Source organism: Microbacterium sp. NPDC089189, assembly GCF_040685095.1.
Taxonomy (GTDB): Bacteria; Actinomycetota; Actinomycetes; order Actinomycetales; family Microbacteriaceae; genus Microbacterium.
The window spans coordinates 56046-113716 of record NZ_JBFBHG010000003.1 but is presented as its reverse complement, the minus strand read 5'-3'; the positions used below and the strand labels follow the sequence as shown (position 1 = coordinate 113716).

General features: G+C 70.3%; 50 protein-coding genes and 2 pseudogenes (2 of these 52 cut by a window edge). 23 read left to right on the top strand and 29 right to left on the bottom strand.

Features of this window, described 5'->3' with window-relative positions; all coding sequences use genetic code 11:
• The 10 genes from AB0N73_RS02840 to AB0N73_RS02795 all read left to right on the top strand — a co-directional run.
• Nucleotides 1–508 carry the 3' end of an acyl-CoA desaturase gene (locus tag AB0N73_RS02840; protein WP_363560149.1) on the top strand. The gene continues 671 nt to the left of window position 1, outside the view, so the window shows 508 of its 1179 coding nt (coding positions 672–1179); its start codon lies beyond the left edge, outside the window; its stop codon occupies nt 506–508.
• Nucleotides 509–528: 20 nt separating this feature from the next.
• Nucleotides 529–696, top strand: a complete 168-nt coding sequence (locus AB0N73_RS02835; RefSeq protein ID WP_363560147.1) for a hypothetical protein — start codon at nt 529–531, stop codon at nt 694–696.
• A 63-nt stretch (nt 697–759) separates the two neighbouring features.
• Nucleotides 760–942 (top strand): hypothetical protein, encoded by a 183-nt coding sequence (locus tag AB0N73_RS02830; protein WP_363560145.1) that lies wholly within the window; start codon nt 760–762, stop codon nt 940–942.
• 59 nt (nt 943–1001) lie between these two features.
• Complete coding sequence (locus AB0N73_RS02825) at nt 1002–1844, top strand: alpha/beta hydrolase (RefSeq protein ID WP_363560143.1); 843 nt, start codon at nt 1002–1004, stop codon at nt 1842–1844.
• Nucleotides 1837–2418: a TetR-like C-terminal domain-containing protein gene (locus AB0N73_RS02820; RefSeq protein ID WP_363560141.1), complete on the top strand. Its 582-nt coding sequence runs from the start codon at nt 1837–1839 to the stop codon at nt 2416–2418. Before AB0N73_RS02825 ends, AB0N73_RS02820 begins: the two co-directional genes overlap by 8 nt.
• 279 nt (nt 2419–2697) lie before the next feature.
• Complete coding sequence (locus tag AB0N73_RS02815; protein WP_363560139.1) at nt 2698–3213, top strand: sigma-70 family RNA polymerase sigma factor; 516 nt, start codon at nt 2698–2700, stop codon at nt 3211–3213.
• The gene (locus AB0N73_RS02810; protein ID WP_363560137.1) at nt 3194–4201 is read left to right on the top strand and encodes a hypothetical protein; all 1008 of its coding nucleotides are present in this window, start codon (nt 3194–3196) and stop codon (nt 4199–4201) included. The genes AB0N73_RS02815 and AB0N73_RS02810 overlap by 20 nt, the downstream gene beginning before the upstream one ends.
• Entirely contained in the window at nt 4194–4682 is a 489-nt protein-coding gene (locus AB0N73_RS02805) for a peptidase inhibitor family I36 protein (protein ID WP_363560135.1), read from the top strand. The genes AB0N73_RS02810 and AB0N73_RS02805 overlap by 8 nt, the downstream gene beginning before the upstream one ends.
• Nucleotides 4683–4952: 270 nt before the next feature.
• Complete coding sequence (locus tag AB0N73_RS02800; RefSeq protein ID WP_363560133.1) at nt 4953–5243, top strand: helix-turn-helix transcriptional regulator; 291 nt, start codon at nt 4953–4955, stop codon at nt 5241–5243.
• Nucleotides 5240–6103, top strand: a complete 864-nt coding sequence (locus AB0N73_RS02795) for a hypothetical protein (protein WP_363560131.1) — start codon at nt 5240–5242, stop codon at nt 6101–6103. Before AB0N73_RS02800 ends, AB0N73_RS02795 begins: the two co-directional genes overlap by 4 nt.
• Here AB0N73_RS02795 and AB0N73_RS02790 read toward each other — a convergent pair.
• A complete protein-coding gene (locus AB0N73_RS02790) occupies nt 6100–6810 on the bottom strand; it encodes a hypothetical protein (protein WP_363560129.1) in 711 nt (236 codons plus the stop codon). The genes AB0N73_RS02795 and AB0N73_RS02790 overlap by 4 nt on opposite strands.
• A gap of 101 nt (nt 6811–6911) precedes the next feature.
• On the opposite strand from AB0N73_RS02790, the pseudogene AB0N73_RS02785 reads away from it, so the two are divergent.
• Both AB0N73_RS02785 and AB0N73_RS02780 read left to right on the top strand, forming a co-directional pair.
• A pseudogene (locus AB0N73_RS02785) lies at nt 6912–7715 on the top strand (manganese catalase family protein); the annotation flags it as partial.
• 159 nt (nt 7716–7874) lie between these two features.
• Entirely contained in the window at nt 7875–9182 is a 1308-nt protein-coding gene (locus AB0N73_RS02780; RefSeq protein WP_363560127.1) for a hypothetical protein, read from the top strand.
• Nucleotides 9183–9220: 38 nt separating this feature from the next.
• On the opposite strand, the gene AB0N73_RS02775 is transcribed toward AB0N73_RS02780, so the two are convergent.
• The gene (locus AB0N73_RS02775; protein WP_363560125.1) at nt 9221–9859 is read right to left on the bottom strand and encodes a ThuA domain-containing protein; all 639 of its coding nucleotides are present in this window, start codon (nt 9857–9859) and stop codon (nt 9221–9223) included.
• Nucleotides 9856–10926, bottom strand: a complete 1071-nt coding sequence (locus AB0N73_RS02770; RefSeq protein WP_363560123.1) for a substrate-binding domain-containing protein — start codon at nt 10924–10926, stop codon at nt 9856–9858. Before AB0N73_RS02770 ends, AB0N73_RS02775 begins: the two co-directional genes overlap by 4 nt.
• A 182-nt stretch (nt 10927–11108) precedes the next feature.
• Between AB0N73_RS02770 and AB0N73_RS02765 the strand changes: the two genes are divergently transcribed.
• A complete protein-coding gene (locus AB0N73_RS02765; RefSeq protein ID WP_363560121.1) occupies nt 11109–13964 on the top strand; it encodes a glycoside hydrolase family 9 protein in 2856 nt (951 codons plus the stop codon).
• A 53-nt stretch (nt 13965–14017) separates the two neighbouring features.
• Here the strand turns inward: AB0N73_RS02765 and AB0N73_RS02760 are convergent, their stop codons facing one another.
• The gene (locus AB0N73_RS02760) at nt 14018–15058 is read right to left on the bottom strand and encodes a hydroxyacid dehydrogenase (protein WP_363560119.1); all 1041 of its coding nucleotides are present in this window, start codon (nt 15056–15058) and stop codon (nt 14018–14020) included.
• Between the two features lie 201 nt (nt 15059–15259).
• On the opposite strand from AB0N73_RS02760, the gene AB0N73_RS02755 reads away from it, so the two are divergent.
• The 6 genes and pseudogenes from AB0N73_RS02755 (at nt 15260) to AB0N73_RS02730 (ending at nt 26178) form a co-directional block, all read left to right on the top strand.
• Nucleotides 15260–16645, top strand: a complete 1386-nt coding sequence (locus tag AB0N73_RS02755; protein ID WP_363560117.1) for an extracellular solute-binding protein — start codon at nt 15260–15262, stop codon at nt 16643–16645.
• Between the two features lie 2 nt (nt 16646–16647).
• Nucleotides 16648–17601 carry a sugar ABC transporter permease gene (locus tag AB0N73_RS02750; protein ID WP_363560115.1) on the top strand — a complete coding sequence of 318 codons (954 nt, stop codon included), beginning with the start codon at nt 16648–16650 and terminating at the stop codon, nt 17599–17601.
• Nucleotides 17598–18521, top strand: a complete 924-nt coding sequence (locus AB0N73_RS02745) for a carbohydrate ABC transporter permease (RefSeq protein WP_363560113.1) — start codon at nt 17598–17600, stop codon at nt 18519–18521. The genes AB0N73_RS02750 and AB0N73_RS02745 overlap by 4 nt, the downstream gene beginning before the upstream one ends.
• A gap of 3 nt (nt 18522–18524) precedes the next feature.
• A pseudogene (locus tag AB0N73_RS02740) lies at nt 18525–20315 on the top strand (glycoside hydrolase family 3 N-terminal domain-containing protein); the annotation flags it as partial.
• Complete coding sequence (locus tag AB0N73_RS02735) at nt 20312–23314, top strand: glycoside hydrolase family 38 C-terminal domain-containing protein (RefSeq protein ID WP_363560111.1); 3003 nt, start codon at nt 20312–20314, stop codon at nt 23312–23314. The pseudogene AB0N73_RS02740 and the gene AB0N73_RS02735, both read left to right, overlap by 4 nt.
• Nucleotides 23315–23364: 50 nt before the next feature.
• Complete coding sequence (locus AB0N73_RS02730) at nt 23365–26178, top strand: polysaccharide lyase family 8 super-sandwich domain-containing protein (RefSeq protein ID WP_363560109.1); 2814 nt, start codon at nt 23365–23367, stop codon at nt 26176–26178.
• A 32-nt stretch (nt 26179–26210) separates the two neighbouring features.
• Here the strand turns inward: AB0N73_RS02730 and AB0N73_RS02725 are convergent, their stop codons facing one another.
• The 12 genes from AB0N73_RS02725 to AB0N73_RS02670 all read right to left on the bottom strand — a co-directional run bounded on the left by AB0N73_RS02725 (nt 26211) and on the right by AB0N73_RS02670 (nt 39128).
• Nucleotides 26211–27158, bottom strand: coding sequence for a sugar phosphate isomerase/epimerase (locus AB0N73_RS02725; RefSeq protein WP_363560107.1), 948 nt, complete (start codon nt 27156–27158; stop codon nt 26211–26213).
• Nucleotides 27155–28711, bottom strand: coding sequence for a GMC oxidoreductase (locus tag AB0N73_RS02720; protein WP_363560105.1), 1557 nt, complete (start codon nt 28709–28711; stop codon nt 27155–27157). The genes AB0N73_RS02725 and AB0N73_RS02720 overlap by 4 nt, the downstream gene beginning before the upstream one ends.
• Before the next feature lie 22 nt (nt 28712–28733).
• Nucleotides 28734–29645: a carbohydrate ABC transporter permease gene (locus tag AB0N73_RS02715; protein WP_363560103.1), complete on the bottom strand. Its 912-nt coding sequence runs from the start codon at nt 29643–29645 to the stop codon at nt 28734–28736.
• Nucleotides 29642–30619 (bottom strand): sugar ABC transporter permease, encoded by a 978-nt coding sequence (locus AB0N73_RS02710; RefSeq protein ID WP_363560101.1) that lies wholly within the window; start codon nt 30617–30619, stop codon nt 29642–29644. The genes AB0N73_RS02715 and AB0N73_RS02710 overlap by 4 nt, the downstream gene beginning before the upstream one ends.
• Nucleotides 30620–30626: 7 nt before the next feature.
• Nucleotides 30627–32009, bottom strand: coding sequence for an ABC transporter substrate-binding protein (locus tag AB0N73_RS02705; RefSeq protein WP_363560099.1), 1383 nt, complete (start codon nt 32007–32009; stop codon nt 30627–30629).
• 126 nt (nt 32010–32135) lie between these two features.
• On the bottom strand, nt 32136–33260 hold the full coding sequence (locus AB0N73_RS02700; RefSeq protein WP_363560097.1) for an ROK family protein: 1125 nt from the start codon (nt 33258–33260) through the stop codon (nt 32136–32138).
• 27 nt (nt 33261–33287) lie between these two features.
• Complete coding sequence (locus AB0N73_RS02695) at nt 33288–34070, bottom strand: TIM barrel protein (protein ID WP_363560095.1); 783 nt, start codon at nt 34068–34070, stop codon at nt 33288–33290.
• Nucleotides 34071–34169: 99 nt separating this feature from the next.
• Nucleotides 34170–35660 carry a hypothetical protein gene (locus AB0N73_RS02690; protein WP_363560093.1) on the bottom strand — a complete coding sequence of 497 codons (1491 nt, stop codon included), beginning with the start codon at nt 35658–35660 and terminating at the stop codon, nt 34170–34172.
• Complete coding sequence (locus AB0N73_RS02685) at nt 35657–36286, bottom strand: ABC transporter ATP-binding protein (protein ID WP_363560091.1); 630 nt, start codon at nt 36284–36286, stop codon at nt 35657–35659. Before AB0N73_RS02685 ends, AB0N73_RS02690 begins: the two co-directional genes overlap by 4 nt.
• Nucleotides 36287–36342: 56 nt before the next feature.
• Nucleotides 36343–37377 carry an alcohol dehydrogenase catalytic domain-containing protein gene (locus tag AB0N73_RS02680; protein WP_363560089.1) on the bottom strand — a complete coding sequence of 345 codons (1035 nt, stop codon included), beginning with the start codon at nt 37375–37377 and terminating at the stop codon, nt 36343–36345.
• Nucleotides 37378–37405: 28 nt separating this feature from the next.
• Entirely contained in the window at nt 37406–37849 is a 444-nt protein-coding gene (locus AB0N73_RS02675; protein ID WP_363560087.1) for a cupin domain-containing protein, read from the bottom strand.
• A 22-nt stretch (nt 37850–37871) separates the two neighbouring features.
• Entirely contained in the window at nt 37872–39128 is a 1257-nt protein-coding gene (locus AB0N73_RS02670) for a multidrug effflux MFS transporter (RefSeq protein WP_363560085.1), read from the bottom strand.
• A 102-nt stretch (nt 39129–39230) separates the two neighbouring features.
• Here AB0N73_RS02670 and AB0N73_RS02665 point away from each other — a divergent pair, with 102 nt between their 5' ends.
• Entirely contained in the window at nt 39231–40145 is a 915-nt protein-coding gene (locus AB0N73_RS02665) for a helix-turn-helix transcriptional regulator (protein WP_363560083.1), read from the top strand.
• A 22-nt stretch (nt 40146–40167) separates the two neighbouring features.
• On the opposite strand, the gene AB0N73_RS02660 is transcribed toward AB0N73_RS02665, so the two are convergent.
• Complete coding sequence (locus tag AB0N73_RS02660) at nt 40168–41370, bottom strand: MFS transporter (RefSeq protein ID WP_363560081.1); 1203 nt, start codon at nt 41368–41370, stop codon at nt 40168–40170.
• On the bottom strand, nt 41367–41990 hold the full coding sequence (locus AB0N73_RS02655; RefSeq protein WP_363560079.1) for a TetR family transcriptional regulator: 624 nt from the start codon (nt 41988–41990) through the stop codon (nt 41367–41369). The genes AB0N73_RS02660 and AB0N73_RS02655 overlap by 4 nt, the downstream gene beginning before the upstream one ends.
• Nucleotides 41991–42078: 88 nt before the next feature.
• Here AB0N73_RS02655 and AB0N73_RS02650 point away from each other — a divergent pair, with 88 nt between their 5' ends.
• Complete coding sequence (locus AB0N73_RS02650; protein WP_363560077.1) at nt 42079–42810, top strand: VIT family protein; 732 nt, start codon at nt 42079–42081, stop codon at nt 42808–42810.
• A gap of 24 nt (nt 42811–42834) precedes the next feature.
• On the opposite strand, the gene AB0N73_RS02645 is transcribed toward AB0N73_RS02650, so the two are convergent.
• The 5 genes from AB0N73_RS02645 to AB0N73_RS02625 all read right to left on the bottom strand — a co-directional run bounded on the left by AB0N73_RS02645 (nt 42835) and on the right by AB0N73_RS02625 (nt 48514).
• Nucleotides 42835–43893: a LacI family DNA-binding transcriptional regulator gene (locus tag AB0N73_RS02645; protein ID WP_363560075.1), complete on the bottom strand. Its 1059-nt coding sequence runs from the start codon at nt 43891–43893 to the stop codon at nt 42835–42837.
• Entirely contained in the window at nt 43883–44383 is a 501-nt protein-coding gene (locus AB0N73_RS02640) for a gluconokinase (protein WP_363560073.1), read from the bottom strand. The genes AB0N73_RS02645 and AB0N73_RS02640 overlap by 11 nt, the downstream gene beginning before the upstream one ends.
• The gene (locus AB0N73_RS02635) at nt 44380–45378 is read right to left on the bottom strand and encodes a Gfo/Idh/MocA family oxidoreductase (protein WP_363560071.1); all 999 of its coding nucleotides are present in this window, start codon (nt 45376–45378) and stop codon (nt 44380–44382) included. The genes AB0N73_RS02640 and AB0N73_RS02635 overlap by 4 nt, the downstream gene beginning before the upstream one ends.
• Nucleotides 45378–47180, bottom strand: a complete 1803-nt coding sequence (uidA, locus tag AB0N73_RS02630; RefSeq protein WP_363560069.1) for a beta-glucuronidase — start codon at nt 47178–47180, stop codon at nt 45378–45380. The genes AB0N73_RS02635 and uidA overlap by 1 nt, the downstream gene beginning before the upstream one ends.
• Nucleotides 47181–47266: 86 nt before the next feature.
• Nucleotides 47267–48514 carry an MFS transporter gene (locus AB0N73_RS02625; protein WP_363560067.1) on the bottom strand — a complete coding sequence of 416 codons (1248 nt, stop codon included), beginning with the start codon at nt 48512–48514 and terminating at the stop codon, nt 47267–47269.
• 96 nt (nt 48515–48610) lie between these two features.
• Between AB0N73_RS02625 and AB0N73_RS02620 the strand changes: the two genes are divergently transcribed.
• Nucleotides 48611–49231 (top strand): TetR/AcrR family transcriptional regulator, encoded by a 621-nt coding sequence (locus AB0N73_RS02620; RefSeq protein ID WP_363560065.1) that lies wholly within the window; start codon nt 48611–48613, stop codon nt 49229–49231.
• Nucleotides 49232–49244: 13 nt separating this feature from the next.
• On the opposite strand, the gene AB0N73_RS02615 is transcribed toward AB0N73_RS02620, so the two are convergent.
• The 6 genes from AB0N73_RS02615 to uxaC all read right to left on the bottom strand — a co-directional run bounded on the left by AB0N73_RS02615 (nt 49245) and on the right by uxaC (nt 57431).
• A complete protein-coding gene (locus tag AB0N73_RS02615) occupies nt 49245–50078 on the bottom strand; it encodes an ATP-binding cassette domain-containing protein (protein WP_363560063.1) in 834 nt (277 codons plus the stop codon).
• Nucleotides 50075–51955, bottom strand: coding sequence for a dipeptide/oligopeptide/nickel ABC transporter permease/ATP-binding protein (locus tag AB0N73_RS02610; RefSeq protein WP_363560061.1), 1881 nt, complete (start codon nt 51953–51955; stop codon nt 50075–50077). Before AB0N73_RS02610 ends, AB0N73_RS02615 begins: the two co-directional genes overlap by 4 nt.
• Complete coding sequence (locus AB0N73_RS02605; RefSeq protein ID WP_363560059.1) at nt 51952–52893, bottom strand: ABC transporter permease; 942 nt, start codon at nt 52891–52893, stop codon at nt 51952–51954. The genes AB0N73_RS02610 and AB0N73_RS02605 overlap by 4 nt, the downstream gene beginning before the upstream one ends.
• A 56-nt stretch (nt 52894–52949) precedes the next feature.
• On the bottom strand, nt 52950–54500 hold the full coding sequence (locus AB0N73_RS02600; protein WP_363560057.1) for an ABC transporter substrate-binding protein: 1551 nt from the start codon (nt 54498–54500) through the stop codon (nt 52950–52952).
• 142 nt (nt 54501–54642) lie between these two features.
• Nucleotides 54643–56040 (bottom strand): mannitol dehydrogenase family protein, encoded by a 1398-nt coding sequence (locus AB0N73_RS02595; protein WP_363560055.1) that lies wholly within the window; start codon nt 56038–56040, stop codon nt 54643–54645.
• On the bottom strand, nt 56037–57431 hold the full coding sequence (gene uxaC, locus AB0N73_RS02590) for a glucuronate isomerase (RefSeq protein WP_363560053.1): 1395 nt from the start codon (nt 57429–57431) through the stop codon (nt 56037–56039). Before uxaC ends, AB0N73_RS02595 begins: the two co-directional genes overlap by 4 nt.
• 195 nt (nt 57432–57626) lie before the next feature.
• On the opposite strand from uxaC, the gene manD reads away from it, so the two are divergent.
• Nucleotides 57627–57671, top strand: partial view of a D-mannonate dehydratase ManD gene (manD, locus tag AB0N73_RS02585; RefSeq protein ID WP_363560051.1) — the start only. Its footprint extends 1197 nt past the window's final position; the window shows 45 of its 1242 coding nt (coding positions 1–45); the start codon lies at nt 57627–57629; the stop codon falls past the right edge of the window.

Here is a 57671-nt window from a genome sequence, read left to right as displayed (position 1 = left end):
CAAGCCCGACCCGCGCGGCCGGGTGCTCGAAGGCGCTCTGCTGATCGCCCGGTTCGGCATCTACCTGACCGTCCTGTTCTGCTTCTTGCCGCTCGGACTGGCCTTCGCCTTCCTCGGCGTGCAGCTGGCCGTGTTCGGCGTCCTGATGGGCGCATCCTTCGCCCCGAACCACAAGGGGATGCCCACCATCGCCCCCGACGCGAAGGTCGATTTCCTGTCCCGTCAGGTGCTCACCTCCCGGAACATCCGCGGCGGACGGTGGGTCTCCCCCCTCATGGGCGGTCTGAACTACCAGATCGAGCACCACCTGTTCCCCTCGATGCCTCGCCCCGCGCTCCGGCAGGCGCGTCTGCTCGTGCGCGCCCATTGCGCGAAGGTCGGCGTGCCGTACACCGAGACGACACTGCTGCGCTCCTACGGCATCGTCATCCGCTATCTGAACCGGGTGGGCCTCTCGGCGCGGGACCCGTTCGTCTGCCCTCTCGTCGCCGATCTCCGCATCCACTGACCCCCGTGAAGGAAATCACCGTGAAAACCATCGTCGTTCTCCTCGTCCTGTGGGCGATCCTGGCCATCGTCGGATTCGCCCTGGAGGGTCTTCTCTGGCTCGGGATCATCGGCATCGTCCTCATCGTCGGAACCGTCGCCTTCGGGCTGATCCGCCGCCGCGGGAAATCATCAGCAGCTCGCCGGTGAACGAGGAGGTGCCACCGGCATCTCGCCCGCACCGCGACGACGCGTCCCTCGGACGGCGGGCCCATGCACGCCTCCGTTGAGAAGGCGATCGCGGATGCCCTTCGCGACGATCCACGAACGACGGTCGTGTACACGAACGCCGTCACCACGGACTCGTACTACGTCGCCCGTCGCGCCGGTGGCACCTTGGTCTACGTCAACCCCGTGCACCGGGTCGATGTCGAGGACGGCGACCGCGGAGGTTGACAGGCGTGGCTAATCCCGTTAGCTTTTGGCTAAGAGCATTAGCCGACGGAGGAGACACCATGACCGAGTATCTGAAGATCGACGCGGGACGCATCGCGTACGACGTGACAGGCGAGGGACCCCTCGTCGTCCTCGCGCACGGCATGGGCGACAGCCGGCACTCCTACCGTTTCGTCGTTCCGGCGCTGGTCGCCGCCGGATACCGGGTCGCCAACATGGACATCCGCGGATGCGGCGAGTCCAGCGCCGAGTGGCCGGGCTACAGCCGCACCGACATCGTCGCGCTGGTGCGCCATCTCGGCGCTCCTGCGGTGCTCGTCGGCCAGTCGATCAGCGGCGGCGCGGTCACGATCGCCGCCGCCACGGCACCCGAGCTGATCTCGGGCATCGTCGAGCTCGCCCCGTTCACCCGCGCGCAGTCGTTCGATCTCGGCGGACTCCTCCGCGTGAAAGCACACCGCGCCGGCACCATGCGCCTGGCCAAGGTCATGCTGAGCGGGAGCCTCGACGCCTGGATGTCCTATCTCGACCTGGCGATCCCGTCGAAGCCCGCCGACTGGGCGCACGAGAGCGCCCGCATCCGGACGACCATGGCGCGACCTGAGCGCATGGCGGCGCTGCGCGCGATGACGAAGACGACCCCGGCGGACGCCGGCGCGCAGCTCGCCCGCGTCGCGTGCCCCGTGCTCATCATCGAAGGGAGCGCCGATCCCGACTGGGCCGACCCGCCCGCCGAGGCCGAGCGCATCGTCGCCGATCTTCCCGCCGGCATCGGCGAGATCGCGGTGATCGACGGCGCCGGACACTACCCTCATACCGAGACGCCGGCCGAGGTCGTCGCCCTGGCGCTGCCCTTCCTGCAGAAGACCCTGAACCCCGCCGACGGAGGCCCCCATGCCTAGAGCCGGACTCGACCCGGCGACCGTCACGGAGACGGGCGCAGACCTCGCCGACGAGATCGGCTTCGCGCAGCTCAGCATGAGCGTCGTCGCCGAGCGACTCGGCGTGAAGACGCCCTCGCTGTACAAGCACGTCGACGGACTCGCCGACCTGTCGCATCGCATCGCCATCCTCGCGGCGACCGAGGTGGGCGAGGCGCTCGGCACCGCGGTCGACGGTGCTACCGGTCGCGAGGCGCTCGACGGCGCCGCGCGCGCACTGCGGGCGTATGTCGTGCAGCACCCCGGGCGCTACGCCGCCACCGTCAGCGCCCGACCCACGGGCCCTGACGACGCGCTCATCCCGGCACGGGACCGCGTGCTCACCGCGCTCTCCGGCGCTCTCGCCGACTACGACCTCGACCCGGCAGACGAGATCCACGCCCTCCGGATGCTGCGCAGCGTTCTGCACGGCTTCGCCACGCTCGAAGCGGCCGACAGCTTCCAGATGAACACCGACATCGACGAGAGCTTCACCTGGGTCATCACGTTCCTCGACCAGGGGCTTCGCGGGCGCGGCAGTGCCCGGCCGGTGTGACCGCGGCCGAGCACTGTGTCGCGAAGCCTTGCGACGTGAGAGGCCCGTAACGACCCCACCCCCGGGGTCGTACCCGATCCATCCAGGGCGAGTCCCCGCAACCCGCTCCCGAGTGCCTCTCGAAAGGCCAGTGGACGCTCGCGCCGATTCCTTACACCGCTCGATGAAAATTCTTCGGAGAATCCGGGTGTAAGGATTTTGCCTCTGCGTCCATAACCTGGGTGAGAGCGGTCCCGCGACGCGGATGAGGCCGTGGGATGGCGGAGGGGGCGAGCAGACGTGCCGAAGCGGACGTTCGATGCGCTCTTCGGTGCCCACTACCTGCGCGTGCTGCGGTACGCCGAGCGGCGCATCGCCGACCAGCAGGTGGCCGAGGACGTCGCCGCCGACACGTTCGAGCTCGCGTGGCAGCGGATCAGCGCCGAGGGCGCGGAGATCGACCTGCCCTGGCTGTACCAGACCGCCGCCTTCAAGCTGCGCGACCAGTACCGCCGGAACTCCCGGCGCCGTGAGGCCGTCACCGCACTGGAGCGGTTCGCCGAGGAAGCGCCGGACGCGCTCAGCGCGCTCGACAGGCTGGCCCTCGTCGAGGCGCTCCGCTCACTCGGCGACCGGGATCGCGAGGTGCTGATGCTTACGTACTGGGACGGGCTGTCGGCCGCCGAGGTGGGCGCCGTGGTCGGCACGACACCGAACGCCGTGTGGGCGACGCTCAGCCGGGCGCGCACCAAGCTCAAGGCCCAGCTCGACGCCGACATCAGGGCAGGAGGAAGACATGTCACTCACGGACGATGACCTGGGTCGCCGGCTGCGCGCCGCCGACCCGGCACGCACACCCCACGACGCACCGCTCACCGCCTCCCACCTCGCCCTCCGCGACCGCATCACCACCACGGGACGGGCACCGGCGGAGACGACGCCGACCCCGCACCGGGGGCGCTGGCCGCTGTTCGCGCTCCCCGCCGCGGCCGCCATGATCGTCGCCCTCTTCCTCGCGTGGACGCTGCTGCCGTCGAACACGCCGCCGGCCGCGGCGGCACTCACCCCCGATCCGCTCGTCTACACATCGACGCCGTCGACGCTGGAGGAGGTCGTCCGCATGTCGCAGGAGAAGCTCGCCGCCGGAACATCACCCGCCACCACGGCCGAACGCGGCGCATCGTGGACCGGCTGGTATCTGCACATCGACAACGCCGACGTCGCCACCTCGGCTCTCATCCGGCCGCAGGATGTGATCTGCGTGTGGAACGCGGATGGCAGCGGCACGATCACGACTCTCGCCGGAACGCCCTACTGGGCCGAGGACAACACCGTCGCCCTCGACACCCGCGAAGCCCCCGAACCGGGCAGCGTGATCTCCACCCTTCCGTTCGACGCCGCACAGGCACCGGCGGCCGACCCGCAGGGCGACACCCCGGCCGACATGCGCACTCTGCTCACGTCGTTCGGGCTCCCCGACGGCGCTTCCGGCGGCGACGTGATCGAGAACACCCGCGCCGCCCTGAGCTGGTGGAACCTGACCGATGCCCAGCACGGCGCACTGCTGTCGCTGCTGATCGAAACGGAGGATGCGACCGTCCTCGGCACGACGACCGACCGGGCAGGACGCCCCGTCATAGGCATCGCCGGCACCCCGAGCGCCGACGCGCAGACCCGCCACATCCTGCTCGTCTCGACGCAGACCGGCCGCATCGTCGGAGTCGAGACCACCCGCACCGAAGCCCTTCCGCCGATTCCGGCGGGAGCCGTCGTCTCGTACACACTCTGGGGAACCGATGAGTAAGCGCGCACGTCTGCACACGATCCTCGGCACCGTCGTGCTGCTGGTGCTGTCCGCCCTCGGGGTGTCCGGCCCGGCCGTCGCCGCGGACCGCGCCGATGACGACTCCGCGGACATCATCGCCTACGCGCTCGAGGCAGAGCCCGGCGGGATCGTGCTGAGCGACAACCTCGTCTACTGGCCGCGACTCACGATGACCCTCACGGTCGACACCGAGCGCGGCGCGGAGCTCCGCGCGGTCGGCTCCTGCCCGTCGGGACTCTACTGCGCCTACAGCGGCCAGAACCTCACCGGGTCGCGGCTGTCGTGGACGGCCTGCGGTGTGCAGAGCACCGCCGCCCTGTCGGTCGTGCGCTCGATCGCGAACGCGCGACTCGTCGGCGTCGTGCAGGCCCGCAACGGCACCTCGGTGCTCGCGTCGGCGTCATCCAACGCCTGGACGAACGTCGGCGGCACCACGACGAACCTGAACTGCCTCAACTGACTTGGGTGCGGCGATAGAGGGTACCTCCGGTCGCCCCGAACGGCGAGGGGCAGGCGGGATCGGCGTTTCGCGCGCAGGCTCGCCTCCCATCCCCGAGCACCACATGAGCGTCCTCCTCGACCCTCACGGCCCGTTCGCGGCCGCCGGTCAAGGAGTAGAACGTATTGACACGAACGACGACCAGAAGGGCGCCGAGCCGCCCTACACACCACCCCCAGAAGGGCTATACCCGGACGTTCGGCTTGAAGTGCGAGCGGAGCAATCTTTCTTGTGAGCACCGCAGCAGAACAGCAGTCCCGCAAGGCGGCCCTTTTACTTGGGAAACGACTGCGTGTGCTCCGGCAGCGACAAGGCAAGTCGCAGGAGGCCATTGCGATCGCAGCCGGCATCTCTACTCAGACATACGCTGCGCTGGAGCGTGGCTGCAAGCCGTCCGGGACTGACTCGAACCCCACACTGAAAACCGTTCTTCGAGTGCTCCCAGCTCTCGGAATCGATCCGGTGGAGGCGATTCTGTACACCACTCGCGCCCCGTCCGCCAGCCATTCCGTTGACTGGTGAAAGGCGCATTCTGCCACCAAGCTCATCGCAAGGTGTACAGCATTCAGGTAGCGCGAGCAAAGGAGCACATTATGTGGGGGAGAAAGTTCAGGGCGGCGGGAGCCATATCAATAGTCACTGCACTACTGCTGGTTCCTGCCGTACCGGCCACAGCATCGGAGCTCGCCGAAGACGGGAGTTCGTGCGCTTCTGAAGCCGCGTCAGTAGCGGAATCTGCCGGCGCGAGCGGCGGTTACGACTTCGTGTGCGCGCCCGGCGTCATCTCCGTCGAGATCCCCTCCGAAGACGGCTCCACACTTACCAAAACTGAGGAAGTTCCAATCGTCGAAGCGCTGCCTTCGGCTCAGCTGAGGTCCGACTACTGCGGACTGAACGCCCCCGAGACCCGCACTATCGTTAGCGAACTCCAGGTCAACATCGATTTCTGCGTCATCTACGGCCAGAATGGCGATCCGCTGAACGGATCCTGGTCTCGCTCACTCAAGGTGGAATGGACGTCCTACCCGGGGTACCCCTCAACCAACAACCGGCTCCGGACGATTTCAACGTTTGCTAGCAACGGTCAGGTGACCCTTTGGGGCAGCATCCATTCGCAGCGCCAGAACGGCGGATTTCCGCCGTCAACCCTCACGAGCGCCTTGCTTGAGCTCCGCAACGGATTGCCCGTTGCGGGGTGGGAAATGTACGGCACCAACTCGAACGGCACCTTCGCAATCCGCATCGAGGACTTCGAGATCACGGATATCGACTATGGGTTCAACGCGCCGGTGAACATGCTCCCCTCGTTCACGCCGCGGTTCGTGTGTCATAACGACACCGAACGGTGCTTCTTCCCGAACGGAGACGAAGCACCCGTCTAAGACCTGAGATACAGGCTCGGTGCATCTTTGATGCCCCCGAACTCCAGCAGGAGGTCGGGGGCATCAAAGCGCACCGCAACCCCTCTCAGCCGGTCAATGGTCAGCTCAGCTCCATAGCCGTTCCAATCGCCCTGCCCTTCGAGAGCAACAACGAACTGCGTCTCGTGCACGGAGACGGCAGCCATCCGGAACCGATCAGCACGACGGCCCCAGATAGGCAGCGTCAGCGGAAAAGCCAACTGCAACGCATCTGGCGCATACGGCAAGTCATATGGGTGACGCTCGACAACATGCCCGGCGAACACCGTTCGACGAGTCTGATCGTCATAGGACCAGACCTCACCGCTCTGAGAATCCACAGCCGTGTAGGAAGAGTGCCGAGGATCAGCGTGAACCCGGACCAGGCTCTCCTCACCACTGACCTTCCGCTTCACGACCGCGTCGCACTCGAACGGCCGAACCGTCCGCCAATCCGACAGCAACGCAACCACGTTCATGAGATCGATCACCGCCACAGTGCGCCTCCACTCATTGATCTCGTGTGCAGCTACCCATCCTGCCGTCACGATCACCAGGCTATTGCCAAGCCTGTCCGATGCGCCCTCCACTCCACCCCCGAAGGGTCTCACCCGGATCTGCGCCAGGACCGCGGCTGCGGTCTGAGCGGTGCCGCGGGCAGTCACCAACCCCAGTTCGGAGATCTGCATCACGTTCAGTGGGATGATCCATTCCGCACGAGCGCGGTCTCGCCCTCCGCCCCCGGCGGACCGATCAGCCGCCGTAAGCGCGCCAGTTTCCTTTACAGGAGCGCGGTGCTTCGGCGAAGCCCTACAAGGACCTCATCCAGGGCATCGGCACCGAGGAGATCTCGCACGTCGAGCTGATCGGTACGACGATCTCGCGCCTGCTCGACGGCTCACCCCGCTACAACGGCAAGCCCGGCGATCCGGTCGACGCCCCGGGGGCGGGCGGCGCGACGCCGCTGACGATCGCCGTCGACCATGGCAACATCCACCACTATCTCGTCGGCGCGCAGGGTGCCCTGCCGGTGGATGCCGTGGGCAACCCCTGGTCGGGGAGCTACGTCTACAACTCGGGCAACCTCGTGCTCGATCTGCTCTACAACCTCATGCTCGAGTCCACCGGCCGCCTGCAGAAGTGCCGCCTGTACGAGATGACCGACAACACGATGGCGCGCGGCACGATCGCGTACCTCATCGTGCGCGATCAGGCGCATGAGAACGCCTACGCGAAGGCGCTCGAGACGCTCGGCGTCAACTGGCGCACGTCGCTGCCGATCCCGAAGACCAACGCCGACTCGTTCCCCGAGGTCGCGCGGCTGCTGGAGCTCGGGCTGCAGAGCAAGCAGTACTCGTTCGACCTCGGCAACCAGTCGGAGGCCGGTCGCATCTTCCAGGGCATGTCGCCCTCGAACGACGGCACCGACCTCGACGCCAGCGAGCAGGCCCCCGCGGGCTCGCCGATGACGATCTCGCCGGAACGACCCGAGGAGTTCTCGCCCGGCGCCGACGCCGACCTGCGCGAGCTCATCGAGGCGACGGCCGCCATGGAGATGGCCGACATCGACGCGACGTTCGGCCGGATGCCGTAGCGATACGGCCGTCGCGCAGCGCGGCCGCATCGGATTCTTTCCTTGGCGGGACGCCGCTCAGCGGCGTATGCTCGGAATCGGCACGGTGATAATGCGTATTATCACCGTGCCGCGCGGATCACAGTCGCTCCGCGCCCGCTTCAGGAAAGGCACGATGACGTGACGAAACTGCAGTCCACCGCTTCCCCCCGCCGACGGCGCCCGCTCGTGGCCGCCGCGGTCGCTCTGCTCGCCGCGGCGCTGGCGCTCCCCACGAGTGCCAGCGCGCTGGAGCCTCTGCCGGACTTCACCTACGGGGCCGAGCTGACCGTGCCCGAGGACCTCGCGTTCAATCCGACCAACGAGTTCATCTTCCCGAGCGTCTTCCATGCCGGCGAGCATCTCGCCGACCCTCTAGCCGAGTGGTACCTGTACTACGCGCCGCACAACGATCCGGGCGGCATCGCCCTCATGTACGCGGACTCGCTGGACGGTCCGTGGACGGAGTACGCGGGCAATCCGATCATCGAAGCCGTCTGGTCCCCGCACTACACCGCGAACCACGTCTCGAGCCCGGACGCGATCTGGAACGCCCAGGAGCAGCAGATGTTCCTCTACTACCACGGGCGGAACGACACCACCCGCTACGCGACGACCACCGACGGGGTCACCTTCACCTATGGCGGCGTCGCGGTCGACACCACCATGCTCGGGGCGACTTCGCGCGAGGCGTCCTACGGACGCGTCTTCACGCATCCCGACCCCGCATCGGCCTACGCGTACGGGATGTTCTTCATGGAGAACACCACGGCCAATTCACGACGCATCCGGCTCGCCGAGTCGGTCGACGGCCGCTCGTGGACCGTGCGCCCGACCCCGATCGTCACGCCGTCGAACGGCGACGGCGGCAACGTGTCGGCCGCGAACCTCTGGCAATGGGATGGGCAGTGGTACGTGATCTACCACAACTCCACGGGCAACATCATGGCCCGGACGGTCGATGAGACCCTCACCACGGTGGGCCCCGCCACCCGGCTCCACTCCTCCAGCGGCGTCGCTCCCGACACCGGGCGGGTGGCCGCCCCCGAGATCGTCACCGAGGGCGACACGACCTACCTCTTCTACGAGGGCGGCGGGCGGCTCGGAGCCACGATCGCCTACGCCACCGCCGTCACCGGGCCGACGACTCCGCCGCCCTTTGCGCTCGCCGTGACGACCTCCGCCACCACCGGCTGCGCGGCGGGCGCCGCGACCCTCGCGGTGACCGTGCGCAACGACTCGACGGCCGCCAACGACATCCGCGTCACGTCGTCACTGGGCGAGCGGAAGTTCACCGGGGTCGCGGCGGGTGCGAGCAGAACGGCCACGTTCACGGCGCCGGGAGCGACGCTCGCCGCAGGCAGCGCGTCCGTCAAGGCGTTCGCCCGCGTCGACGGCGTCGCGCACGAGCAGACGTGGCCGGTGAGCCACACCGCACGCTCGTGCTGACCCACGGGCGCGTGCCCTCTCGGGGGTGCGCGCCCGCCTCAGCGCGCGGCGGCCCAGCGCGCCAGACGGCGGAGCAGCTCACGCACGGCGGGCGCGTCGTACGCCTCGACGTCGTGCCCCAGCGCGTCGTAGGCGGCACGTCGGCCGTCGCGCTCGACGGCCCAGGCGACCGGATGCGTCTCACCGGCGTGCTCCTGCGTGTAGAAGACGCGAGCGTCCTCGGCCAGCCGCAACCACGAGTAGGCCTCATCCACGGTTCGGATCGACGCGAGCCCCTCGGTGATCGGGTCGGCTTCGGCCGCCCTCAGCTCCAGCGGTCCACGCGCGGGATGCATCGTGGTGCCCCGCACCCAACGCCCGCCGAGCCGTCGCTCCCACTCGGGATGCTCCGGCAGCAGCGTGGCGGCGACATGAAGCACGAGCAACGCCCCCGGGAACTGGGCGATCAGGTCGCTCAGGCGTGCGTCCAGGGGATGCGGCTGCGGCCCGCCGCCGGCGTTGACCACCAGCAGGTCGGCGCCGGCGAGCCTCGACGCGAGCACGTCGATCCGGTCGACCGTCTCGACGTCGAACCCGTCGTCGCGGAGCACCTCGGCGACGACGGCGCTGGTGTCGGCGAACGGATGCCAGGGGTCGACGTAGTCCCCTCCCCCGGAGAAGAGGACGACCCCGCTCACGCGGGCGCCGCGGTCGACGCGCGCAGGACGAGTCGAGGCTCGACGTGCAGCTGAAGCGGCGGCTCGGCACTTGGCTCGCGGATCAGATCGATCAGCATGCGGGTGGCGAGCGCCCCCACGCGCCGGCGATCCGGAGCCACCGCGGAGATGGGCGGGTCGGCATGGGCCGACACGTCGTCGTCGTAGGCCACGATCGAGAGCTGCTCGGGCACCGCGATCCCGCGCGAGCGCGCGTTCTGCAGGAGCCCGAACAGCGAGTTCTCGTCGCCGTGGCAGAACAGCGCGGTCGCGCCGGTGCGCTCCACCGCATCCATGACGATGTCGGCGCCGCCGCGCTCCCACCGCGGTCCCGCCCCGAGCTCGTCGGGGCCGAGGATGCTGCTCTCGGGGTCGAGCCCGAGCCGCTCCAGTGCGTCGCTCCATCCGCGGCGCACGAACTCGGCGCTCTGCGAGCTGCCCCGGCTGACCATCAGGAGCCGACGATGACCGAGCCCCGCCAGGTGCTGCAACGCCGCGAAAACCCCGCGCTCATGGGCCGAGCGCACCGACGAGACAGATCCGAGACCGCCGCCGGGGGTCTCGCGCTCGACGAAGACGACGGGGATCTCGAGCTGCTCGAGCTTCTCGAGGAAGCCCGGGGGCGCGACACGTTCCGAGACCGTCGGAACCCACAGCAGCCCGGCCACACCGCCCGCGACGAGCTCGTCGATCAGCCGGTACTCCTCGTCGAGGTCGTACTCGGAGATCGCGAGCTTCATCTCGCCACCGTCGGAGAGCACGTCGTCGATGCCCTCCACCACGAAGCGGTAGTAGTACGAGGTGGGCATGACGACGCCGATCGTGCCCGTGAACGCCTTCGTCGGCGCGCGGCCGGGCAGAGGCCGGTCGGCACGGAGCACGGCGCCGCCGCGCACCTTCTCGAGGATCTGCTCGGCGACCAGGGAGTCCAGGTCGCGGCGGATCGTCACGTGCGAGACACCCAGATCGCCGACGAGCGAGGTGATCCTCACCGCACCGTCCTGCTGCGCGCGACTCAGTATTCGCGCGCGACGCTCGGCAGCGAGCATGGCAGTCCCCCTCCGCAGCGGATGTCGACGTTCAGCTTAATCTCGGCGCCCGGTTGTGATCCGGTCGAGATGAAGATGAGCGCTTTATTTAAGTTTCGTTCTATATCTTGCCATTTCTTTCTATCCACGTCGATACTGACACGCGTCGACGGCGACGATGCCGCGGCACCGAAGGAGGAGTCATGGCTCGACGAAGAGCAACATCCATCTGGACCGCGACGGCAGTCGCGACCACCGTCGCCGTGGGCGGGGCGGTGATCGCCGCGCCCCCGGCCGCCGCCGCGACGATCGAGCGCGTCACGGTCAGCCAGGCGGGGTACAGCGCGTCCGGGCACAAGGTGGGATCGGTCATCACCGACGGCGCCCTGCCCGGATCGACATCGTGCCGCATCCTGCAGGGCCAGACGGTGGTGGTGCCGTCCTGCTCCCTGCTCGACCGGGGGACGACCTGGGGCGATCGGGTCTACGTCGTCGACTTCAGCACGCTGACGACCGTCGCCGACGACTACGCGCTCGAGGTGGGCGGGGTCCTGTCCCCGCGCTTCTCGGTGACCGAGAACGTCTGGGCCGGATATCTCGACGAGATGACGGCGTTCTACCGCCTGCAGCGCTCCGGCGTCGCGACCTCCGACGCCTACCCCGCGGGCTACAGCAGCATCGCGCCGTCCGACAAGATCTTCCACGGTCCTGGGCACCTCGACGACGCCGCATCCGCCGACGGGACGGTGCACTACGACCTCACGGGCGGCTGGTACGACGCGGGCGACTACGGCACCTACGGCGGCAACCAGTGGGTGGGCGGCAACATCGCGATCACCTACCTGCGCTACGGCGACAACGCCGCGGTGGCCTTCGACAACGACGACAACGGCGTCCCCGACCTCGTCGACGAGGCCCGGTTCGGCAGCGAGTACCTGCTGCGCATGCTGGCCGCGTTCGACGGCGCCTTCTGGGACGTCAAGGGCAGCGGCGGCTTCCAGCACCCCGACGCCCACACCGACGGCATCGTGGGGACGGGCGATGACCGTCGGATCTCGGGCTACGGTGTCGGCGGCTCGGCGAAGGCGGCCGGCTCGTTGGCGGCCACCGCGCGCGCGGTCGAGAAGGCCATCGCCGACGGCCGCGTCCCCGCCGCCGACCTCGGCGAGTGGCAGGCGTTCGCCGCCGAGGCCGAGGCGGGTGCCGTGGCGTTCTACGAGTACGTCGACGCCCACCGCAACGACCCGATCGGCGGCTACTCCACCACGCGGGGCGGGATCGCGAACTCCCTGCTGTTCGCCGAGGTGCAGCTGCATCTGCTCACCGGCGACACCGCGTACCGCACCTCGGCGGAGGCCACGATCGCAGCGACCGAGTACTCGATCCTCTCCAACACCAACTACTGGGACATGGGCCCGCTGTCGATGGCCGAGCTCTATCCGGTCGCCACGGCCGGCGGCAAGACCAACATCCAGCGCTACCTCAAGAAGCAGCTGGACTACATCCTGTCCACGACCGACGACACCCCCTACGGAGTCGTCAACCAGTTCAAGAACTTCGGCGTCAACGAGCCCCACGTCTCGTACGTCGCCGACGCGATGCGCTACTACGAGCTGTTCGGCGACCAGCGCGCGCTCAAGGCCGTGCAGCGCGGTCTCTACTGGGTCTTCGGCAACAACCCGTGGGGCACGAGCTGGGTGTCCGGGGTGGGCGAGAACTCGGTGAAGTACCTCCACACCCGACTGGACGAGGAGGCCCAGAGCCAGACCGGCACCGGCGTGATCCTCCCCGGTGCGCTCGTCAGCGGCCCCAACGCCAAGGACCCGCTCGACGTCCGCAGCGCCAGCCCCTGGTACCAGGACCGGCCGGTGTGGCAGGACAGCGGGCAGCAGTGGCGGTACAACGAGTACAGCGTCAGCATCCAGACCGGCTTGTTCTCGGCGCTGTTCGGACTGACGGCGATCGGTGATGCGGCGTGGTCCGCGGGGACCCCGCCGACCACGCTGACGGTGACCTCGCCGCAGATCGGGGACCAGGTCACGGGCGACGTGACGGTGTTCGCGCAGAGCGGCTCGTCGCTGACCCAGCACGCCCTGGGGCCGGACTGGACGCCGATGACCGCCGCCGGCGGGGTGTCGACCGGCACGCTGAACGTCGATGCCCTCGCCCCGTTCACGACCGCGCGGATCGATGTCCGCGGCACGCAAGCCAGCGGGGCGCAGTCCTACTCGTCGACGCACTACACGGTGGCACCGCCGCTGCCGAGCCCCGACAGTCCGCTGCTCTACGACGGATTCGGCCGCGACGGCGTGTTCGGGATGCAGGGCTACACCTGGGTGAACTGGTACAACAACCACGCAGGCGTGGGCTCGGCCGTGAACACGACGGTCGACGGCCGCACGGTCGCACGGCTCTTCCAGAACCCCGCCTCGGCGATGTCGCAGGCGAAGTTCCAGCCGTGGCACCATTCCGTGGACGCGAGCGGCTACCGCTACCTGACCGTGACGATGCGCACTCCCTCGCCCAACCTCCGATTGCGCATCGAGGTGTCTGACGCGGACTCGAACCACCGCGTGACGGGCAACACGCCGATCGCGGTCTCTGGGGAGTGGACGACGTACTCGTTCGATCTGGCGCAGTTCGCCGGGCTCGACCGTTCGCAGGCGAAGCTGGTGTTCTGGCTGCAGCAGACCGCCGACACCGACGGCGAGCTGCTGGTCGACGAGGTGAGCTTCACCAACCAGGCCGCCGGCACTGCGCCGACCCTGTCGGCGATCTCGCACACCTCGGGATCGCTCACCACGGGCACCGACGTCACCGTGCAGGCCACCTACACGGACGCCGACGGCGAGGCTCCGCACGCGGTCGAGCTGGTGCTCGACGGTGTGATCCACCGGATGACCGCCGTCGACCCGTCCGACACGGACGTCACGGACGGCGCGGTCTACGCCGTCACGCGGCGGTGGGTGAAGGGCGTGCACACCTACGACGTGCGCACGACCGACACGACCTCGAGCGTCGTGACCTCGCCGGCGGTGACCGGAGTGGTCGTCGGATGACCGCGGGCGCGGGGGCGGGCCGTCTCGGCGGTCCGTCCCCGCGCGCGCCGGGATCAGGCGATGATGCCCAGAGACGCGCCGTCGACGCGGTGCCGCGGCGACCGGCCGTGCACGAGGGCATCCAGATCGTCCAGCGCCGAGTCGGCCAGTCGCCGGGTCTCGGCATGCATCGCGCCGGCGATGTGCGGGCTGAGGACGATGCCGGGCGTATCGAACAACGGCGAGTCCGGCCCCAGCGGCTCGGGCTCCGTCACATCCAGGACGGCACGCAGCAGCCCCGCACGGCACCGCGCCATGAGCGCGTCGGTGTCGATGAGCGAGCCTCGGGCGGTGTTGATCAGCACGGCGTGCGGGCGCAGCATCCCCAGTCGCCGCGCATCGAGCAGGTGATGAGTCTCGGGCAGCTCGGGCGCGTGGATCGTGACCACGTCGCTGGCCCGCAGCAGATCGTCGAGGTCGGTCAGGCGAGCCCCCACGGATGCGGCGACGGCGGGGTCCGCGTGCGGATCGGCCGCCAGGACGCGCAGGTCGAACGGGCGCAGCAACTCCGCCACGCGCCGGCCGACCCGCGAGAGACCCACGATCCCCACGGTGCCGCCGAAGGTGACGGCCGGCGGGATGGCGTCGCGCCAGGCGCCCGCCACCTCGCGCGAGCGGGCGTAGCCCTCGATGTACGCGGGGGCGCGCTTGGCTTCCAACAGGATCGTGGCGAGGGTGAACTCCGCGACGGGGATGGCGTTCGCATCGGCCGCGCTGGTGACCACGACGCCCCGATCCCAGAATGCGGGCGCGACGAGGTGCTTGACCGAGCCGCCGGTGTGGAGCACCCCGCGCAGCCGCGGCGCGGCATCCAGCACGTCCGCGCCCAGCGATGGCCCGCCCCATCCCGTGATCAGGTACTCGGCGTCGGCGAGGCGTCGACGCGCGTCGGCGGTGTCGAGCGCGTCGAGCCGCAGCGGGTCGTCGATGCGCACCAGAGCGCGAAGGCGCGCGAGGCGGGACTCGTCGAACAGGTCGGCGAACGCGCGCGCTCCCATGAGCAGCACCGCGGAGGGCGGGCGTGCGGCGGTGTCGTCGCTGACAGATGCGGCCATGCCGATGAGCGAACCACACTTCGGCATTACTTCACAAGTTTTAAACATCCGATTTCTAACTTGATCGAATTGCTTGCGTTTTGTTTCGAGCGTCCGCATACTGGGCGCAGCACACGACGGAGTGAGCCCGGGGTTCCGGTTTCCGCATCCGTCGGCTATCCACGCGACCGCCACCTGCGGTCGCGACCGAACGGAGGAATCATGCATCAGCGCACCCGACGCGCCCTCGCGGCCCTCGTCGTGGTCCCCGTGCTCGCCGGCGTCGCAGCCTGCAGCAGCAGCGGGGACGACGGCGAGGCTGCCGGCGGCGCCGACGAGCCGGTCACCATCACCATCATGGGCAAGCCCGCGGCGACCAACACGGCTGCCGTCGAGCTGTTCGAACGACAGGTCGCCGCGTTCGAAGAGGCCAACCCGAACATCACCATCGAGGCGTCGGACGTGCCGTGGGACGCCAAGACGTTCACGACACGTCTGGCCGGCGGCAGCGCGCCCACGCTGCTGCGTGTGCCGCTCACCGAGCCGCCCGCGCTGATCGAACGCGGCCAGGTCGCCGACATCGCCGGCATCGCGTCGAAGCTCGAGAGCTTCGACGACCTCAATCCGCGCGTCATGCAGTTCCTGGAGCGCGACGGCGCGGTCTACGGCATCCCCGAGAAGAGCTACGCCTTCGGGCTGGTCTACAACCGCGACCTCTTCGAGCAGGCGGGGCTCGACCCCGACAGCCCACCCGAGACGTGGGAGGAGGTGCGCGAGTACGCCAAGCAGATCTCCGACTCCACCGGCAAGACCGGGTTCGGCGAGATCACGACGAACAACAGCGGCGGGTGGCACCTGACCGGCTACGACTACACGTTCGGCGGGCGCATGATCGAGCAGGAGTCGGACGGCACCTGGGTGGCGGCGTTCAACGACGATGCCTCGCGCGACGTCATGGAGCTGTGGAAGGCCATGCGCTGGGAGGACGACTCCCTCGGTGACAACGTGCTCGGCAAGCAGGAGGACCTGGTCGCGGAGTTCACCGCCGGCAATGTCGGGATGTGGGTCTCGGCACCGCCGGACGTCTACCCCAACTACATCGCCGCGGGCGGCGACCCGGCAGCGTTCGGCGCCGGTCCGATGCCGCAGGGCGGAGCGGACGCCACCCTGGCGGGTGCGACCGTGCTCATGGTGAACGGGACGGCCACCGAAGCGGAGCAGGAGGCCGCGGTCAAGTGGATCGAGTGGCGTGCGCTGCGCCCGAACTACGACCTCGAGGTCGCCGCCGAGACGGCGGAGGCATCGGCCGCGGACGGCCTGCCGGTCGGCGTGCCGGTGGCGCCCATCTTCAGCCAGGAGGCGTACGACGCCTACCGCGAGGCGATCGCCGAGTACGTCAACGTGCCGGTCGAGAACTTCGCCCCGTATGTGGCCTCGCTGGACGCCTTCGAGTACGTGCCCGAGCCGGAGGTCGCCTCGCAGGAGATCTATGCCGCGCTCGACCCCGTCGTGCAGGCGATCCTGACCGATCCCAACGCCGACATCGACGCTCTGCTCGACGACGCCGAAGCACGGGTCAACCAGATCCTGGCGCAGTACGCGTCATGACCATGACCCCCGAACGCCTGCGCGGCACGGCTCCCCGCCGTGCCGCGCAGGCGGCCGAGCCGCCGCGGCCCTCACGGCGCGGCGGCGCACGCCGCCGCGCCGCCTGGGCGGCGCTGGCCTTCCTCGCCCCGACCCTCGTCATCTTCGGCTACTTCGCCTGGTGGCCCATCGCGCAGAGCGCCGTCCTCGCGTTCCAGCAGACGAATCTGGTCGACCCGGCGGAATGGGTGGGGTGGCGCAACTTCGAGATCCTGTTCGCCGACCCGCTCCTGCCGCGTGCCGCGCTGAACACGCTCTGGTTCACGGCGCTGTCGCTCGCGATCGGTCTCCCGGTGCCGCTGCTGTGCGCCGTGCTGATCTCGGAGCTGCGCCGCGGGGGCACGCTCGCGCGCGTGTTGGCCTACCTGCCCGTCGTGATCCCGCCGGTCGTGTCGGTGCTGCTGTGGAAGGTGTTCTTCAGCCCGGGTGAGTCCGGCGTGGTCAACAGCCTGCTGGGCCTGGTCGGGATCGGACCGCTGCCCTGGCTGCAGTCGCCGGAGCTGGCGATGCCGAGCCTGGTCATCGTGGCCACCTGGTCGGGCGCGGGCACCGCGATCCTCATCTACCTGGCGGCGCTGACCGGCGTCAGCACCGAGCTGTACGAAGCGGCCGAACTCGACGGCGCGTCGATCTGGCAGCGCATCGTGCACATCACCCTGCCGCAGATGCGGGGCGTGATCCTCGTGCTCCTCCTCCTGCAGATCATCGGCGCGATCCAGGTGTTCACCGAGCCGTACGTCATGACGGACGGCGGACCCGCCAACGCGACCGTGACGGTGCTGCTGATGATCTACCGCTACGCCTTCCTGTTCGGCAACTACGGCGTCGCGACGGCGCTCAGCGTCCTGCTCGCCGTCGTCCTCGTCATCGTGTCCGCGATCTACCTGCGGCTCACCCGTTCCTGGAGTTCCCGATGACCGTCACCACCCCGGTTCCCCGCCGTCTTCGCCGCCCCGCCGCACCGCGCGATCGCGGCATCCTGTCCGGCTTCGACTGGCGGCGGCCGCGCATCTTCGTCGGTTGGCGCGCGATGCACGTCGTGCTGTTCATCGGCCTCATCGCGCTCGGTGCTATCCCCCTGGCCTGGATGCTGCGCGCGGCGATCTCGACCACGACCGATCTGGTGCAGCACCCGCTGAGCCTCATCCCCGACCCGGCCAAGTGGGAGAACATCCCGACCGCCTGGACGCTGCTCGACATCGGCCACTACCTGGGCAACACGGTGGTGCTCGTGGGCGGGTCGTGGATCGTCCAGCTCGTCGTGTCGGCGACCGCGGGCTTCGCCCTCGCCGTGATCCGCCCTTGGTACGGCCGATACGTCTACGGCGCCATCCTGCTCACCCTCTTCGTGCCGGGAACCGTCACGCTCATCGCGCTCTACCTGACCGTTCTCGATCTCCCGCTGCTGGGCATCGGGTTGACCGACACCCCCTGGGCGGTGTGGCTGCCGGCCGGCGCGAACGCGTTCACCATCCTGCTCGTCAAGCAGTTCTTCGAGGACATCCCCCGCGATCTCTTCGAGGCGGCGCAACTGGACGGCGCGGGGTGGTTCACGATCTTCTGGCGCATCGTGCTGCCGATGTCGCGGCCGATCCTCGCGGTCGTCTCGCTCCTGTCGATCATGACGGCGTGGAAGGAGTTCCTCTGGCCGCTCATCGTGCTGACCGACCCGACCACTCAGCCGCTCGCCGTCGCCCTCCCCCGGCTCGCGCAAGCGACTGATCCGGCGTACCTGATCTCCGGGCTGCTCATCGCGAGCATCCCCCCGATCCTCATCTTCCTGATCTTCCAGCGCTCGATCGTCCGCGGCATCGGCTTCACCGGACTCAAGGGCTGAGCGGTGGTCGACGCCTACCGCGACCCGCGGCTGTCACCGGCCGACCGTACGGCGGATCTCCTCGCGCGCCTGAGCCTCGAGGAGAAAGCCGGGCTGATGTTCCACACCGTGATCGAGTCCGGCCCCGGGGGCTCCCTCGTCGAGACGACGGGGGCGCTCAGCAAGTCGCCCACCCGCACGGTCGTGCTCGATAAGCACATGAACCACTTCAACGTGCACGGGCTGGGCACCCCGCGCGAGGCGGCGCGATGGGCCAACGCACTGCAGCGCCTCGCCGCCCAGACCGAGCACGGCATCCCCGTCACCATCAGCACGGACCCGCGCCACGCCTTCACCGAGAACGCCGGCGCCTCGTTCGCGGCGCGCGGGTTCTCGCAGTGGCCCGAGCCGCTGGGTCTGGCGGCACTGGACGACGCCGACATCCGGGAGCACGCCGAGATCGCGCGGCGCGAGTACCTCGCCGTCGGCATCCGCATGGCGCTGCATCCGCAGGTCGACCTCGCGAGCGAGCCCCGGTGGGGGCGGCAGTTCCAGACCTTCGGCGCGGATGCCGACCGCACGATCCGGGCGCTCACCGCCTACCTGGAGGGGTTCCAGGGGTCGGCGCTGGGCCCGGACTCGGTCGCGTGCGTGACGAAGCACTTCCCGGGCGCGGGTCCGCAGCAGGACGGCGAGGACGCGCACTTCCCCTACGGCCGCGAGCAGGTGTACCCCGGTGGACGGTTCGACCTCCACCTCGCGCCGTTCCGCGCCGCGATCGCGGCGGGCACGGCCGGGATGATGCCCTACTACGGGATGCCGATCGGGCTCGAGCTCGACGGCGACCCCGTCGAGGCGGTCGGCTTCGGCTTCAACCGCGCGATCGTCACGGGGCTGCTGCGCGAGAAGCTGGGGTTCGACGGCGTGGTGGTGACGGACTGGGAGCTGATCCACGACAACGTCGCGCAGGGGCAGGTGCTGCCGGCGAAGGCATGGGGCGTTGAGCACCTGTCCCCCGCCGACCGCATCGTGAAGGTGCTCGACGCGGGATGCGATCAGTTCGGCGGCGAGGAGTGCGTCGACCTCCTCGTCGACCTCGTGCGCAGCGGTCGGGTCGACGAGGCGCGGATCGACGTCTCGGCGCGGCGACTGCTCGAGCTCAAGTTCCGGCTGGGTCTCTTCGATGATCCGTTCGTCGACGAGGACGACGCGGAGCGCGTCGTCGGCTCACCCGCGCATCGCGAGGCGGGCTTCCGCGCCCAGGCCGCATCCGTCACCGTGCTCCGCGACGGCGACGCCGCGACCGGACCGCTGCTGCCGCTGACCCCGGGGGCGCGTCGCCGGATCTACGTCGAGGGCATGTCCGCCGCGGCGGCGCGAGAGCTGGGCGAGATCGTGAGCAGCCCCGAAGAGGCCGACCTCGCCGTCGTACGCCTGTCGGGGCCGTTCGATCCCCGCGACGATCTGCTGTTCGAATCGCTGTTCCACCAGGGCTCGCTGGAGTACCGGCCCGGTCTGCTGGCGCGGCTGCGCCACATCGCCTCGGTCACCGAGCTGGTGGTCGACGTGGGGCTCGAACGGCCCGCCATCCTCACCCCGCTCGTGCCGCTGGCGCGCGTCCTCGTGGGCACGTACGGCACCGGCGACGACGCGCTCGTCGCCGCCCTGACCGGCCGCATCCCGCCCCGCGGGCGCCTGCCGTTCGAGATCCCGCGCTCCATGGATGCGGTGCGTGCCGGCCGGGAGGACGTGCCCAACGACACCGCCGACCCGCTCTTCCCCGTGGGCTTCCGCGCGGTCGGAGCGGCGCGATGAGCGGGGCGACGGTGCCGGACCGGCTGGCGAGGTTCGTCGACGAGACGCTGCGCTCCGCGGCGGTCGTGCACACCGCGACGGTCCGGATCGAGGCCTGGGCGGTGCCCGGCGAACCCGTCCCCTTCGCGGATGCGGTGGGTCGGGACTTCACGCCCTTCGCGGTCGGCGAGCGCTGGGGGCGGCCGTGGAGCACCCTGTGGCTGCACGTCCGTGCGTCGGTGCCCGTCGGCTGGACTCGGGACGCGCACCGACGCGTCGAGCTCGTGGCCGACCTCGGGTTCAACGGGCTCGCCCCCGGCTTCCAGGCCGAGGGGCTCGCGTTCCGTCCCGACGGCACCGTCATCAAGGGCATCTCGCCGCGGAACGCCTGGCTTCCGGTCGAGACCGACACCGTCGACGTCTACCTCGAGCTGGCGGCGAACCCGACGATCCCACCCGAGTCCCACTGGAGGACGACGACGCTCGGCGAACCCTCCGACGCGGATGCGTCGCCGCTGTACCGGCTGGAACGGCTCGAGCTCGCCCTGATCGACGACCGCGCCGAAGAACTCCTCCGCGACATCGAGGTGCTCGGCGGCCTCGCCGCACAGCTGCCGCCGGCCGCACCGCGGGCGGCGAAGATCTGGCGGGCACTGGATCGCATGCTGGATGCGGTCGATCCCGACGACCTCCCCGCCTCGCTCGATCGCGCCCGCGAACTGCTCGCCCCGGTGCTGTCCTCGCCCGCAGCGGCGAGCGCGCACCGCATCGTGGCGGTGGGCCACGCCCACATCGACTCCGCATGGCTCTGGCCGGTGCGCGAGACCATCCGCAAGTGCGCCCGCACCTTCTCGAACGTCCTGGACCTGCTCGAGCGCCACCCCGACCTGCGCTTCGCGTGCTCATCCGCCCAGCAGCTCGCCTGGATCGAGGAGCGCTACCCCGATCTCTTCGCCCGGATCCGGCAGAAGGTCGCCGAGGGGCGGTTCGTGCTCGTCGGCGGCCAGTGGGTGGAGCCGGACACGAATCTCCCCGGCGGCGAGGCCACGGCCCGCCAGCTGATCGTCGGCAAGCGGTGGTTCCTCGAGAAGTTCGGCATCGAGACCACGGAGGTGTGGCTGCCCGACACCTTCGGGTACTCGGCCGCGCTGCCCCAGCTGGTGCGGCTCTCGGGCTCCGACTGGTTCATGACCCAGAAGATCTCCTGGAACCAGACGAACCGCATGCCGCACCACTCCTTCTGGTGGGAGGGCATCGACGGCACCCGCGTGTTCACGCACTTCCCGCCCATCGAGACGTACAACGCGGAACTCTCGCCCGCCGAGCTCGCGCACGCCGAACGCACCTACCTCGACCACGGCACGGGCACCGTCTCACTCGCGCCCTTCGGCTGGGGCGACGGCGGCGGCGGTCCCACCCGCGAGATGATCGCGGCGGCGCACCGGCAGGCCGACCTGGAGGGCTCGCCCCGGGTCGAGCTCGGCACACCGCGGGGTTTCTACGAGAGCGCCGCGGCCGAGAGCGCCGAGCTTCCGGTGTGGTCCGGCGAGATGTACCTCGAGCTGCACCGCGGGACGCTGACGAGCCAGCTGCGCACCAAGCAGGGCAACCGGCGTGTGGAGCGCATGCTGCACGACGCGGAGCTGTGGGCGACGACCGCCGCCGTGCGCGTCGGACTGCCGTATCCGCGGGAGGCGCTGCGCCGCGCCTGGGAGCGGACCCTGTTGCTGCAGTTCCACGACATCCTGCCCGGCAGCTCGATCGCCTGGGTGCATCGGGAAGCCGAGGCGGACCACGCCCGGTTGCGGCGAGAACTCGACGCGATCGTGCGCGCCAGCATCCTCGCGCTGACCGGCGAGGGGGATGCCGCGCTGACCGCCAACGCGGCGCCGCTCGGGCTGGGCGGGGTGCCGGCCGGCGCCATCCAGGCGGCCGCCGCACCCGAGGCGCCCGCCACGCTGCGGCCCGCGGACGACGGCGGATGGATCCTCGAGAACGGGCTCGTCCGGGCCGAGGTCGACGGCGACGGCCTGCTGCGATCGCTGCGCGACGCCTCGGGCCGCGAGGCGATCGCACCGGGAGAGCGTGCGGGTGTGCTGCGGGTGCATCCCGATCGGCCCGACAAGTGGGATGCGTGGGACATCGACCGTCACTACCGCGCGCGGGCGGTCGATCTCGACCGTGCAGACGACCTGGGCGCCGCGGTGATCGACGGGGTGGCGCAGGTGCGGGCGACGCGGTCCCTCGGGTCCTCGACCGTCGTGCAGACCATCAGCCTCGCACCGGCACGCGGCGCCGTCGACATCGCGCTGCACGTGGACTGGCAGGAGCGGCATCGCCTGCTGCGGATGTACGCGCCGCTCGACGTGCACGCCGACAGATCGAGCGCCGAGATCCAGTTCGGCCACGTCGAGCGGCCCACGCACAGCAACACCTCCTGGGATGCCGCGCGGTTCGAGATCGTGGCCCAGCGCTGGATCCACGTGGGCGAGCCCGGGTACGGCGTCGCGATCGCGAACGATTCGACGTACGGGCACTCGGTCGAGCGCCATACGCGGGCCGACGGCGGCACGACCACCACGGTCGGCCTGTCGGTGCTGCGCGCCCCCGCCTTCCCCGATCCCGACGCGGACCGCGGCGTCCACGATGTGGCGTTCGCCATCCGCCCGGGGGCGAGCCTGCGAGAAGCGGCCGAAGAGGGGTACCGCCTCGACGGCGGTGCCCGTCGGGTGAGCGGCGCCCGGCCGGTCGCACCGCTCGTGCGCTCGAGCGATCCCGATGTGCGGGTCGAGACGGTGAAGCTCGCCGAGGACGGCTCCGGCGACGTGATCGTCCGCCTGTACGAGGCGTCTGGCGGACGTCGCACGACGACGCTGCACATCGATGTGCCCGGCGCGCGGGTGAGCGAGGCGGACCTGCTGGAGCGCGAGGCCGGCGGCGGCCGCGTGTTCGCACCGGACGAGGACATCGTCCTGACCCTGCGCCCCTTCGAGATCGTGACCCTGCGCTGCGCGCGATAGGCGTGGGCGCATCCCCTCCCCCACAGAACCATCAGCGAATGAGGACAACGATGTTCGGTACTTCGATACGGCGGGCGACCGGTTGGACCGTCGCGCTCGCGATGATCGCGGGAGCGCTCGTGCTCCACCCCGCTGCGCCGAGCAGCGCGACGACAGAGAACGAATTCGACACGGTGCGGCAGAAGTACGCCACGATGCTGACCGGCGGGTCGACATTCGACGGCTCGGACGTCGACATCGCGGCCCGCATCGCGAACATCACGGCGGCCGGACAGCAGTCGTGGACCTCGATGAAGAAGAACGCCGACCGCAACAGACTCTGGGACGACTCGCCCTTGGGCAACGACTCGGCCAGCCTGACCCGCACGTATCAGCATCTGCGCGACATGGCCCTCGCCTACACGACCGAAGGTTCCACCCTGCAGGGGAACACCCAGCTCGAAGCCGACCTCATCGATGGGCTCGACTGGATGGACACGAACGCGTACTACGACGGCAAGACTCGGTACCAGAACTGGTGGCACTGGGAGATCGGAGCGCCGCTGGCCCTGAACGACATCGTCGCGCTGATCTACAGCGACCTCACCAGCACCCAGGTGTCGAACTACATGGCCGCGATCGCCTTCTTTCAGCCGACCGTCGCGATGACCGGCGCCAACCGGCTGTGGGAGAGCCAGGTGATCGCGATCTCGGGGATCAACGCGCAGGATGCCACCCGCGTCGCCGCGGGACGAGACGGCCTGAGCGCGCTGTTCCCGTACGTCACGAGCGGCGACGGTTTCTATGCGGACGGGTCCTTCGTGCAGCACAACTACTACGCCTACAACGGCGGATACGGCGCATCCCTCCTCTCCGGGATCGCAGACCTCATGTACCTGCTCGACGGATCCACCTGGGAGGTGACGGATCCGAGCAGCGCCAACGTGTTCGAGTGGATCTACGACGCCTACGAGCCGTTCATCTACAACGGCAACCTGATGGATATGGTCCGCGGCCGCGAGATGAGCCGCTTCGGCGCGCAGGACGACGATGCCGCGGTGCCGGTGCTGGCGTCCATCGTGCGGCTGTCCGACATCGCGGAACCCGCAGACGCAGCGGCGTTCACGAGCATGATCACGTCCTGGTTGTCGGTCGACTCCGACAAGACGTTCCTGTCGAACGTGTCCGTGGATCTCATCGTGTCCGCGAAGAGCATTCTGAGCGACAGTTCGGTGCCTCCGCGCGACGAGCTCGTGACGAATCGTCAGTTCACCGGCATGGACCGCACCGTCCACCTACGACCGGGCTACGGCTTCGGCATCAGCATGGCGTCGAGCCGCATCGCCGCCTACGAGGCGATCAACGCCGAGAACGTCAAGGGATGGCATACCGGGGACGGGATGACCTACCTGTACAACAACGACCTCAGCCAGTTCAACGACGACTTCTGGCCGACGGTCGACAGCTATCGCCTCCCGGGAACGACGGTTCTGAAGAACACGACCCAGCCGTTCAACGCGAGGACCGACAGGTCCTGGGTCGGCGGCGCGAGCATCCTCGACCGGTACGGGGTCACGGGGATGGACCTGCATCCGATCGGACGCACGCTGGAGGGCAAGAAGTCGTGGTTCATGTTCGACGACGAGATCGTCGCGCTGGGGGCGGGCATCACCAGCACCGACGGGATCGCCGCAGAGACGATCGTCGAGAACCGCAAGCTGAACACCGCGGGCGACAACGCACTCACCGTCAACGGCACCGCCAAGCCGTCCACGCTCGGCTGGGCGGAGACCGCGGCCGGCGTGAACACCGTGCACCTCGCGGGCAGCGTGGCCGGCTCGGATCTGGGCTATTACTTCCCGGGCGGCGCGACCGTGAACGGGCTGCGAGAGCAGCGGACGGGCAACTGGAAGCAGCTCAACTCCGCATCGGGCTGGGCGAACAGCACGCCGATCACCCGCAACTACCTCTCGCTCGCGATGGATCAGGGAACCAACCCGACCAACGCGGCGTACTCCTACGTCCTGCTCCCGAACAAGACGAGCGCGCAGGTGACCAGCTATGCCGCCGATCCGGGGATCACGATCCTCGAGAACTCCGCATCCGTCCAGGCGGTGCGCGAGAACGCACTGAACGTCACGGGGATCAACTTCTGGAGGGACGAGCCGACGTCGGCCGGCGGAGTCACCTCAGACAAGAAGGCCTCGGTCATGATGAACCGGACCGCGGACAGCGTCGAGCTGTCGGTGGCCGATCCCACGCAGAAGAACGCCGGGCACATCTATCTCAGCCTGGACTCGTCGGCGACGGGGCTCATCTCGAAGGATCCCGAGGTCACGGTGCTGCAGTACACACCCACGGTCGAACTGAAGATCGACGTGAACAACGCGCGGGGGAAGGACATCAACGTGGAGTTCTCGCTCGGGGGCGCTCAGCAGCCCAATCCCGCGCCGATCCCGGTGCCGAGCGTCTACGAAGCCGAGACGCTCCCGGTCAATGCGCTCACGAACTCCGTCACCGTCACCGACGACGCGAACGCGAGCGGCGGCAAGAGAGTCGGCGTGAACAACAACGCGGTCGGCAACTACCTCGAGTACAGCGTCGATGTGCCGCAGGCAGGGACGTACGACGTCGTGGCCCGTGCCTTCAAAGTCGGCGGAACGGGCATCTACCAGTTGTCTGTCAACGGGACGAACGTCGGCAGCCCGCAGGACTTCTTCTGGACCCCGGCACCCGCTCAGAAGGACCTGACTTTCGGCTCCCACACATTCCCTGCGCCCGGAAGCTATCTGGTGAGACTGACGACCACGGGCAAGAACACCAGCTCATCCGGGTACAAGATGATGCTGGACTATCTGAAGCTGGTGCCCGTCACCGGGGGCTGACCTCGCGTCAGTCGGTCTGGGCGCCGCCGGGCTCAGCCGAGGGCGCGTCGGGCCCAGTCGGCGCAGGCCACGGCGCTGTCGAACGGGTCTTTGTCGGCCAGGTCGACCTCGATGATGATCCAGCCGCCGAAGTCCGCCGGCAACGCGTCGAGGACGCCGTCGAGGTCGAGGTCGCCCTCGCCCGGGTCGGTGAACAGGCCGCGGCTCGGCCCCCAGGAGTAGGGCCTGGGCACCGCACGGCTGCGCTCAGCGACATCGAGCGACAGGTCCTTGACGTGCAGATCGAGGATGCGGTCGCGGTAGCGCGAGACGACGTCGACGGGGTCGACGCCGAGCCACGCGAGATGGCCGATGTCGAACGAGGCCCCGAGCCGGGCGGGGTCGATCGCGCCCAGCACGTGGTCGATCTCGTCGACCGTCTCGACCCACGTGCCGACGTGGTTGTGCAGCCCCGCGCGCACCCCCTCGGCGGCGAGCACGTCGATCGCCTCGTCGAGGATGTCGGTGAGGCGATCGAGCCGGTCAGCGTCGAAGCCCGCCCCCACGGCGGCCGCCGTGGTCGCACGCACCGAGGCGGGCTTCCAGTTCAGCTCGGGGGCCAGAAAGACCGTGTCGAGACCGAAGTACGCCGACTCCTCGGCCTTGCGCCGCACCCCGTCGAACCAGTGCACCCGCTCGGCGGAGCCCCGCGGCAACGGCTGCTCGGGCACATCCACCGCCGCGTACCCGGGCGCGACCGCCAGGCCCGCGGCGGTTACCATCCGCTCGAAGTCCTGGATCGTCTGGGTCTCGAGGACGCCCAGCATGACCGTGTCGAAGCCGGCACGCTTGACGCCCCGCAGCACGTCCGGATAGGCGTCACGGAACGCCGGGTCGGCGATCAGCCATAGATCGGCGCTGTCCGGGTCGGACGCGTCCTCTTTCAGGCTGAACCACTGGATGGGGTTGAGCGCGACGCGCGCGTGCGGCAGACGGGTCATTCGGTGCTCCTCGATTCGGCGTGCGAGGCCAGGACGGCCTCGGCGGCGCGGACGGCGGTGACGACCCCGGTCAGGGTCGAGTTGGCGGCGAGCGCGGTGGGGATGACCCCGTTCCCCGCGACGTACAGGTTGTCGTAGCCCCAGACGCGGCCGGCCGGATCGCAGACGGAGGTTCCGTCGTCGGCGTCCCCGGTGCGGACGGTCCCAGTGATGTGCAGCGATGAGCCCGCATCCAGCAGTTTGGAGTCCCGCTGCGGATCCCACTCGCCGAGCTCCGCGGCGATCCCGGCGACCATCGTCGTCGCCCCCTCGATGAGCGCACGATCGGCGTCCGAGTAGGCGAACTCCACCCGCATCCGCGGCATCCCGGTCAGGTCCGCCGCGGCGTCGTCGAAGACAAGGCGGTTCTCGGCGCGCGACTCGACCGGCACGTACACCGACACCCCGACGCCGTAGCCGAGCGGCGCCCCCTCGTCGTCCACGTACGTGCGGTTCATGACCTGCGCGTGGTACGGCTGGTCGTGGCCGGTGGTCGGGATCCAGAGCGAATCGGTCACGAACTCGTCGTCCGCCGCCGTCGGAAGCGACGCCACCGCGATGCCGAAGCGATCGAGGTCCATGACGATGCGGTTGCTCGAGAACGCGTGCTCGTTGAGGTAGCGCCCCAGGGCGGCGGGACGGATGCCGGAGGCGAACAGCAACTGCGGTGTGCGGAAGGCGTCGGCGCACACGATCGTGGTGGTCGCTCGGAACGTGCGGTCCTCGCCGTCCGCGAACCCGTGGGTGCGGGCGCCGACGACCCGACCGCCCTCGTGGAGGAGCGCGGTGACCAGCGCATCGGTGCGCAGCGTGAAGTGCGGGTCGTCGCCGCGGGCGATCGGCGGGAAGATCGTGGCCGGACCGGTGCGGACCCGTCGGCCATCGACCACGCGGACGGCCATCGGCATCGGCTGCGGTTCCCGCTCCGGCGTCGTCGTGGCGGCGAAGCGGGCACGGAGCACCTCGAGCACGCGCTCGCCCGGGGCCGTCGGGCCGATGGGGGCCGGTGTCACGCGGAGCAGGCGGCGTGCGGTGTCGAGGTCCGCCTCCCAGCGGGCGGGGTCGCCGAACCGCTCGTGTGCGGCGGGCCAGGGCGTCGCGGCCGTCCAGTGCACGCCCATCCCGCCGGCGTTCCAGGCGATCGCGGCCCCCGTCAGGCCGCCGGCGTCCTGCCCGAGGGTGCCGAGACGGTGCATGCCCGGCTCGAGACGATCGAGGTCGTCGACCGCCGGCTGCAGCGTCTCGTCGCCGGCGTACAACCCCTGGATGCCGCTGGAGACCCGCACGTTGTAGCGACTCCAGATCTCGGGGTCCGCGCTCTCGTGCAGGTGCTCGCCCGGCACCGACCCGATGACGGGCCCGGCATCCAGCATGAGGATGTCGAGGTTCGGATCGCCTTCGCGCAGCAACGCGGCCACCGCGGCGCCCATGATCCCCCCGCCGACGATGAGCACGTCGGCGGGAGGCGCCTCGTCCGGGAGGGCGCGCGAGCGGTCGTGGGAGGTGCAGGGCATGCGGAGTCCTAGGTGGATCGGGTCACTTCACCGCGCCACCGGTGATACCGGCGACGAAGTAACGCTGGAGGACGATGAGGACGAGGAGCGGCGGCAGCACCGAGATGAGTGCGCCGGCGGCCGTCACGTTGGTGCCGTTGGAGACGATCTGCTGGGCGAGCCCCGCCAGTTGCACGGTCACGGGAGCGTCCGAGCCGGAGATCCCGATGAAGATGAGCGGGGTGAGCAGGTCGTTCCACGACCAGAGGAACTGCAGGATGGCGAGCGACACCAGGATCGGGGCGGCGAGCGGCAGCACGATGCGCAGGAAGATCCGGAGCTCCGATGCCCCATCCACCGATGCCGCCTCGAACAGCTCGACCGGGATCGTGTACATGTAACCGCGCACGAGGAAGACCCCGAACGGCAGCGTGTATCCGACCTGGAAGATCCACACCGCGATCGGCGTGCCGGTGAGTCCCCAGGCCGAGAAGAGCTGGATGAGCGGGCTGAACGACAGCTGCGGCGGCACCGCGAGCAGGGCGACCAGCATCCCGTAGACCAGGAGGTTGCCGCGGAACCGCCAGCGCGAGAGGGCGTAGCCGCCGTACGCCGACAGCAGCACGGTCACCACCGCCGCGGGGAGCGCGAGCGCGAGGGTCGCGAGGAGCGTCGACTCCAGCCGCAGCGCACCCGCCGCCGTGGCGAAGTTGTCGAGGGTGATCAGCGGCTGGGCGAAGATCGTCCACCAGCCGCTGGCGGCGGAGTCCGGCGTCGTCCGCAGCGACATCGCGAGCAGCTGCAGGATCGGGGTGAACCAGAACATCGCGACGACGAGGACCGTGAGGTGCAGGAGGAGACGCCCGATCCGGCCGCGCGGGCCGCGGCGGCGTCCGACGCCACGGCTGGCCCGCGCGGCGGGCGATGTGGTGGGCACGGCCGTCGTGGTGCTCATGCGTGCATCTCCCGTCGCGCGGCGCGGATGTTGAACCAGACGATCGGCAGCGCCAGCAGCAGCAGCACGATCGCCAACGCGCTCGAGCGGCCGATGTCGTTGGGGTAGTGGAAGAGCTGTCCGAACATCTCGTTCGCGATGACGTCGGTCCCGGCGTTGCCGTTGGTCATGACGTACACGACGTCGAAGACCTTGATGGCGGCGATGACCTGCGTCGTGATGACGGTGAGCATGCTGGGCCAGATGACCGGCAGGGTGATCGAGAAGAACACCCGCATCTCGCTCGCGCCGTCCAGGCGGGCCGCCTCGAGATACTCCGTCGGCACGGCCTTCACCGCCGCCGAGAGGATCAGGACCGCGACGCCGAGCCCGGCCCAGACCCCCACCATGACCAGCGCCATCGTGTTCAGCCACTGGGCGTCGGTCGGCGGGCGCGCCGTCCACGGCACCGGGGCGAACCCGAGGGCCTGCAGCACGGCGTTGAACGCGCCGAGCTGAGTGCGACCCTCGGGCGCCCACGTGTAGAGCAGGCGCCAGCTGATGCCGGCGGCGGTCAGCGAGATCGCGGTCGGGAGCACGAGCAGGGTGCGCGCGACCAGCTCGTAACGCACCCGGTCGATGAGGACCGCCATGAGCGTTCCCACCACCAGGATCCCCGCCGGGAGCGCGACGATCCAGATGGCGTTGTTGAGGAAGAGCGGCAGCACGTCGCTGCCGAACGTCCACAGGTAGTTGTCCAGTCCGCTCCAGGCCGACGAGTCGGCATCCCGGAAGCTCAGCACGAACGTCGCGATGCCGGGATAGATCAGCACGATGCCGACGCCGACGATCACCGGAGCGAGCCAGAACCAGGGGCGGATCCGGCGCACGACGGCGGGCCGCGCGCGGCCCAGGAACCGCTCGCCGGCTGCGGTGACGAGGATCACCGCAGCCGGGACGAGCAGTGTCCCGATCAGGATGGACAGGACGGTCATGCGGTCGTCAGCTCTTGGCCGCTTCGATCCCCGCGAGGATCGAGTCGAGGGCGGACGGGTCCTGGATGTAGGCGATGATGCCCTGCAGGTACGCGGTGTTCACCGCGGTCGGGACGGCGCTCGCGGGCCCGGGCGTCACGGTCTCGGCCGCCAGCAGCAGCTGGGCGGAGTTGCGCATGCTCTCGTTGGGGTACGCGTCGAGGGGGACGTTGACGTTCGCGACGGTGTACCGGCCGCTCGCGGCGATCAGTGCCTGCGCCTCGGGGGTCGCCCAGTAGCGCATGAACGCGGCCGTGGCGGGGTCGTCGTTGAGCGCGAAGGTGACGTGGCCGGCCACATCCAGAGCGCCGGAGAAGGCGGGGTCGCTCGCGGGGACCGAGAAGAAGTCGAGTCCGTCGGGGACCGTAGCCTGCGGGTTGGAGCCCTGCACGATGCCCGCGGCGTAGTTGCCCCACAGCGTCAGCTGGCACTGCTGCGGCTCGCTGTACATGCCGTCCATGAAGGTGAACGCGGATGTCGAGACGGCGCCCTGCGGTCCGCCGCTGACGAGCGTCTCGGAGGTGGCGATGCGACCGAACTCCTCGAAGGCCCAGCGCACCTCGGGGCTCGTCCACGCGAGGTCGCCGCTGGCCCAGGCGGCGAGCGCGTCGCTGCCGAACTTGCCCACGAAGAGGTTCTCGATGAAGCCCTGCGCCGGGAAGCCGGACCCGGGACCGGCCTCGAGGCCCATGCACCACGGGGCGGTACCGCCGGCGGCCTCCTGCTCCGACCAGGCCATGAGGTCCGCCCACGTTCCGTCGGTGGGGCCGTCGTAGGTCGCGGGGTTGAAGAACACCTGGAACGTGTCGGCTTCGTTCCAGATGCCGTACACCTCGCCGTTCACGGTCGCCGACTGCAGCAGACCGGGGTTGAAGTTCTCGGCGAGCACGTCGTCGCCGATCACCTCGCTGAGCGACAGCGCCTGGCCGGACTGGGCGTACTGCTGCATGAGCCCCAGGCCCTGTCCGTCGACGATGTCGGGGGCGTTGCCGGCCGAGACCGCCGCGGCGACGGCGGTGGCCTGGTCCTGGCTGCCGACGTAGTCGACCGCGACGCCGGTGGCCTCGGTGAACGGGGCCATCGCCGCGGTGAACGGGTCGCCGTCCGCCCCGCCGGCGATGCCGATGACCTCGAGCGTGCCGCTGAGGTCCTGCCCGCCGGCGGCCTCCTCCGCCGCGGCGACCGCCGCGGCGACGAGCTCGGGGGGCAGCGCCGTGGCGGCGGAGGTCTCGGTCGGGTCGGCGCCGCTGGCCTGATCGGCCGAGGCACATCCGGCCAGTGCGAGCGCGCCCACGAGGCCCAGCGCGGTGAAGGGGATGATGCTCCGCGAACGCGGCAGATGACGGTTCATGCAGACTCCAGATGCTCATGTCGGGTCGCCGCCGGACGAACATGTCGGGGCGTGCGAGCAATAATGGGCGGAAGTAGCATTAAATGGCCAACCGGAAATCGAAAAGTTACACGCGCGCAATACCGCTCAGTCGATGCCGAAGATGTCGGCGCCCAGCGAATCGAGGGCGAACCGCACCCCGCCGCGGAGCACCGCGTCGCGCGGGAGCGGCGCGACGCGCACATCCATCTCGGGGAGGTCGAGAGCGGCGAGCGCCTCACCGAGATACGTCCGGACGATGCCCTCGACGCCCTCGAGCCCGCCGCTGACCACGAGCACGGGCGGCGCCAGCACCCACCCGATCGTCGCCACGAGACGGGCGACCGAGGCGAAGAACTCGCGCGCGAGGGCAGCGGCGGCCTCGTCGCCGGCCGCAGCGCGACGCAGGATCGCCCGGGCCGCCTCGCGCTCCGCCTCGTGCGGCGAGCTGATGCGCGCGACCGGGTGCTCGTGCAGGTCGGGGCCCGACACGGGAAGCCGCACCAGCTCCCCCGCTGCCCCCTGGAACCCCCGGTAGAGGTCGCCGTCGATCACGACGCCCGCGCTCACACGGTTGCCCGGGGTCAGCACGACGAAGGTGGACTCATCGCGGACCGCGCCGAACGCGTGCTCGGCGACCGCGACGAGATTGGCATCGTTCTCGACCGAGGTCGGGGCGGAGAACGCGTCCTGGAACGGGGTGCGCAGGTCTTTACCCGGCCATTCCGGACCGACCGGGGAGGTGTGCACGACCCCATCCACACCGACGGTTCCGCTCACCCCGACGACGATCCCGGCGAGCCGGTCGCGATCGCGGGCCGACGCCGCGAGGGCCTCGCCCGCGACGGCGAGCGCCATGTGCACCGCGGCAGCCGCGTCGTCATCGTTCACGAGCCGGGAGGAGGCGCGCGCGAGCTCGGTGCCCTGCGCGTCGGCGACGACGGCCCCGACCTGGGGCGGAACGATCATCACCGACAGCACGAGGGCGCGGTCGGCGACGAACGCGAAGTACTTCTTCGGCCTCCCGGCCGCCGCCGCAGCCTCGGGCGGGTCGGCTTCGCGCACCCAGCCCCGCGCGATCAGGTCGGCGAGGATCAGCTCGATGGTGCGCCGAGACAGCCGCGTCTGCGCGACGAGCTCGGCATTGGTCACGACCCCGGATGTGTCCGCGAGCACGCGCAGGACCGCGTGGGTGTTGAGGCGGCGCATACCGGATTGATCGATGACCGGCATCACGCACCCCCTTCGCTCAGCAGCCTCTCATCGTACTGAACCGGCGGCGCGCTCCCACGTGCGCCGGGCCGTCTCCAGAGACGCCGCCGAGGTGCCGGACGGGAAGAACTCGAGACCCGTCGGGCCGTCGTATCGCGCTTCGGCGAGGGCTCGCGCCACGTCGGCCCAGTCGATGCCGCCGGTCGAGGGTTCGTGGCGCCCCGGGGCGTCGGCGATCTGCACGTAGTCGAGGAAGGATGCGGACGCCGCGATCTCGTCTGCCACCCGCTCTCCCTGCGCCACCGAGTGGTAGACGTCGAACAGCATCCGCACCGCGGGATCGTCCACCCGGCGCAGAAGGTCTCGCGCGTCCGCGGCGGTGGCGATCGCAGAGCCCGGGTGATCGACCCGCGTGTTGAGGGGTTCGACCAGCAGGGTGACACCGCTCCCCCGGGTCGCGAGCGCCGCATCGCCCAGCGCCTCGCCCACCCCCGACAGCACGTCGTCGCGGGACCACCCGTCCGGCGCCGTTCCGAGCGTCGTCACGACCCGGGTCGCCGACAGCGCCCACGCCGCGTCGACCGCGTCGCGTACCGCATCGACGAATCTCCGCCGCTCGGCGGGCACCGCCGCCGGCACGCTCCAGTCGGTGACGAACGCCACGATCTCGACGCCGTGGTCCTGCGCCGCCCGCGCGAGCGCGGGCAGGTCGACAGACTCCCAGCGCCAGAACTCGACGGCGTCGAAGCCGGCGCCCGCCGCCGCGCGCAGACGGGATTCGTGGGGCCCCTCCTCGACGAACTGCATGTCGATGTTCGCGACGAATCTCATGAGCCACCCTCCCGGCAATATTGCGACTACGTAGCAATATATGCCGTCGGGTCAGCTCTCGTGCGCCTCACCCCACCGCCTGACGCACGGCATCCCGTCTCAGCGTCGGTGCCTCCAGCGGGTGACACCGATGACGGCGACCACCGTCGCCACCGCCAGAAGCGGCACCGGTGACGCGAGGACGATGCCCGCCGCCGCGCCCGCCCCGGCGGCCAGGACGAGCCCGTCGAGTGCCCACACCAGTCGCACGGCGGCGCTCAAGTCGCCCATCGGCGTCGGAATGGGGGTGAGCAGGCTCGACGGCAACGCCCCCTTCACCGCGGTGGCGACGCGCGCCCCGAGGGCGAGCACTCCCGCAGCGAGGGCGCCCGCCAGCGGGGTGGCGCCGAGCCCCGCGACGGCGGCGCAGACGAGGACTGTCACCACCAGCAGGGCCACCAGGACGCCGATCGGGAGGAGCAGATGACCCAGGAGCAGCGCCTCGTCTGAGACCCCGTAGAGCGGGAGGTCGGAGGCGACATACGCCGCATGGCGCATCCCGTCGGTGAGCGGCCCCAGCCCCGCGAACAGGAGCACTCCCCCGGCGGCGCCGAGCAGCACACCGGGTGCGCCGGGCGCGAGGGCGAGCGTCAGGAGCACACCGGCCGCGACGAGGGCGACGACACCGACGCCGAGTCGGGCGGGCGTGCGGATCGCTCCGACGGCGTCGCGCCGCACGAAGGCCCACCGCGCTCCGCCTCTCGGGCCGACCGCTCGGAGCCGGCGGCCGAGGTGCGGCGGCCGTTGGTATGTCGTGGCCGCCGCACCGAGGTCCATACCCGTGGCGAGTGCCGTCGCCGCGGTCCACCGGGTGGCCTGGGCGGTCATGTCGGTGGCGCCGAGCCGGGTCAGGAGCGTCGGCACCGCCGCGACGAGCACCGCCGCGAGCACGCTCAGCAGCATGACGCCGGACGGCGAGCCGGGCACCGGATAGGCGGCCCCCACCCATCCCCACGGGACGAACGCCAGGACGCCGGGCAGGAGGACCGTGACCGCACCGAGCAGCATGATCGCCAGCGCCGCGGGCGCGGCGGCACGGGGAAAGGCCTGACCCGCCAGCCAGAGAACGGTCGCGATGATGCCGACGAGCGCGCCCGCCGCGACGAAGAGCGCGATGCCGAGCGGGTCCGCCGCGCCCGCGGCCGCCAGACTCGCGCCGACCACGCCGGCGGCGAGGGTCGTCAGCGCGGCGACCTGAGCGCCGGCGCGCCGCACCGGAGCACCGAAGGCCTCGACCCGCGGCCGATCGCTCGTCGCCAGCATGTGCGTCACGAAAGGCGCGAAGAGCGCGGGACCGCGGTCGCGGCCCACCAGCAGGGCACACGCCCACAGCACGGCGACGACGCCCGCCGCCACGGCCGGGGCCGCGGGTGCGGCGAGGACCGCGATCCCCGCGGCGCTCGTCGCGCTCACCCAGACGGCGCGGACGGCGGGCGCGATCGCGACGATCACGACCATCAGCATCAGGTAGGCGAGATACGCGCGATCCCCGGCGGAGCGGCCGGTGCGGGCGCGCCACATCCGCACGACGGCGCGGGAGCGTGTGCTCATGCGGCCGCATCCAGGGTCAGTGTGTGATCGGCCAGGTGGTCGGCGAGGGCGGCGCTGTGCGTGGCGATCACGAGCGTGGCCCCGTCGTCGCGCCGGGCACGCAGGGCGTGCAGCACCGCGTCGACGTGCTCGGGATCGAGGCGCTGTTCGGGCTCGTCGAGGATCAGCACCTCGAACGGTCGGGCCAGGACCAGGGCGAGCCCCAGCAGCTGGGTCTGCCCCGACGAGAGTTCATGAGGGAAGCGCTCGTGCAGGTCGTCGAGCCCGAGCTCGGCGATCACCCGGCGCGCACGCGACTCCGCCTCACCGGGATCGGCCCACCAGGTCGTCGCGACGAGGGCGACGTGGTCGAGGACGGTGAGGTCGGGCGCGAGGGGCGGGAGTCCGATCATCGCGGCGACGCACCCGCGAAACCGCGGATCCCGTTCGCGCACGGCCCTCCCGCCGATGCGCACCGCTCCACTCGAGGGGGCGCGGACTCCCGCGAGGACACGCAGGAGCGTCGACTTGCCGGTCCCGTTGCCGCCGCGCACGATCAGCGCTTCGCCCCGCTCCGCCGACGCGGAGACGGGCGCGAGGAGCGTCACGTCCCCCACCTCGACGCCGACGTCCCGGATCTCGATCACCCTGCCCATGCTCGCATGCCCGCATCCGCATATCCACGCCGGGAGGTGCGCGGCTCTCAGGGGCGGATGAGCACCTTCACCGCCTCGCGGGCGTCCATCAGGCGATATGCCTCGGCGATGTCGGCGAGCGGCAGCTCACGGTCGAAGACCCTGCCCGGCTCGATCGTGCCGTCGATCACCTGGGGAACAGCCGCCTCGAGATAGGCGCGGATGGTCGCAGGTCCGCCCGTGAGCGTGACGTTCTTACCGAACAGCGACGTGAAGCCGACCGGCGCATCCTCGTACTGCGGGACCCCGACGCGCGAGATGACGCCGCCCGGGCGCACGACACCGTAGGCCTGCTCGTACGCGGGCATGTGCCCGACGGCCTCGAGCACCACGTGCACACCCTCGCCGCCGGTGATCTCGCGCACCCGGGCGATGCCCTCCTCGCCGCGCTCGGCGACGACGTGCGTCGCGCCGAACTCGCGACCGAGATCGGTGCGGGCGGTGTGGCGCCCCATCAGGATGATGGTCTCGGCGCCGAGCTGCTTCGCGGCGAGGACCGCCGAGAGACCGACGGCGCCGTCACCGACCACCGCAACCGTCTTCCCCGCATCGACGCCGCCCCGAACGGCCGCGTGGTAGCCCGTGAGGTACACATCCGACAGCGTCAGCAGCGACGGCATGAGCGCCTCGTCGGTACCGGCGGGGATCACGACGGCCGTTCCGTCCGCGTAGGGGATCCGCAGCTTCTCGGCCTGCGTCGCCGACGGCGCCCCGTCGAAGAACCCGCCGTGCACGCAGGATGTCGTGATGCCGTCACGGCAGAAGGCGCAGGTGTTGTCGGACCACGCGAACGGCACGATGACGGTGTCGCCGACGGCGAGAGAGGTCACCTCGGCACCGATCTGCTCGACGACGCCGATGGCTTCGTGCCCCATCCGGCGCCCCTCCGGCGTCTCGCCGAGGTCGTGATAGGGGTGCAGGTCGGACCCGCAGACGCACGCGTAGGTGACGCGGACGATCGCGTCCGTCGGAGCGTCGATGGTGGGCTCGGGCACGTCGACGACGCGGACGTCGCCGGCGTTGTACATGACGGTTGCACGCATGAGCGGTTCTCTTTCTGTCGGGGATGAGTCAGGAATCGACGACGGTCGACGATGCGACGCCGCTGTCGACGGCGCGCCCTTCGTACTCGTCGTCGGTGATGTGTTCGCCCCACCAGGAGGCGATCTCGGCGCCGTCGTCCGCTTCCAGGACGGCGAGGTGCTCCATGAAGACACCCGGCGCCGACGCGTGCCAGTGCTCCTGCCCGGGCGGCGTGTAGAGCGTCTGCCCGGGGCGCACCTCGACGATGTTGCCGTCGCGATCGCCGAACCGCGCGATGCCCGACACGACATGCAGGTACTGCCCGCGGGCGTGGGAGTGCCACGCGGTGCGCGCGCCGGGCTCGAACCGCACGCGCGCCACGGTGGCGCGCTGCACCGGCTCGTGGGGGACGACGATCATCTCGAGCCACACGTTTCCGGCGAACTGCTGGGGCGGGTTCAGGGTGGTCTCACGGGCGGGCTCGATGTTCATGGCGTTTCTCTCTTCTGAAGGGTCAGCGGGCGGAGGCGACCGATGTCGGCCGGTCGCCGGCGGTGGATGACGTCGCGAGGTTCCGGCGACGCACGAACAGCAGGCACGACGCGGCTGCGAGAAGCACCGCGCCGAGGGTCGTGAGTCCCAGCGGCAGGATGCTGAGCGCCCCGGCGACGCCGACGAGCGGAGCGGCGACGGCTCCGAAACCGAAGCGCATCATGCCGAGGAGCGCCGACGCGGCGCCCGCCGTCTGCGGGTGGTCGGAGAGCGCCACGGTGGTCGCGGGCGGTGCGGTGACCGCGACACCGCTCGACACGGCGAAGAGCGCCACGATAACCACCCACAGCGGCATGGGTGCCAGACCAGCCAGGAGCAGTCCCGCGGCACCGACCGCCGTGACCGCGACACCCACCGCGAGCGTGCCGGCGATGCTCCATCGCTCCGCGGCGCGCCCGGCGAGATATCCGAACACCATGTGGCCGGCGGAGTTGAGCCCGAACGCGGCGGCGTACCCGAGCGGCGTGAGGCCGTAGACATCCTGCAGCACGAACGTCGACCCGGCGAGGTAGGCGAACAGCGCCGCGTACAGGAACCCCTGGTTGAGCACCGCGCCGAGGAAGCTCCGGTCGCGCAGCAAGGTGCGGTAGGACTGCAGCGCCTCGCCGAACCCACCGCCTCTGCGCTCCGCGGCCGGCAGCGTCTCGTCGAAAAGGAGGACGGTGATGACCAGGATCGCGACGCCGATGACCGCCAGGAAGAGGAACAGCCCCCGCCAGTCGGTGACCGCGGTGAGCGCCCCGCCCAGGAGCGGCCCCACCACGGCGGCGAACCCGCCGACGACCGTGAGTCGCCCGTAGAAGCGGATGAGCGGCGCGCCGGAGTACACATCGCGTCCTGCCGCGGTGGCGATGACGATGCCGACTCCTCCGGCGATTCCCTGCATGAGTCGCGCGAGGATCAGCACCTCCACCGACGGGCTGATCGCGCACAGCACCGAGGTGACGACGTACGCCGCGATTCCGATCAGCAGGATCCCGCGCCGACCGAACCGGTCGGACAGCGCTCCGGCGATCAGCTGCCCCGAGGCCAGCCCGATCAAGCAGGCCGTCACGGTCAGCTGCGCGACGGAGGTGACGGCGCCGAGCTCGGCCGTCAAGGCGGGAAGCGCGGGCAGGTAGAGGTCCATCGAGACGGGGCCGAAGACCGTCAGCAGCAGAAGCAGCGACGGCAGCAACCGGGACGGCCGACGGGGAGGGGGTGCGGTCTCGGCGGTCATGGACTCCAGTGTTCGCCGCGCCCCACCCGCGGGGGAGTCCCTGGTGAAGGGTGTACCGACAGGGGACCCCACACCGGAGCCGCGCCGACCTAGCCTGAATCCATGGACAATCGACACGAGGTGCGTGAGTTCCTCATGACCCGCCGCGCACGGCTGGCGCCGGAGGCCGCAGGCCTCGCCGCCGGATCGAACCGGCGGGTCGAAGGGCTGCGCCGCAGCGAAGTCGCCGCCCTGGCCGGTGTGAGCGTGGAGTACTACGCCAAACTCGAACGCGGCGCCATCTCCGGCGCATCCGGCGCGGTGCTCGATGCGCTCTCGCGGGCACTGCAACTGACGGATGCGGAGCACGCGCACCTGCTCGACCTGGCGCGCAACGCCGACGGCATCCCGTCGTCCGGGCGCCAGCGCCGGCGCAGCGGCACGCCCGGTCCCGTCCGACCCAGCCTGGGGTGGGCGATGTCGTCCATCACCGATTCGGTCGCCGTCGTGCGGGATCAGCGGCAGAATCTGGTCGCCTTCAACGACCTCGGCCGTGCGTTCTACTCGCCGCTGATCGGCGACGGTGGGCGCGTGCCGAACTTCGCACGGTTCCAGTTCCTCGACCCGGCCGCGCACGACTTCTACCCCGACTGGGATCTGTTCGCCGACATGTGCGTGGCCGTCATCCGCGCCGAGGCCGGACGGGATCCCCACGACAAGGGGATCCAGGATCTGGTCGGCGAGCTGTCGACCCGCAGCGAGCTCTTCCGTCGACTCTGGGCGGCGCACAACGTGCGCACGCACGGGTCGGGCCAGAAGCGCTTCCGCCACCCCGTGGTGGGCGAACTCACCCTCGTCTACGAAGAACTCGCCATCACCGCCGATCCCGGTCAGGTGCTGCTCATCTACTCCGCCGAGCCCGGCTCACCCTCGGCCGAGCGCCTGCGTCTGCTCGCCTCCTGGGCGGCAGGGGCTGACGCTGCGCGCCCCGCGTCGGCTGAGGACCCGGCGGGCGGCGAGAACATCGGCGCGCTCTGACTCGCTCGGCGCGTCGCGCACGTCAGGAGGAGCGCTGGCGCCCCTGCAGCACCCCGGCCAGCACGATGACGGTGAGGCCCGCCACCGGGATCAGCAGCAGCCCGACCCGCAGGCTCGTCGCGTCGGCGATGAACCCCACGACGGGCGGCGAGAAGAGGAAGCCCAGGCGCATCAGCCACGAGACGACGGTGAGGCCGGTGCCGTGGCGCAGACCCGGCAGCACGTCGGCCTCCGCCATCGCCGCGGGTACGAGCGTCGCGACGCCGAATCCGGCCGCTGCGAAGCCGACGATCGTGCCGGGGATCGTCGGGAAGGCCAGGGCGAGCCCCATCCCGACGAGGACGATCACGCCACCCGCACGCGCGACGGCACGCTGGCCGAAGCGGTCGACGAGCCGGTCGCCGACCAGACGTCCGACGAACTGGGCCCCGACGAGGGCGATGAACCCGGTCGCGGCGAGCGCGGCCGGTGCCCCGAGCGAACCGAGGTAGAGGGTCGCCCAGGAGTTGCCCGCATCCTCGACGACGGCCCCGGCCATGGCGACGAGCACGAGGGCGATCAGCACGAGGATGACGCGGGGGCGGATGCCGCGGCGCGCCGTCGCGCGCAGATCCGACACGTCGGCGATGCCGGGGTCGTCCGCGCCCTGGTCGACGCCGGGCAGGCAGAAGCGGAGCGCCGTCAGCGAGACGAGCGAGAAGAGCACGGCCGAGATCGTCAGGTGGATGCCGATCGGCATCCGCAGCGCGATGGCACCCGCCGCCATCGATCCGCCCAGGACGGCGCCGATCGACCAGAGGGCGTGGAAGGAATTGAGGATCGACCGTCCGTAACGGCGCTGCACCCGCAGCCCGTGGGCGTTCTGGGCGACATCGGTGATGGCGTCCATCGCTCCGCCGATGAAGAGCCCGAGCGCGAAGAGCAGGACGGTCGGCGCCAGGCCCGCAGCGAGCACGCCGAGGCTCGTGAGCACCGTGCCGACGACCGCGACCTTCGCCGACCCGAACCGCCGGATCAGCGCGGCGGCGGCGAGCCCCGCGATGATCGCGCCCACCGGGAACGACGCGACGGCGAGGCCGTACACCGCGTTGTCGAGCCCCAGCTGCGCTTTGATCTCGGGGTAGCGCGGCAGGATGTTCGCGAACAGCGCCCCGTTCGTGAGGAAGAGCGCGGCGACGGCCCCGCGGGCACGTCGATCGGCGGCGGAGGGGGGCAGGTCGGTCATCGTGGTGCTTCCGGTGTGTCGAGGCGAGCGGTGATGCGGGCGACGGCGAGCGCGACCTCGGCCGGGTCGCGCGCCTGATCGTCGAGCGCGCGGTGGATGGACAGGCCCTCGATCAGGGCATCGAGCAGCCGCGCGGTCTCGGGGTCGAAGTGGAGCTCGAGAGCGTCGCGGCTGCGCCTCATCCATGCGGCCGTGATCGCCCGATACGACGGTTCGCGCGCCGCGAGCGTATAGAGCTCGTGCGAGAGGACGAGCTCGCGAGTATCACCGAAGACGTCCTCGAGGATGATCGCGACCACGCTCTCCCGGGCGGCCTCGCGGTCGGGGGCGGCACGCATCCGCGCCTCGAACCGGTCGCTCACGCTCGTCCCGAAACGCGTGAACGCCTCACGCAGCACCTCGTCGATGCCCGAGAAGTAGTACGTCATCGAGCCCAGCGGCACCCCGGCGGCGTCGGCGATCCGCCGGTGCGACGCGCCAGCGACCCCCGACTCCGCGATGACGTCGAGGCAGGCGTCGATGATGCGGTCGCGACGATCGGGGTCGTTCCGGCGTCCCTGCCGGGTCCCCGAGCGGGCGGCCTCGGCGTCGCCGCGCGCCGCGCTCACGCGTCGATCCATCCACACATGCGTACGATCGTACACATATTGTCGAACGGTGATGCGGATTCGGACCGCCGACGACCGCCCATCGTGGTTGAGTGTGCCCATGAGCACCGAACCGTCGCCGCGATCCGTGCATCCCGACGAACCCCACCGGCAGGGTCTGGCACAGCGCCTCAACTGGCTCCGAGCCGGGGTGCTGGGGGCGAACGACGGAATCGTGTCGGTCGCCGCGATCGTCGTGGGCGTCGCCGGCGCCTCGACTGCGCTCGCCCCGATCCTCACCGCCGGGCTGGCGGGGCTGGTGGGCGGGGCGATCTCGATGGCGCTCGGCGAGTACGTGTCGGTGAGCAGTCAGAGCGACAGCGAACGCGCGCTCATCGCGAAGGAGAAGCGCGAGCTGCGCGAGATGCCCGATGAGGAGCTCGCCGAACTCGCCGGGCTGTACGAAGCGCAGGGCCTCACCCCCGAGACTGCTCACCGCGTCGCGGTCGAGCTCACCGCCCACGATGCCGTCGCCGCCCACCTCTCCGCCGAGCTCCACATAGACGAGGACGATGTGGTCAGCGCATGGCATGCCGCCGGCGCATCGGCCGCGGCGTTCACCCTCGGCGCCATCCTGCCGATGCTGGCGATCCTGCTCCCTCCGGCGCAGTGGCGCGTCCCGACGACCTTCGTCGCCGTGCTGGTCGCCCTCGCCGTCACGGGATGGGTCTCGGCCTGGATCGGCGGGAGCTCCCGGAGTCGCGCCGTGCTCCGCGTCGTGATCGGCGGCGCCGCAGCGCTCGCGGCCACCTACGCCGTCGGCTCGCTCCTCGGGGCCTCCGGCGTGGTCTGAGGTGCCGCGGGCCGCATCACCGGGTCAGCCTCCGGCGACGGCTCCCGTCGAACCGCGCACGACGAGCGTCGTCTCGAGCGGATCGTAGGACGGACCCTCCTCGCCCGAGAGCGTCGCCAACAGCCCCTGCACGGCACGCTCGCCGGCCGTGACGAGCTGGGCACGGACGGTCGTGAGCGGCGGCGTGATGAGCTCGCTGCCGAAGATGTCGTCGAATCCCGCGACGCTGAGCTCGTCCGGCACGACGATCCCCTGGGCGGCGGCGGCCTGCATGACGCCGATCGCGATGAGGTCGTTGAACGCCACCACCGCTGAAGGCTTCGCCGCGAGGACTCGCCGCAGCGCCGCCCGACCGCCTTCGATCGTCGGCGCGTTGGGGCCCACTTCGACCACGGCCAGGCCGAGACGCTCCGAGACCTCCATCATCCGCGCGAACCGGCGGTCGCTGATCCACGACGTCGCCGGGCCGGACAGGTAGACGAGCGAGCGGTGTCCGAGGCCCGCGAGGTGCTCGAGGAGGGCGTCGACGCCGCTGTTGACATCGGGCAGGACCCCCGGCACGCCCTCGACGGCACGGTTGATGAGCACGACGGGCTTGCGCTCGGCGATGTCGACGATCCGTTCGTCCGAGAGCCGGGTGGTCGCGAGGACGACGCCGTCGACGCTCGGCATGAGGCGCTCCGTGGCCTCGGCCTCGGTCTCACCGGACTCCTGGGACTCGGCGATCACCAGCGTGTATCCCGCGGCGCTGGCGGCCATCTCGGCACCGCGGACGATACCGAAGACCACCGGGTTGGTGATGTCGGCGACCACGAGCGCCAGCGTGTGACTGCGCCCCGTCGGCAGCGCCCTCGCCATCGGGTTGAAGCGGAAGTTCAGCCGCTCGGCCGCTGCCCGGATCTTCGCTTCCGTCGGCGCGCTGATGCGCCCCGGCTTGGACAGCGCGCGCGACACGGTCGAGGGGTTCACCCCGGCGAGCTCGGCGATGTCGTAGATCGTCGCGGCGCCGCGGCGCCGCACGCGCGCGGCGATCTCCGGCGGCAGATCCGCGTCGAGTCGAGTCGAGCCCGCGTCATCGGTCATGTCGTTCGATCCATTCCGCGGCCGCATCCACGACGTCCGCGAGTGGCGCGTCGACGTCGATGACGACACCCCGCTCATCGTTGCTCAGAGGTTCGAGGGTCGCCAGCTGCGATTCGAGGAGCGCCGGCGGCATGAAGTGATTTTCCCGTGCCGAGGCGCGGAACGCCAACACGGCGCGATCCGCGTCGAGATGGACGAAGACGACATCGCCCGCTGCCCGCAGGCGGTCGCGGTAGATCCGCCGCAGCGCGGAGCACGCGACCACCGCGCCGCGGCCGGCCGCGTCGTCGGCGAGCGCCGCCCCGACGGCGTCCAGCCACGGCGCACGATCGGCGTCATCCAGCGGGATACCGGCCGCCATCTTCTCGACGTTCGCCGGCGGATGGAGGTCGTCCGCATCCACGAGGCGCCGATCCAGACGCGCGGACAACGCGGCCGCCACGGTGGACTTGCCCGCCGCCGACACCCCCATCACGACGATCGCGCTCACGCCGGCTCCGTCGCGTCGGCGGCGAAGATCTGCGCGCGGATGTCATCGAGCACCCGCGCGACGGCGAGCGTCGCCTCGGCATCGTGCCAGGGATGCTGACGCCGGCCGGCGCGGATCGCCTCGTTCACCGCGCGCACCATCGGCACGTATCCGTGGCCCTCACGAGGATGCGACACGGCGTCGGGCTCGTGGAACAGCGCACGCTGCGAGCCCGCATGCAGTCGCGCCTCATCCGTCGCCCAGAACATCGCGGGGATCTCGATCCACCCGGCGGCACCGCTCACCGACGCCGACGGGTCGACGAATGACACGATGGAGCAGGCCAGCTGCGATGCTCCCCCGCCGTCGTGCCGCAGCGTGATCTGCGCCGCGACATCCACGCCCTCGCGCACCTCGCCCGACGCCGACACCGCCGCCACCGGACCGAGGGCCCAGCACGCGAGGGTCACGGGATAGATGCCCTGATCGAGCACCGTGCTCGCGCCGAGCGTCGCGTCCCACCGACTCCCGCCGGCCGGGAACGACATCCCGAAGCCCGCGCGCACGTAGCCGGGCTCACCGATCAGTCCCGCCCCGATCCGCTCCATCACGTCGCGGTGGAGCGGATTGAACTTCATCCACATGCCCTCCATCACGAACCGGTCGACGGCCGCGGCGCGCGCGAAGACGAGTTCCACGTCGGCGGCGCTCATCGCCATCGGCTTCTCGACGAGCACGTGCTTACCGGCATCCAGCGCCGCGAGCGCGAGATCGCGATGGGTGGCCGGCGGTGTCGCGATGTACACCGCGTCGACGTCGTCGCGCGCGAGCAGCTCCGGCAGATCCGTCGTCCAGGCCGGGATGCCGTGGCGCTCCGCCACGGCGCGCGCAGCCTCGTCGCGACGCCCCCAGACCGCCGTCACCGATCCCGGAGCGGCGGCCTGGATATCGGGGATGAACGTCTCGGTGATGCGTCCCGTCCCGAGGACGCCCCAGCGGACGACTGCCGGGGTCATCACTCGGTGGCGTCCGAGCCGGGCTTGCGCCCCTCGAGCCCGCGCCAGCGGTTGCGCAGCGCCCACGCGGCGGCCTTCGGCTTGCGGTCGCGGGTGAAGACGCCCTTCTTGTTGCCGTCGACGCGGTGGAGCCCGTTGTCGGTCGCGAAGTCGGCGAAGTTCCAGACCTGCTCGCCCACGAACTGCGGGAACCGGTCGAAGACGCGGTGGTTGGCGTCGAGATACGCGATCTGGTACTCCTCGGTCCAGACCTTGTCCTCCCACACCGAGTGGATGCCGGGCTCGGTATCGGCCCCGTACTCGGTCATGAGGATCGGCTTCTCGACACGGTCGATCCAGCCCTGGATGTCGCCCTGCAGGTACGCCTCGGCGACATCGAGCTCGCCACCGGCGATGTACCAGCCGTAGTAGCGGTTGAGGCTGACCACGTCGAAGAGGTCGATGATCTGGTCGTTCTTGAAGGTCGCGAACATCACCAGCGCATAGGTGAGCGGCCGGGTCGGGTCGAGCTCCCGCGCCAGGTTCACGAGCGGCTCGAAGTACTCCCGCGCTCCGTCCTCGTTGGATGCGGGCTCGTTGGCGATGCACCACATCACGACGGAGGGGTGGTTCTTGTCGCGCTCGATCAGCTCGCGGAGGTGCTGGGCGTGCGCCGCCTGCGTGTTGGCGTTGGCGTACTGCTCTGAGAAGGTGGGGAACGGAGGCGTGCCGCTGAGGCCACCCACGACGCCCATGTTGAGACCCACCGCGGCCGTCTCGTCGATGACGACGATGCCGTGCCGATCGGCGAACTCGATGACCTCTTCGGCGTAGGGGTAGTGCGAGGTGCGGAACGAGTTCGCGCCGATCCAGTCGAGCAGCTGGAAGTCGTGCACGAGGTAGGCGTTGTCGTGCCCCTTGCCGCGCACCGGGGAGTCCTCGTGCTTGCCGAATCCGGTGAAGTAGAACGGTTCGCCGTTGATGAGGAACTCGTACCCGCGCACCTCGACCGTGCGGATGCCGACGGGCAGCGTGTAGCTGTCAACCACGACGCCCTCGCGCACCAGCTCGGTCGTGAGGTCGTAGAGGTAGGCCGCGCCGGGGCGCCACAGCTGCACATCCGGCACGCTGAGCACCCCCTCGGCGCCCTGCGCCTCGGCGACGATCGCGCCGGCCGCATCGGCCAGCCGCACGCGCACGTCGCCCTCGCCGTGCACCGTCACGCGGTAGTCGACCGATCCGGTCGTGTCCGCGAAGTCCGTCACGACGACGACGTCGTCGACGCGGTCGCGCGGCGTGCTGTACAGCCAGACCGAACGCGCGAGGCCGGCGTAGTTGAAGAAGTCGTGGAAGTAGACCTGCTTTCGCTTGCCCGTCATCCCGACCTCGATCTTGCCGGGCGGGACGGTCTCGTTCGTCAGATCGCCGCTGACCGCGACGGTGAGGCGGAACTCCCCGCCGGCGGCGACGTGATCGGTGATGTCGATGTCGAACGGGGTGTAGCCGCCGATGTGCTCCCCCACCAGCTCGTCGCCCACGTAGACGCGCGCCGCGTGCGTCGCCGCGTCGAAACGCAGCAGGATGCGGTCCTCGGTCCATCCGCGCGGCACGCGCACCGAGCGCTGGTAGTACACCCATCCCACGTGCTTGCGGATCTCGGGGTCCGTGAACAGGTCGTTGTAGCTCGCCGGCACAGCCGCTTCGAGCGGCGTCTCGAGCAGCGCGGACCACGGCTGCTCGCCGACGCGGCTGTCGATGGCGAATCGCCAGACCCCGTCGAGGTTCACGAGCTCGCGGGTGGGAGTGGATGAGGGCTTCAGCATTGCGGGCCTTCCTGCGCATCAGTGCGGTACATGGTCGAGTCAAGCAGATCGAGATCGATAAGGCAATCGGTTGCCACATGGCGAGGTCATTGGGTTCCTCGTACCCCGATGACCACGACGAGGCCGCCGACGACGGCGAGCGCCGCCGCCGCGAGATAGAGGGCGGTGAAGTTCTGGGTGCCCGCGCCGATGGCGAGGACGACCGGCGCGATGACGGGCGCGATGACGCCCGGGATCTTCTGCGAGAAGAGGGTGATCGCCATGTAGCGCCCGGCCTGCGTCTCGCGGTGCGGCAGGACGTCCAACGAGAGCGCCTGCCCCACGGCCGAGAAGACGGCGATGCCGAGGGAGGAGACGAGCGTTCCGGCGACCAGCGCGAGCAGGTCGCCGGCCGAGGAGAGGATGACGCATCCCGCACCGAACAGCGCGGCCCCGGTCAGGATCAGGGGCCGGCGGCGGCCGAGACGATCGCTGAGCCAGCCGCCCCCGATCGATCCCACGGTCGCCGTGACGATGCTCAAGAGCGAGGTCAGCGCCATGACGGCCGCGACGTCGGGAACGGTGAGCCCCAGGCGCTGGGCGTAGAAGTACACGGTGAAGCTCGTCGTGAGCGTGAGCCCGAGGAAGAAGACGAACCGACCGATCCAGTTCCAGGTGAAGTCCGGGGCCTCCCGCGGCGAGAAGGTGTAGCTGCGCAAGAGCGCGCCGAGCGTGAGCGGCGCCGACCGCGGGGCGCTCCGACTGTCCGGGTCGGGCGCGAAGACGATGAAGAGCACCAGTGTCGCCACCGCGATGATCGCGGGGATGGCGAACACCAGCAGCGTCTCGTCCCTGACGGCACCGACGAGCACGATGCCGACCACCGGCGCGATCTGCATCGACAACCCCGTGAGACCCGAGACCTTGCCGCGCTGGTCGGGCGGCAGGCGGTCCGCCTGCCAGTTGGCGATCGATCCCCCGGCGGTGTTCCATCCGATCGTCGACAGCACCCAGCCCGCGGCCAGCACCCCGATGTCGGGCGCGAAGACCATGACCGGCACGGCCGCCGCGCCCACGATCGCGCCGACGACGGTGAACGGCCGCCGCCGACCCCACCGCGACCTCGTGCGATCGCTCAGGATGCCGGTGAGCGGCGCCACCACGAGCGTCGCCGCCGACCCGATGCCCAACAGATAGCCGAGCAGGTCGGGACGACCGGGCGCGAGGGCGTCGAGCCGGACGGCGAGCGAGTACGCCATGGGGACGATCGTCGCCATCCCCGACCCGAAGGTCGCCGCGATCAGCAGGGTGATTCCCCACCACGGCACACGCGGCGGAACGACGAACGCCGTCATCGCGCCCCCGTCCCGACTCGGCGACTTCGCCGACAACCGATTGCCACCCGATGAGGGTAACATGATTTCGAAAGACCTTACTATTTTGGGAGAATCATGGCGCAGTACGCCAAGACCGCCGCGGTCCGCCGGTCCATCATCGAGGCGTGCTCCGCGGCCTTCAGCGAGACGGGGTTCCACGGAGCGTCCATGGCCGAGATCGCCCGGCGCGCCGGCATCAGTCACACCGGTCTCCTGCATCACTTCCCGCGGAAGGAGGATCTGCTCACCGAGGTCCTCGAGCTCCAGGACGAGCGCAGCGCGCAGTACCTGCGGGAGCACGCCGGGCCCTCCTCCGACGCGGATCCCGTCCACATCCTCGAGGGCATGGTGGCGACGCTCGTCGAGATGGACCGCGAGGTGGGGTTGTCGGAGCTCGCCGCCACCCTCACGGGCGAGGCCAGCAGCCCGACCCATCCGGCACACGCGCATTTCGCGGAGCGATACCGCAACATCCGGCGCTTTCTGACGCGGATCTACGCCCGGTTGGATGCCGAGGAGCGCCTCGCCCCTGGCGCGGATCCGGCGCAGCTGGCCGTCGCGACCATCGCGCTCTCCGAAGGGCTGCGCAGCCAATGGCTCTTCGACCGCGAGGGAGACCTGCGCATCGATGCGGTCGTCGCCACCGTCGTCGGGATGTTCGTGCCCGAGACCGCCGGCGGCGCGACCGCCGACTGACGTCGGGCTCCGCTCAGACGGCGGTTCCCGCCGCCGTCAGCGCCTTGCGCGCCTCACGCCGCCGCCGCTGCTCCTCCGGGTTCGCGACAGGGGCCGCCAGCAGCAACCGCTGCGTGTAGGGATGCTGCGGCTGCGAGGTCACCTCCGGCGCGGGCCCCGTCTCGACGAGATCGCCCCGGTAGAGCACCGCCACGCGGTGGCTGATGTGCCGGATGACCGACAGATCGTGCGAGACGAACAGGTAGGCCACACCGGTCTCGCGCTGGATGTCGACGAAGAGATCGAGCACGAGCGCCTGGGTCGACAGGTCGAGTGCCGAGACCGGTTCGTCGCAGACGATGAGCTTGGGCCGCGGAGCCAACGCGCGGGCGATGGCGACGCGTTGACGCTGCCCGCCCGAGAACTCGCGCGGAAGCCGGTCGACGGCATCGGCGGGCAGCCCCACCTGGTCGAGCAGCGAGCGCACGCGCACGCGGGCGTCGCGCCCGGTCGCACCCTGCACGATGAGCGGTTCGCTCAGGATGTCGCCGATCGTGAGCGACGGGTTCAACGAGGTGTACGGATCCTGGAACACGACCTGGATGTCATCCGAGAGCGAGCGCCGGGCGCGCCCGCGGAGCCCGCCGATGTCCTGACCGCGGAATCGGATGCTGCCGCCCGAGGGCGGGACGAGTCCGAGCACGGCGCGACCGATGGTCGTCTTCCCCGAGCCCGACTCGCCGACCAGCCCCAGCGTCTCGCCCTCGGCGACCTCGAGCGAGACGCCGTGGAGCACCTCGACGGGAGCGGCGCGGAAGCCCCGACCGGGGAACGACACGCGCAGGTCTTCCACTTCCAGCAGAGTCATGTCGTTGCCCCTCTCGCCGCCATGGGCGGATCGGTTCGCACGGTCTCCTCGTCGAGGATCGCGCCGAGCAGCATCTTCGTGTAGTCGTGCTGCGGGTGATCGAAGATCTGCGACACGTCGCCCTCTTCCACGATGCGCCCGCTCTGCATCACCGCGATGCGGTCGCAGATGTCGGCGACGACGCCGAAGTTGTGCGTGACCAGCAGCACCGCCATGTCGAGCTCCGACTGCAGGTCGCGGATCAGGTCGAGGATCTCGGCCTGCACGGTCACGTCGAGCGCCGTCGTCGGCTCGTCGGCGATCAGCAGTTTGGGGCGGCTGGCCACGGCACCGGCGATCAGCACGCGCTGCGCCATCCCGCCCGAGATCTGGTGCGGGTACGAGTCGAACGTCCGCTGCGGATCGGCGATGCCGCAGCGGGTGAGCAGCGCCAGCACGCGCTCGGTCGCTTCCTTCTTCGTGATCCCGAGCGAGGCGCGCACGCCCTGCACGAGCTGCGATCCGACACGGAACGACGGGTCGAGGTTCGACATGGGCTCCTGCGGGATGTACGCGATCGCCTTGCCGCGCAGCGGACGCATCTGGGCGTCGGTGAGCCCCACGAGCTCCTGCCCGTCGAAGCGGATCGAGCCGCCGCCGATGACCGCCTCGTTGGGGAGCACGCCGAGGGTCGCGAACGCTGTCTGCGACTTGCCGGATCCCGATTCGCCGACCAGGCCCAGGATCTGCCCCTTGGCGATCCCGAGCGACACGCCCTTGACGACCTCGTTGAGGCCGCCGCTGGGTCCGGGGTAGGCGATGACCAGATCGCGGATCTCGAGCAGACGGTCCCCCGCGCGCTCGGACTCGGTGCGCGCGTCGACGACGACGCGCTGCCCGGCACCGACCTTGGCCGGCTTGGGCTTCGCGCCCTCGAACGTGTCGCGCAGGGCGTTGCCCAGCAGCACCAGCGACGCGGTGATGAGACCGAGCAGGAGGCTCGGCCACAGGAACTGTGTCGGCGCGATGTAGAGGTTGCGGAACCCGGACGCGATCATCGCGCCGAAGCTCGGGATCTCCAGCGAGCCGACGCCGAGGAAGGCGAGGCCCGACTGGACCGCGATCGCGGAGCCGACGAGGAACGCGGCGGCGATGATGATCGGCCCGCGCACCACGAACAGGACGTGGCGGCCGAGGATGCGGAGGTTGCTGAGCCCCGACACCCGCGCGGCGTCGACGTAGAGCTCGTTCTTCACCCCGAGCACGAGGTTGCGCACGATGCGGTAGACGCCGGGTGCCAGCAGCACACCGAAGATGAGCATGGTCGCGCGGTAGTCGCCCCCGGTGACCGGCATGAGGATGATCAGCAGCAGCACGCCGGGGAAGGTCATGATCAGGCTGAAGATCCACTCGGTGATCGCCTGCGTGGTGCGCCCGAAGTACCCGCCGACCAGGCCCGCGGTGACACCGACCACCAGCGCGACGCCGGTACCGATGAGCGCCGAGATCGCGGCCGTCTGGATCGAGTAGAGAAGCCTGCTGAGGATGTCGCGACCCGATTCGTCCGCGCCCAGCAGGTACCCGGGTGCGCCCACCGGGGCGTTGACCATGCGCAGGTTCGCCTCGTTCGCCCCGAACGGCGCGATGAGCGGCGCGAGGGCGCCCAGGGTGAAGATGATGACGAGGATGATGATCGTGATGAGCGCCTGCGGGTCTCGCAGGAGCTTTCGCCACATGGGTGTGCGCGAGGCACGCGCGGCCGCGTTCACGGTCTGCAGGAGCTCGGTGCTCGGCGGGCGGATCGACCGCGTCGTCGCGGCGGTCGCCGCCTCCGAGGTGGCGGTCTCGACCGGCAGGCGCGGGTCGGGATCGGTCGTGGGGTCGTTCGGAAGGGTCATCGCACCCTCGCTTTCGGGTTGAGCCAGCCGTTGGCCAGGTCGGTGACGAGATTGATCACGATCACCAGCAGCACGCCGAAGGCGGTGATGCCGAGGATGACCGGGATGTCGCCCTGCAGAGAGGCGTTGAACGCGAAGCTGCCGTAGCCGGGCAGGGCGAACACGTTCTCGATGATCAGCGCGGCGCCGAACATCTGGATGAACTCGAGCGACATCACCGTCAGCGCGGGGCTGCCCGCGTTGCGGAGCGCGTGCTGCAGCACGATGGCCCGGGTGGAGATGCCGCGGGTGCGGAGGGTGCGGACGTAGTCACGCCGCAGTTCGTCGATCATCCGGCCGCGCACCTGCGCTGCCATGTTGGCGGCGCCGCCGATCGTCAGCACGATGACGGGGATGGTGATGCTGCGCACCCACCCTGCGGGGTCCTCGGCGAAGGGGGTGAATCCGGTCGCGGGGAGCCATTTGAGCTGCACGGCGAAGATGACCACGAGGCCGATCGCGAGCAGAAGACCCGGCACCAGATAGCCCACGAGCGAGAGGCCCTGGGCGATGCGGTCGGCGATGCCGCCGCGGGCGGCGGCCCAGACGCCGAGGGCGGTGGCGATGATCGCGGTCAGGATCAGCGCGGGAACGATGATCGACAGCGTCACGGTCAGCCGCTGCAGCACCGAGGGCCCCACCGGCAACGAGGTGTAGACCGAGGTGCCGAAATCGCCCTGGACGGCGTTGAGGAGCCAGTCGCCGTACTGCACGATGGCCGGGCGGTCCCAGCCGCGCGCCGCCATGATGCCGGCGACCGTCTCGGGTGTCGCCGAGGGACCCAGGATGGTGCGGGCGACATCCTCGAACGACGTGCTCAGCAGGAAGAACGTGATGAGAGTGACGAGCAGGGCCAGGATGACGCCGGTGCCCAGTCGCTTCGCGATGTAGATGATCATCGAGTGATTCCTCGTCGGTGCGGGGGCGGGCCCGGAGAGCCCGCCCCCGCGAGCGGTCAGCCGTTGACGCTGAAGATGCGGATCGTCGTCGGGGCCCCGCCGTAGCCGATCATCGACACGCCGTCGGCCGTGGCCCACGTGGTTCCGAGGAACACGATCGGTGCTTCGAAGGCCTGCTCCACGCCGTAGGCGTTGAGCTCCTTGTAGGCGGGCAGTGCCGCGTCGAAGTCCACGGTGCTGTCGATCGTGTCGAACAGACCGTCGATCGTCGGGTCCGTGTAGTTCTGCGGGTTGCCGAAGCCGTTGAGACCGTAGTGGTAGAAGGCGTCGGCCGGGTCGGAGTTGATCCCCGTGATCTGGAACGTGAGCCCGTACTCTCCCGACTGCAGCGCGGACTGCGCCTGCTGCGGAGGAACCGGCACCCACTCGAGGTTCAGGCCGATGTCGGTGAAGGCCTGCGACAGCGTCGGCTCGATCGAGGTGGTGAGGAACGTGCTCGGGATCTGGAAGGTCTCACCCGCATAGCCCGCCTCCTCGACCAGCTCCTTGCCCTTCTCGGGGTCGTAGGCGTAGGTGCCGTCGAGCGACTCGTCGTAGACCTCGCCGTTGGGAGCGAAGACCTGCTCGGTCACGCGGCCGACGCCGGAGAAGATGCCGTTGAGGACGGCCTCGCGATCGATGGCGTAGTTGATCGCCTGGCGGACGCGGACGTCGCCCAGCGCGGGCCACTTCTCGCCGCCGCGGTCGAGCACATCGAGGAAGGCCAGGGCCTGCGCCTCGACGGTCGTGACCTCGAAGCGGCTGGTGTCGATCTGGCCCGCGAGCTGCGACTGCACCGTCGCGGCGTTGATCTCGCCCGCCTGCAGGGCGTTGAAGGTGGCCGTCGGGTCCTGCAGCACGCGCACCGTGAACGTCGGGAACGGGTAGTTCTCGCTGTTCCAGTAGTCGTCGCGCTTCTTCAGCAGGTAGCTGGTGCCGGGCACGCTCGCGGCGGTGTCGAGCGTGTACGGGCCCGACCCGACGGGGTTGGTCGCGAGCTCGGGGTCGTCGAACGTCGTGGGGTCGGCGATCGCGCCGGCGCCGAGCGCCAGGTTGAAGACGAACTGCGGGTCGTACGACTCGAAGGCCACCTCGACCGTGAGGTCGTCGACGGCGGTGACGGAGCTCACCAGGCCGTACTTCGGCTGGACGATGCCGGGCGTCTCCATCGTGCGGGTCATGGTGCCCACGACCGCGTCGGCGTCGACGGGGTTGCCGTTGGTGAACGTCATGTCCGGCTCGAGCTCGAGCGTCAGCACCGTGCCGTCCTCGTTGTACTCCCACGAGCTCGCCGCGTTGGGGACGAGTTCGCCGCTCTCGCTGTCGCGAGCGAGCAGGGTGTCGAAGATCGACGACCAGACGTACATCTGCGCGCCGTCCACCAGCTGGGCAGGGTCGAGCGAGTTGGGCGCCGACTGCGCCGAGACGGCCAGCGGCGGCGCGTCGACGACGGCGCCGTCCGTGGTCGCGGGTTCGCTGGCGCCCGAGCAGCCCGTGAGGAGGACCGCGGAGACCGCGATGGCCGCGAGCGCGAAAGCGCCCGTGCGGCGGGAATGGATGATCGACATCGTGTCATGCTCCTTTGGATGAGATGCTCTGTCGGCAACCGCTTGTCGGTTGATCTCAGATGATCACGTGATTAGTAGTAAAGCAGTAGGCGGCAATCCTGACAACCGATTGCCAAATATTGGCTCGGGCGTAGCCGAATCGTTACTCCTCGAGTTTAGACAGCGCCCTCTCGACCTCGGAGACGAACGCCTCGTCCGCACCGAGGGCCGGGCTCACGGCGTGCACCCATTGCCGAAGCGCGGTGGTGTCGTCGAGCGCGACCGCCGAGACGGGCAGCGGGATGCGTCCGAGCCGCTCGGCGCGCACCCACGCGGCGAAGGCGAGCGCGCATCCGTCCGCGCGCCCTCCGCGCTCTCGTTCCCGTTCGGCGACGGGGGCGATCCGCAGCCGCAGTTTGGTGCGGGTGTCCTGCGCGATCTGCGCGAGCCGATGCTCGATCCGCGGGTTCTCGAAGCGCGCGAGCAGAGCTTCGCGGTAGGCGGGGATGTCGAGCTCGCGCGGGAGATGACGCTCGTCCTCGTCCCAGAGCCCCGACACCGCGGTGCGGCACACCGGGTCGGCGATCGCCTGCGCGACGGTGGCGTGCCCGCGGACCGAGCCGAGGCAGGCGAGGAGCGTGTGCGCGCCGTTCAGCAGCCAGAGCTTCCGCGCCTCCCAGGACTCCAGGTCGTCGACGAACCGGGCGCCGGCACTCTCCCAGCGCGGTCGCCCGGCCGGGAAGTCGCCGCTGAGCACCCAGTCGTGGAACGGTTCCGCCACGACGGGCACCGCGTCGCCGTACTCCGCGGCGAGCGCCTGACGCTCGGCATCCGCGATGGCGGGGGTGATCCGATCGACCGAGGTCGAGACGAACGCCGCCTGCGTGTCGATCCACCGGCGCAGCGCGGGGCTCGCGGCCTCCGCCCAGCCGGCGAGCCCGCGGGCCAGACGCCCGCCGTTGTCGGGCAGGTTGTCGCACGACACGATGGCGAGCGGTCCGCCGACCCGGCGACGTCGCTCTTCCAGACCCAGGATCAGTCGCCCCGGTGCGGTCTGCGGCCGCGCATCCCTCGCCTCGAGCTCGCCCGCGATGACGCGCTCGATCTCTGCCAGGTCGGCCATCACCGCGGGATCCGTCAGATCGGGGCCGTCGCCGAGGGCGTCCAGCCGATACCCGGCTTCGGTGATCGTCAGGGTCACGACCGCCGTCGTCGTCGCGGCGAGATCGTCGACGAGCGCCGCCACGTCGTCACCGGCGTGTGCGCGCGAGATGCTCCCGACGATCCGGCCGCTGTCGCCCGCCGCGCTGCGCTCGATCAGGGCGTACAGGCCGTCCTGCTCGGTGAGCGCGTCGGCCAGCTCGCGGCGCCGCCCCGCGTACGCGGCGATGCCCCACTGATCGGCGTCGGATGCGGCCGCGGTGTACCAGGCCGTGTGCGAGCGGCTGAAGGCGCCGAGCCCCAGGTGCACGATGCGCACCGGCGGGGGCGACGCCCGGCGGCGCAAGCGGGGCGCGGGGGCGACCCCACCGGCGGTCGGCGCGGAATCGAGGTCGGTCACAGCTTGAACACCCGCTTGGGCTGATCGCCGACCGAGTCGACGATGATGCGCTCGGCGTCCTGGTCGTCGAGGCGCCCCTCGATGACCAGGCGCGCGAGGAACGCGGCGTCGGCGCGGCGCGCGGTGTCGTGGCGGGCCGGGATGGAGAGGAAGGCTCGGGTGTCGTCGATGAAGCCCGACGCACGCGAGAACCCGGCCGTCTCGGTGACGGCGGAGCGGAACCGGGCGATCGCATCGGGGGCGTCGAGGAACCACCACGGCGCACCGATGTACACCGAGGGGTAGAACCCGGCGAGCGGCGCGATCTCGCGCGAGTAGACCGTCTCGTCGACCGCGAACAGCACGAGGTGGAAGTCGCGCGCCGTGCCGAACCGCTCGAGCAGCGGACGCAGCCCCCGTACGAAGTCTGTCCGCACCGGGATGTCGTGGCCGGTGTCGGCGCCGAATCGACGGGCCGTCGGGGTGTGGTGGTTGCGCAGCACGCCGGCGTGCACGGTCATCACGAGCCCGTCGTCGACGCTCATCCGCGCCATCTGGAAGAGCATGTGCGCGCGGAAGGCGCGTCGCTGATCGGCGTCGGCGGCACCGGCGGCGATCGCGGCGAACAGCCGCTCCGCGGACCCCTCGTCGAGGTCGAGCGTCGCCGGGTCCTCGACACCGTGGTCGGTCGACACCGCGCCGTGACGGATGAAGTGCGCCCGGCGCGCCGCGAGCGCATCGAGGTAACCGGCGAAGGTCGCGGGTGCCGATTCGGCGGCGAGGAGGCGCTCGAGTCGTTGCCCGAAATCCGCGCCATCGGGATCGAGATACGCGTCGGGGCGGAAGGTGGGCAGCACGCGCCCCGCCAGCGCCCCCGCGAGACGCGCATGGCCCTGCAGGTCTGCGAGCGGGTCGTCCGTCGTGGCGAGCACCTCGATGCCGAACCGTTCGAACAAGGCGCGGGGGGCGAAGTCCGGCTGCGCCAGCCGCGCGTCGATCGTGTCGTAGACGGCGTCCGCCGTCTCCACGCCGAGCGGCACGTCGATCCCGAGGACTCCCGAGAGCTCTTCCTCGAGCCAGTAGCCGGATGCGGTGCCGGCGAACAGGTGCCAGTGCCGCGCCAACGTGCGCCACACCTCGCGCGGGTCGGCCGAGGCGCCCCCGAGGCCGAGATCCGCGTAGGCGACGCCCGAGGCGTGGAGCAGCCGGGTCACGTAGTGGTCGTGCGTGATGAACAGGTCGGCGGGGTCGGAGAACGCCCGGTCCTCGGCGAGCCACTCGACCGGCACGTGCCCGTGCGGCGACACGATCGGCGCTCCGGCCACGGCCCGGTAGAGCTCCCGTGCGACCGCGCGGGTGGTCGGATCCGCCGGCAGCAGTCGGTCAGGGTCACGTCGTCGTGGCTCACGCATGATCCTCATCCTGCGAGGTGCACTGTCATTTGTCAACCGATTGCATGCCGACGTCTCCCCGGTGCCTCTTGCATGCTGATCGAGCGGGACTCCTCAAGTCGCAACCGCTTGCCATCGACGGCTCGCTCTGTTTCACTGGACGCGACGCAGCGCCGCGCAGGGACCGCCTGCCGGGCATTCGACAGAAAGACCCTCATGCAGCAGATCGACAGAGCCGAAGTGATCGTCACGAGTCCCGAT

Excerpts from the sequence above, each read along its gene's own strand:
- AB0N73_RS02830 (WP_363560145.1), top strand. The coding sequence starts at position 760 with ATGCACGCCTCCGTTGAGAAGGCGATCGCGGATGCCCTTCGCGACGAT.
- AB0N73_RS02825 (WP_363560143.1), top strand. The coding sequence starts at position 1,002 with ATGACCGAGTATCTGAAGATCGACGCGGGACGCATCGCGTACGACGTG.
- AB0N73_RS02820 (WP_363560141.1), top strand. The coding sequence starts at position 1,837 with ATGCCTAGAGCCGGACTCGACCCGGCGACCGTCACGGAGACGGGCGCA.
- AB0N73_RS02810 (WP_363560137.1), top strand. The coding sequence starts at position 3,194 with ATGTCACTCACGGACGATGACCTGGGTCGCCGGCTGCGCGCCGCCGAC.
- AB0N73_RS02805 (WP_363560135.1), top strand. The coding sequence starts at position 4,194 with ATGAGTAAGCGCGCACGTCTGCACACGATCCTCGGCACCGTCGTGCTG.
- AB0N73_RS02790 (WP_363560129.1), bottom strand. The coding sequence starts at position 6,810 with ATGCAGATCTCCGAACTGGGGTTGGTGACTGCCCGCGGCACCGCTCAG.
- AB0N73_RS02770 (WP_363560123.1), bottom strand. The coding sequence starts at position 10,926 with ATGCTCGCTGCCGAGCGTCGCGCGCGAATACTGAGTCGCGCGCAGCAG.
- AB0N73_RS02765 (WP_363560121.1), top strand. The coding sequence starts at position 11,109 with ATGGCTCGACGAAGAGCAACATCCATCTGGACCGCGACGGCAGTCGCG.
- AB0N73_RS02760 (WP_363560119.1), bottom strand. The coding sequence starts at position 15,058 with ATGGCCGCATCTGTCAGCGACGACACCGCCGCACGCCCGCCCTCCGCG.
- AB0N73_RS02755 (WP_363560117.1), top strand. The coding sequence starts at position 15,260 with ATGCATCAGCGCACCCGACGCGCCCTCGCGGCCCTCGTCGTGGTCCCC.
- AB0N73_RS02750 (WP_363560115.1), top strand. The coding sequence starts at position 16,648 with ATGACCCCCGAACGCCTGCGCGGCACGGCTCCCCGCCGTGCCGCGCAG.
- AB0N73_RS02745 (WP_363560113.1), top strand. The coding sequence starts at position 17,598 with ATGACCGTCACCACCCCGGTTCCCCGCCGTCTTCGCCGCCCCGCCGCA.
- AB0N73_RS02735 (WP_363560111.1), top strand. The coding sequence starts at position 20,312 with ATGAGCGGGGCGACGGTGCCGGACCGGCTGGCGAGGTTCGTCGACGAG.
- AB0N73_RS02730 (WP_363560109.1), top strand. The coding sequence starts at position 23,365 with ATGTTCGGTACTTCGATACGGCGGGCGACCGGTTGGACCGTCGCGCTC.
- AB0N73_RS02725 (WP_363560107.1), bottom strand. The coding sequence starts at position 27,158 with ATGACCCGTCTGCCGCACGCGCGCGTCGCGCTCAACCCCATCCAGTGG.
- AB0N73_RS02720 (WP_363560105.1), bottom strand. The coding sequence starts at position 28,711 with ATGCCCTGCACCTCCCACGACCGCTCGCGCGCCCTCCCGGACGAGGCG.
- AB0N73_RS02715 (WP_363560103.1), bottom strand. The coding sequence starts at position 29,645 with ATGAGCACCACGACGGCCGTGCCCACCACATCGCCCGCCGCGCGGGCC.
- AB0N73_RS02710 (WP_363560101.1), bottom strand. The coding sequence starts at position 30,619 with ATGACCGTCCTGTCCATCCTGATCGGGACACTGCTCGTCCCGGCTGCG.
- AB0N73_RS02705 (WP_363560099.1), bottom strand. The coding sequence starts at position 32,009 with ATGAACCGTCATCTGCCGCGTTCGCGGAGCATCATCCCCTTCACCGCG.
- AB0N73_RS02700 (WP_363560097.1), bottom strand. The coding sequence starts at position 33,260 with ATGCCGGTCATCGATCAATCCGGTATGCGCCGCCTCAACACCCACGCG.
- AB0N73_RS02695 (WP_363560095.1), bottom strand. The coding sequence starts at position 34,070 with ATGAGATTCGTCGCGAACATCGACATGCAGTTCGTCGAGGAGGGGCCC.
- AB0N73_RS02690 (WP_363560093.1), bottom strand. The coding sequence starts at position 35,660 with ATGAGCACACGCTCCCGCGCCGTCGTGCGGATGTGGCGCGCCCGCACC.
- AB0N73_RS02680 (WP_363560089.1), bottom strand. The coding sequence starts at position 37,377 with ATGCGTGCAACCGTCATGTACAACGCCGGCGACGTCCGCGTCGTCGAC.
- AB0N73_RS02675 (WP_363560087.1), bottom strand. The coding sequence starts at position 37,849 with ATGAACATCGAGCCCGCCCGTGAGACCACCCTGAACCCGCCCCAGCAG.
- AB0N73_RS02670 (WP_363560085.1), bottom strand. The coding sequence starts at position 39,128 with ATGACCGCCGAGACCGCACCCCCTCCCCGTCGGCCGTCCCGGTTGCTG.
- AB0N73_RS02665 (WP_363560083.1), top strand. The coding sequence starts at position 39,231 with ATGGACAATCGACACGAGGTGCGTGAGTTCCTCATGACCCGCCGCGCA.
- AB0N73_RS02660 (WP_363560081.1), bottom strand. The coding sequence starts at position 41,370 with ATGACCGACCTGCCCCCCTCCGCCGCCGATCGACGTGCCCGCGGGGCC.
- AB0N73_RS02655 (WP_363560079.1), bottom strand. The coding sequence starts at position 41,990 with ATGGATCGACGCGTGAGCGCGGCGCGCGGCGACGCCGAGGCCGCCCGC.
- AB0N73_RS02650 (WP_363560077.1), top strand. The coding sequence starts at position 42,079 with ATGAGCACCGAACCGTCGCCGCGATCCGTGCATCCCGACGAACCCCAC.
- AB0N73_RS02645 (WP_363560075.1), bottom strand. The coding sequence starts at position 43,893 with ATGACCGATGACGCGGGCTCGACTCGACTCGACGCGGATCTGCCGCCG.
- AB0N73_RS02635 (WP_363560071.1), bottom strand. The coding sequence starts at position 45,378 with ATGACCCCGGCAGTCGTCCGCTGGGGCGTCCTCGGGACGGGACGCATC.
- uidA (WP_363560069.1), bottom strand. The coding sequence starts at position 47,180 with ATGCTGAAGCCCTCATCCACTCCCACCCGCGAGCTCGTGAACCTCGAC.
- AB0N73_RS02625 (WP_363560067.1), bottom strand. The coding sequence starts at position 48,514 with ATGACGGCGTTCGTCGTTCCGCCGCGTGTGCCGTGGTGGGGAATCACC.
- AB0N73_RS02620 (WP_363560065.1), top strand. The coding sequence starts at position 48,611 with ATGGCGCAGTACGCCAAGACCGCCGCGGTCCGCCGGTCCATCATCGAG.
- AB0N73_RS02615 (WP_363560063.1), bottom strand. The coding sequence starts at position 50,078 with ATGACTCTGCTGGAAGTGGAAGACCTGCGCGTGTCGTTCCCCGGTCGG.
- AB0N73_RS02610 (WP_363560061.1), bottom strand. The coding sequence starts at position 51,955 with ATGACCCTTCCGAACGACCCCACGACCGATCCCGACCCGCGCCTGCCG.
- AB0N73_RS02605 (WP_363560059.1), bottom strand. The coding sequence starts at position 52,893 with ATGATCATCTACATCGCGAAGCGACTGGGCACCGGCGTCATCCTGGCC.
- AB0N73_RS02600 (WP_363560057.1), bottom strand. The coding sequence starts at position 54,500 with ATGTCGATCATCCATTCCCGCCGCACGGGCGCTTTCGCGCTCGCGGCC.
- uxaC (WP_363560053.1), bottom strand. The coding sequence starts at position 57,431 with ATGCGTGAGCCACGACGACGTGACCCTGACCGACTGCTGCCGGCGGAT.